The 55690-nt window shown below is 63.4% G+C and carries 56 protein-coding genes (1 of these 56 cut by a window edge); 31 read left to right on the plus strand and 25 right to left on the minus strand.

What is annotated here, in order from left to right; translation table 11 throughout:
• Nucleotides 1-162 precede the first annotated feature (162 nt).
• The 4 genes from JL811_RS12285 to JL811_RS12300 form a co-directional block, all read right to left on the minus strand.
• Nucleotides 163-1089, minus strand: coding sequence for a hypothetical protein (locus JL811_RS12285; RefSeq protein ID WP_202688993.1), 927 nt, complete (start codon nucleotides 1087-1089; stop codon nucleotides 163-165).
• A complete protein-coding gene (locus tag JL811_RS12290) occupies nucleotides 1086-1883 on the minus strand; it encodes a HipA family kinase (RefSeq protein ID WP_202688995.1) in 798 nt (265 codons plus the stop codon). The genes JL811_RS12285 and JL811_RS12290 overlap by 4 nt, the downstream gene beginning before the upstream one ends.
• 138 nt (nucleotides 1884-2021) lie before the next feature.
• On the minus strand, nucleotides 2022-2948 hold the full coding sequence (locus tag JL811_RS12295) for an ImmA/IrrE family metallo-endopeptidase (protein ID WP_202689000.1): 927 nt from the start codon (nucleotides 2946-2948) through the stop codon (nucleotides 2022-2024).
• 2 nt (nucleotides 2949-2950) lie between these two features.
• The gene (locus tag JL811_RS12300) at nucleotides 2951-3331 is read right to left on the minus strand and encodes a helix-turn-helix domain-containing protein (protein ID WP_202689001.1); all 381 of its coding nucleotides are present in this window, start codon (nucleotides 3329-3331) and stop codon (nucleotides 2951-2953) included.
• Nucleotides 3332-3414: 83 nt separating this feature from the next.
• On the opposite strand from JL811_RS12300, the gene JL811_RS12305 reads away from it, so the two are divergent.
• The 3 genes from JL811_RS12305 to JL811_RS20365 are packed head-to-tail and all read left to right on the plus strand — an operon-like array spanning nucleotide 3415 to nucleotide 6322.
• Complete coding sequence (locus JL811_RS12305; RefSeq protein ID WP_202689002.1) at nucleotides 3415-4596, plus strand: multiubiquitin domain-containing protein; 1182 nt, start codon at nucleotides 3415-3417, stop codon at nucleotides 4594-4596.
• The gene (locus JL811_RS12310; protein ID WP_202689003.1) at nucleotides 4593-5990 is read left to right on the plus strand and encodes a ThiF family adenylyltransferase; all 1398 of its coding nucleotides are present in this window, start codon (nucleotides 4593-4595) and stop codon (nucleotides 5988-5990) included. The genes JL811_RS12305 and JL811_RS12310 overlap by 4 nt, the downstream gene beginning before the upstream one ends.
• Nucleotides 5990-6322, plus strand: a complete 333-nt coding sequence (locus JL811_RS20365; RefSeq protein ID WP_475636550.1) for a ubiquitination-like system serine protease family protein — start codon at nucleotides 5990-5992, stop codon at nucleotides 6320-6322. The genes JL811_RS12310 and JL811_RS20365 overlap by 1 nt, the downstream gene beginning before the upstream one ends.
• Before the next feature lie 186 nt (nucleotides 6323-6508).
• On the opposite strand, the gene JL811_RS12315 is transcribed toward JL811_RS20365, so the two are convergent.
• The gene (locus JL811_RS12315; RefSeq protein WP_202689004.1) at nucleotides 6509-7192 is read right to left on the minus strand and encodes a hypothetical protein; all 684 of its coding nucleotides are present in this window, start codon (nucleotides 7190-7192) and stop codon (nucleotides 6509-6511) included.
• Nucleotides 7152-8063, minus strand: a complete 912-nt coding sequence (locus tag JL811_RS12320) for a DNA-processing protein DprA (RefSeq protein ID WP_202689005.1) — start codon at nucleotides 8061-8063, stop codon at nucleotides 7152-7154. The genes JL811_RS12315 and JL811_RS12320 overlap by 41 nt, the downstream gene beginning before the upstream one ends.
• Before the next feature lie 511 nt (nucleotides 8064-8574).
• On the opposite strand from JL811_RS12320, the gene JL811_RS12325 reads away from it, so the two are divergent.
• Both JL811_RS12325 and JL811_RS12330 read left to right on the plus strand, forming a co-directional pair.
• Nucleotides 8575-9114 (plus strand): YfbU family protein, encoded by a 540-nt coding sequence (locus JL811_RS12325; protein ID WP_202689006.1) that lies wholly within the window; start codon nucleotides 8575-8577, stop codon nucleotides 9112-9114.
• Nucleotides 9115-9123: 9 nt separating this feature from the next.
• Complete coding sequence (locus JL811_RS12330) at nucleotides 9124-9606, plus strand: hypothetical protein (RefSeq protein ID WP_202689007.1); 483 nt, start codon at nucleotides 9124-9126, stop codon at nucleotides 9604-9606.
• Between the two features lie 290 nt (nucleotides 9607-9896).
• Here JL811_RS12330 and JL811_RS12335 read toward each other — a convergent pair whose 3' ends face one another.
• A complete protein-coding gene (locus JL811_RS12335; RefSeq protein ID WP_202689008.1) occupies nucleotides 9897-10562 on the minus strand; it encodes a hypothetical protein in 666 nt (221 codons plus the stop codon).
• Between the two features lie 584 nt (nucleotides 10563-11146).
• On the opposite strand from JL811_RS12335, the gene JL811_RS12340 reads away from it, so the two are divergent.
• The gene (locus tag JL811_RS12340; protein ID WP_202689009.1) at nucleotides 11147-12307 is read left to right on the plus strand and encodes a C2H2-type zinc finger protein; all 1161 of its coding nucleotides are present in this window, start codon (nucleotides 11147-11149) and stop codon (nucleotides 12305-12307) included.
• A 97-nt stretch (nucleotides 12308-12404) separates the two neighbouring features.
• Here the strand turns inward: JL811_RS12340 and JL811_RS12345 are convergent, their stop codons facing one another.
• The 3 genes from JL811_RS12345 to JL811_RS19980 are packed head-to-tail and all read right to left on the minus strand — an operon-like array spanning nucleotide 12405 to nucleotide 13797.
• Nucleotides 12405-12725 carry a HigA family addiction module antitoxin gene (locus JL811_RS12345; protein ID WP_202689010.1) on the minus strand — a complete coding sequence of 107 codons (321 nt, stop codon included), beginning with the start codon at nucleotides 12723-12725 and terminating at the stop codon, nucleotides 12405-12407.
• 6 nt (nucleotides 12726-12731) lie between these two features.
• Nucleotides 12732-13049, minus strand: coding sequence for a hypothetical protein (locus tag JL811_RS12350; protein ID WP_202689011.1), 318 nt, complete (start codon nucleotides 13047-13049; stop codon nucleotides 12732-12734).
• 4 nt (nucleotides 13050-13053) lie between these two features.
• Nucleotides 13054-13797: a helix-turn-helix domain-containing protein gene (locus JL811_RS19980; protein WP_237684954.1), complete on the minus strand. Its 744-nt coding sequence runs from the start codon at nucleotides 13795-13797 to the stop codon at nucleotides 13054-13056.
• Between the two features lie 48 nt (nucleotides 13798-13845).
• Here JL811_RS19980 and JL811_RS12360 point away from each other — a divergent pair, with 48 nt between their 5' ends.
• Nucleotides 13846-14952 carry a tyrosine-type recombinase/integrase gene (locus JL811_RS12360; protein WP_202689012.1) on the plus strand — a complete coding sequence of 369 codons (1107 nt, stop codon included), beginning with the start codon at nucleotides 13846-13848 and terminating at the stop codon, nucleotides 14950-14952.
• Nucleotides 14953-15445: 493 nt separating this feature from the next.
• Here the strand turns inward: JL811_RS12360 and JL811_RS12365 are convergent, their stop codons facing one another.
• Together JL811_RS12365 and JL811_RS12370 are read right to left on the minus strand one after the other, a co-directional pair.
• Nucleotides 15446-16441, minus strand: a complete 996-nt coding sequence (locus JL811_RS12365; RefSeq protein ID WP_202689289.1) for a P1 family peptidase — start codon at nucleotides 16439-16441, stop codon at nucleotides 15446-15448.
• An 11-nt stretch (nucleotides 16442-16452) separates the two neighbouring features.
• Nucleotides 16453-16794, minus strand: a complete 342-nt coding sequence (locus JL811_RS12370) for a DUF2794 domain-containing protein (RefSeq protein ID WP_202689013.1) — start codon at nucleotides 16792-16794, stop codon at nucleotides 16453-16455.
• Between the two features lie 512 nt (nucleotides 16795-17306).
• On the opposite strand from JL811_RS12370, the gene JL811_RS12375 reads away from it, so the two are divergent.
• Nucleotides 17307-17777, plus strand: a complete 471-nt coding sequence (locus JL811_RS12375; protein WP_202689014.1) for a DUF1203 domain-containing protein — start codon at nucleotides 17307-17309, stop codon at nucleotides 17775-17777.
• Nucleotides 17778-17780: 3 nt separating this feature from the next.
• On the opposite strand, the gene JL811_RS12380 is transcribed toward JL811_RS12375, so the two are convergent.
• Entirely contained in the window at nucleotides 17781-18770 is a 990-nt protein-coding gene (locus JL811_RS12380) for an asparaginase (protein WP_202689015.1), read from the minus strand.
• 203 nt (nucleotides 18771-18973) lie between these two features.
• Here JL811_RS12380 and JL811_RS12385 point away from each other — a divergent pair, with 203 nt between their 5' ends.
• The 12 genes from JL811_RS12385 to JL811_RS12440 all read left to right on the plus strand — a co-directional run bounded on the left by JL811_RS12385 (nucleotide 18974) and on the right by JL811_RS12440 (nucleotide 30236).
• On the plus strand, nucleotides 18974-19498 hold the full coding sequence (locus JL811_RS12385; protein WP_237684955.1) for an invasion associated locus B family protein: 525 nt from the start codon (nucleotides 18974-18976) through the stop codon (nucleotides 19496-19498).
• Nucleotides 19499-19674: 176 nt separating this feature from the next.
• Nucleotides 19675-20889: a dual-specificity RNA methyltransferase RlmN gene (gene rlmN, locus JL811_RS12390; protein WP_202689016.1), complete on the plus strand. Its 1215-nt coding sequence runs from the start codon at nucleotides 19675-19677 to the stop codon at nucleotides 20887-20889.
• Nucleotides 20890-20970: 81 nt separating this feature from the next.
• Nucleotides 20971-22161 (plus strand): winged helix-turn-helix domain-containing protein, encoded by a 1191-nt coding sequence (locus tag JL811_RS12395; RefSeq protein ID WP_202689017.1) that lies wholly within the window; start codon nucleotides 20971-20973, stop codon nucleotides 22159-22161.
• A gap of 68 nt (nucleotides 22162-22229) precedes the next feature.
• Nucleotides 22230-23171, plus strand: coding sequence for an AEC family transporter (locus tag JL811_RS12400; protein ID WP_202689018.1), 942 nt, complete (start codon nucleotides 22230-22232; stop codon nucleotides 23169-23171).
• A gap of 3 nt (nucleotides 23172-23174) precedes the next feature.
• The gene (locus tag JL811_RS12405) at nucleotides 23175-23867 is read left to right on the plus strand and encodes a nitroreductase family protein (RefSeq protein WP_202689019.1); all 693 of its coding nucleotides are present in this window, start codon (nucleotides 23175-23177) and stop codon (nucleotides 23865-23867) included.
• Nucleotides 23864-24694: an S-formylglutathione hydrolase gene (gene fghA, locus JL811_RS12410; protein WP_202689020.1), complete on the plus strand. Its 831-nt coding sequence runs from the start codon at nucleotides 23864-23866 to the stop codon at nucleotides 24692-24694. Before JL811_RS12405 ends, fghA begins: the two co-directional genes overlap by 4 nt.
• 36 nt (nucleotides 24695-24730) lie before the next feature.
• Complete coding sequence (locus tag JL811_RS12415; RefSeq protein ID WP_202689021.1) at nucleotides 24731-25183, plus strand: YaiI/YqxD family protein; 453 nt, start codon at nucleotides 24731-24733, stop codon at nucleotides 25181-25183.
• A 75-nt stretch (nucleotides 25184-25258) separates the two neighbouring features.
• Nucleotides 25259-26344 carry a DMT family transporter gene (locus JL811_RS12420; RefSeq protein WP_237684956.1) on the plus strand — a complete coding sequence of 362 codons (1086 nt, stop codon included), beginning with the start codon at nucleotides 25259-25261 and terminating at the stop codon, nucleotides 26342-26344.
• 51 nt (nucleotides 26345-26395) lie between these two features.
• A complete protein-coding gene (locus JL811_RS12425; protein WP_202689022.1) occupies nucleotides 26396-27019 on the plus strand; it encodes an HAD family hydrolase in 624 nt (207 codons plus the stop codon).
• Nucleotides 27016-27933, plus strand: coding sequence for an ornithine cyclodeaminase family protein (locus JL811_RS12430; RefSeq protein ID WP_202689023.1), 918 nt, complete (start codon nucleotides 27016-27018; stop codon nucleotides 27931-27933). Before JL811_RS12425 ends, JL811_RS12430 begins: the two co-directional genes overlap by 4 nt.
• A gap of 128 nt (nucleotides 27934-28061) precedes the next feature.
• Nucleotides 28062-29333: a lytic murein transglycosylase gene (locus JL811_RS12435; RefSeq protein ID WP_202689024.1), complete on the plus strand. Its 1272-nt coding sequence runs from the start codon at nucleotides 28062-28064 to the stop codon at nucleotides 29331-29333.
• Between the two features lie 114 nt (nucleotides 29334-29447).
• Nucleotides 29448-30236 carry an HpcH/HpaI aldolase family protein gene (locus JL811_RS12440; RefSeq protein ID WP_202689025.1) on the plus strand — a complete coding sequence of 263 codons (789 nt, stop codon included), beginning with the start codon at nucleotides 29448-29450 and terminating at the stop codon, nucleotides 30234-30236.
• 139 nt (nucleotides 30237-30375) lie between these two features.
• On the opposite strand, the gene JL811_RS12445 is transcribed toward JL811_RS12440, so the two are convergent.
• Nucleotides 30376-31524: a fumarylacetoacetate hydrolase family protein gene (locus tag JL811_RS12445; RefSeq protein WP_202689026.1), complete on the minus strand. Its 1149-nt coding sequence runs from the start codon at nucleotides 31522-31524 to the stop codon at nucleotides 30376-30378.
• Nucleotides 31525-31686: 162 nt separating this feature from the next.
• Complete coding sequence (gene pcaF, locus JL811_RS12450) at nucleotides 31687-32889, minus strand: 3-oxoadipyl-CoA thiolase (RefSeq protein ID WP_202689027.1); 1203 nt, start codon at nucleotides 32887-32889, stop codon at nucleotides 31687-31689.
• Between the two features lie 165 nt (nucleotides 32890-33054).
• Between pcaF and copM the strand changes: the two genes are divergently transcribed.
• Complete coding sequence (gene copM / locus JL811_RS12455) at nucleotides 33055-33438, plus strand: CopM family metallochaperone (protein ID WP_202689028.1); 384 nt, start codon at nucleotides 33055-33057, stop codon at nucleotides 33436-33438.
• A gap of 25 nt (nucleotides 33439-33463) precedes the next feature.
• Here copM and JL811_RS12460 read toward each other — a convergent pair whose 3' ends face one another.
• A complete protein-coding gene (locus tag JL811_RS12460; protein WP_202689029.1) occupies nucleotides 33464-34114 on the minus strand; it encodes a glutathione S-transferase N-terminal domain-containing protein in 651 nt (216 codons plus the stop codon).
• A gap of 285 nt (nucleotides 34115-34399) precedes the next feature.
• On the opposite strand from JL811_RS12460, the gene hemP reads away from it, so the two are divergent.
• From hemP to JL811_RS12480, 4 genes are all read left to right on the plus strand, one after another.
• Nucleotides 34400-34570: a hemin uptake protein HemP gene (hemP, locus tag JL811_RS12465; protein WP_202689030.1), complete on the plus strand. Its 171-nt coding sequence runs from the start codon at nucleotides 34400-34402 to the stop codon at nucleotides 34568-34570.
• Between the two features lie 13 nt (nucleotides 34571-34583).
• Entirely contained in the window at nucleotides 34584-34889 is a 306-nt protein-coding gene (locus JL811_RS12470) for a (2Fe-2S)-binding protein (protein WP_202689031.1), read from the plus strand.
• Nucleotides 34837-35322 (plus strand): bacterioferritin, encoded by a 486-nt coding sequence (bfr, locus tag JL811_RS12475; protein ID WP_202689032.1) that lies wholly within the window; start codon nucleotides 34837-34839, stop codon nucleotides 35320-35322. The genes JL811_RS12470 and bfr overlap by 53 nt, the downstream gene beginning before the upstream one ends.
• Nucleotides 35323-35621: 299 nt before the next feature.
• Nucleotides 35622-36884 carry a flavin-containing monooxygenase gene (locus JL811_RS12480; protein ID WP_202689033.1) on the plus strand — a complete coding sequence of 421 codons (1263 nt, stop codon included), beginning with the start codon at nucleotides 35622-35624 and terminating at the stop codon, nucleotides 36882-36884.
• A gap of 91 nt (nucleotides 36885-36975) precedes the next feature.
• Here the strand turns inward: JL811_RS12480 and JL811_RS12485 are convergent, their stop codons facing one another.
• From JL811_RS12485 to JL811_RS12515, 7 genes are all read right to left on the minus strand, one after another.
• Nucleotides 36976-37479 (minus strand): transcriptional regulator, encoded by a 504-nt coding sequence (locus tag JL811_RS12485; protein ID WP_202689034.1) that lies wholly within the window; start codon nucleotides 37477-37479, stop codon nucleotides 36976-36978.
• Between the two features lie 82 nt (nucleotides 37480-37561).
• Nucleotides 37562-38236 (minus strand): trimeric intracellular cation channel family protein, encoded by a 675-nt coding sequence (locus JL811_RS12490; RefSeq protein ID WP_202689035.1) that lies wholly within the window; start codon nucleotides 38234-38236, stop codon nucleotides 37562-37564.
• A 1-nt stretch (nucleotide 38237) separates the two neighbouring features.
• Entirely contained in the window at nucleotides 38238-38714 is a 477-nt protein-coding gene (gene rnhA / locus JL811_RS12495; protein ID WP_202689036.1) for a ribonuclease HI, read from the minus strand.
• Nucleotides 38715-38808: 94 nt separating this feature from the next.
• Nucleotides 38809-39759 carry a 4-hydroxy-3-methylbut-2-enyl diphosphate reductase gene (gene ispH / locus JL811_RS12500; protein WP_202689037.1) on the minus strand — a complete coding sequence of 317 codons (951 nt, stop codon included), beginning with the start codon at nucleotides 39757-39759 and terminating at the stop codon, nucleotides 38809-38811.
• Between the two features lie 118 nt (nucleotides 39760-39877).
• A complete protein-coding gene (locus JL811_RS12505; RefSeq protein ID WP_202689038.1) occupies nucleotides 39878-40594 on the minus strand; it encodes an LrgB family protein in 717 nt (238 codons plus the stop codon).
• Nucleotides 40591-40998, minus strand: coding sequence for a CidA/LrgA family protein (locus JL811_RS12510; protein WP_202689039.1), 408 nt, complete (start codon nucleotides 40996-40998; stop codon nucleotides 40591-40593). Before JL811_RS12510 ends, JL811_RS12505 begins: the two co-directional genes overlap by 4 nt.
• A 248-nt stretch (nucleotides 40999-41246) precedes the next feature.
• Entirely contained in the window at nucleotides 41247-41699 is a 453-nt protein-coding gene (locus JL811_RS12515) for a GNAT family N-acetyltransferase (protein WP_202689040.1), read from the minus strand.
• A gap of 223 nt (nucleotides 41700-41922) precedes the next feature.
• On the opposite strand from JL811_RS12515, the gene smc reads away from it, so the two are divergent.
• Complete coding sequence (smc, locus tag JL811_RS12520; protein ID WP_202689041.1) at nucleotides 41923-45378, plus strand: chromosome segregation protein SMC; 3456 nt, start codon at nucleotides 41923-41925, stop codon at nucleotides 45376-45378.
• 78 nt (nucleotides 45379-45456) lie between these two features.
• Here the strand turns inward: smc and JL811_RS12525 are convergent, their stop codons facing one another.
• Both JL811_RS12525 and JL811_RS12530 read right to left on the minus strand, forming a co-directional pair.
• Nucleotides 45457-45795, minus strand: coding sequence for a YciI family protein (locus tag JL811_RS12525; protein WP_202689042.1), 339 nt, complete (start codon nucleotides 45793-45795; stop codon nucleotides 45457-45459).
• Between the two features lie 105 nt (nucleotides 45796-45900).
• On the minus strand, nucleotides 45901-46365 hold the full coding sequence (locus JL811_RS12530) for a GNAT family N-acetyltransferase (RefSeq protein ID WP_202689043.1): 465 nt from the start codon (nucleotides 46363-46365) through the stop codon (nucleotides 45901-45903).
• Nucleotides 46366-46478: 113 nt separating this feature from the next.
• On the opposite strand from JL811_RS12530, the gene JL811_RS12535 reads away from it, so the two are divergent.
• The 5 genes from JL811_RS12535 to JL811_RS12555 all read left to right on the plus strand — a co-directional run.
• Nucleotides 46479-47594, plus strand: coding sequence for a lysine-2,3-aminomutase-like protein (locus JL811_RS12535; RefSeq protein WP_202689044.1), 1116 nt, complete (start codon nucleotides 46479-46481; stop codon nucleotides 47592-47594).
• A gap of 220 nt (nucleotides 47595-47814) precedes the next feature.
• A complete protein-coding gene (locus JL811_RS12540) occupies nucleotides 47815-50259 on the plus strand; it encodes a GcvT family protein (RefSeq protein WP_202689045.1) in 2445 nt (814 codons plus the stop codon).
• A 27-nt stretch (nucleotides 50260-50286) separates the two neighbouring features.
• Nucleotides 50287-52731 (plus strand): GcvT family protein, encoded by a 2445-nt coding sequence (locus JL811_RS12545; protein WP_202689046.1) that lies wholly within the window; start codon nucleotides 50287-50289, stop codon nucleotides 52729-52731.
• A gap of 83 nt (nucleotides 52732-52814) precedes the next feature.
• On the plus strand, nucleotides 52815-54347 hold the full coding sequence (locus JL811_RS12550) for a trimethylamine methyltransferase family protein (protein WP_202689292.1): 1533 nt from the start codon (nucleotides 52815-52817) through the stop codon (nucleotides 54345-54347).
• A gap of 9 nt (nucleotides 54348-54356) precedes the next feature.
• On the plus strand, nucleotides 54357-55690 hold the 5' portion of the coding sequence (locus JL811_RS12555; protein ID WP_202689047.1) for an aldehyde dehydrogenase family protein. The gene runs 103 nt beyond the window's last position; 1334 of the gene's 1437 nt are visible here — the first part of the coding sequence; the start codon lies at nucleotides 54357-54359; the stop codon falls past the right edge of the window.

The raw sequence follows: 55690 nt of genomic DNA on the forward strand, positions 1-55690 counted from the left end.
CCACACGAGCCTTGAAGCCCGCGTCATGGTTCCTGCGTTTCCTCATGTCCTGATCTCCTCGTTCTTGGAGATCAGCAGACGTCAGATCGTAGCTTCCGTCACTGTCCGATTTTCGGGGAGTAGCTCAGATTGACAAACTGTCAACACTGCCTTCGGGCACAACTATGCCGCCAATTCGTATTGCAGAACGCGGTTGCCAATGGACTGAACTGAATCGAGCGCAAGCAGGCGCAATTCTTCTTGATCGGCCTGCTGTTCAAGGTCTTCCAGCGCCTCGCTGATGTTGGCTTGCTGTTGGTCAGAAACTTGCGGGTCATCCTTTGGCGGGCGATGCAGGATCATCTCATGTGCTCTAGCCAAGATGCTGTGCGGATCCCGATCGCGCTCAACCTTGAGGTCCCATAGACGCCGTTTGATCAGATGCACCGAGTTCGTGATGGCGCCAGCTTTTAGTGTCCCGAAATTGGCGACCAGTCTAGGTCCCGCGAAATCAATGACGACGCGGTGGCTTCCACCCTTGGAACGCCGGGCGCGCGCTTCTCTGATGTCGGTACTGAAATACTCCCCGAAGCCTTCGCGTTTGGATTTGACGAAATCGCATACCAAGAAGGGGAGTCGGTCTCCTGCCCGTTGGCTCTCGGCATCACCTACCGCCAACATCGTCAAGGACTGCACATCGTGGGTGGTGCGAGGTGAATACAAAGACGAAAGCGCAGCCATCCAGCTTTGGGTCAAGGCCTCTAAACTAACCCCTTCTGCCTCCCGACACCTTCCAATTGTAACACCGGAAACCGGAGGGTCAGGGGAGAATAGCGCCTCAATCGACCGTTCCGCCAAGTCCTCACGCAAGCACATGCCAGCCAAGGTAATTGCGTTGACGATGGTAGGCGCGCTTTCGCCGTAGAGGCATGTCAGCTTTTCATGGCAGTTCGCAAGTTCGACGTGAAATCCAGTGGCATTCGCTGCAGCAACACCAATAACAAATCTCTCATCAGATCCCGAAATTGGCTCAAGCAGGATCGGTGCCCAGTGAGCGCGGACGCTCTCCTTCAGTGACGGGAAACGGCTGGTGTCCAGTCTAAGGGTCATAACATCACCGGCACATTAAGCGCTTTGCTGGCATGGAAAGTGACCTGAGCGCTGCGCTGCGTCAGGAACTGCTTCAGGGCGTCAATATAATCCATCGGCATCAGATCCACGACGCGGCTGGACTTAGTGGGTTCCTCGGCATCAAACCCTGCCAGCGCAGCCTCGACCGCTTGCGCTTCTGTGCGTCGTGTATCCTTTTGATCAGTACTCAGGAAAGGAGTCATCCACTCGGACAGCCGACTGGCAAACTCTTTGGCGGGGTCGAGATCGGATGGCCCCCAAGTCGGTCCGGTAAAGCAGTGGCCGTGATCAATCAGCCATGTATCCCCGACGCTGCCGAAAAGAAGATTGCCGCAATGGCGGTCAATGTTGGCAATCCAGGCGTCGAATGCATAGAGTTTGCCCAAGTCTGGCCATTTCGAGATTTGGTCGATGATGGCACGTTGACCTATCGGTGTTGACGCGCGAAGCCGAAATGTGACGTTCGGTACCTTCACATCGGTGCTGACGAAAACCAAACGGGAACCATCGGGCAGTGCTGGTGCCTTGTTCACGCTCAGTATGTCGGGACGGACCAAACCAAGGAAACTGTCGGGGATGGGCAGGCCAAGCCGACGGGCCAGGCAGAAGGCGAGTAGCTCGTTGCAGAGCTCGATCAGATCGAGATCCTTGATTATTGCCTGCCTAATCTCTCCGCCATGAAGTAAAACCTGGCCACGATACGTCTCGTTGACGTTGCCTTCCGTGAAGCCTGCCGCCCCAAGCAACACTGTTGCGAAGTTGATTTCCGCCATGCCGCCCCTGCGCGATAGGTTGATCTTGTCACTAAGTATGCAGGTAAACCGCTAAAACCCGAGGCGGGCAACTAAAAATGGATCAAGGCGATCTGGGCTATCCGCATGCGACATTGCTGCGATGCTTGCGGAGGCAGTCTAAACTGCTGTGAGGAAAATAGGTCGCGGCGCGGCTAGCGTTTTAATCACATGGATGAGAACAAAGACTTGGTGGGTCTGTGTGAAGGACTCAGCGACGCACTCATGGCGGTCGCCGTTGCGGTCCAGCAGGACAAGAGATTTTTGGCCGGATGACCTTTGGCCGCTGATCGGTATCAGCGCGCCGATATCGTCGTCGGGCGTGTAGACAGGCTTCCAGTCGTGAGCGCCGAAAATTGTCGTGAAACTATCAGATTGAACGGGACGTCGTAGGGTGGCGCGGAAGCCATCGCCCTCAACGAATTCGGGCATGTTCAACACCACGACTGCGCAGGCGCGATGATTTTTGGATACGTACTGTCGCACGCACGCATAAATCGACGCGTCGAACTTCTTCGCCAGCCTGACTGGTGTCCAGATGCTGAACTTTTCGCCCTCGGCCATGTCACGAAAGCTGTCGAGCTGGAACAGGACTTCGGCTGCGAAGACGTTGGCTTCACGATCGAAAAGCTCAGCCGCATCGGGCTCCAGGGCATTCGCACAGTCTTCGACCAAAGCGTACATCGGACGCTGCCAGGGCATGAAGCCGTGTCCGGACTCGTGCAGTCGTACGAAGCGCTTTTTCACCGCCATCATCGTCTGATCCAGGTAGACCAGACCGGCGCTGGCGTGGAACAGGCCCATCACCTTGCCCACGGCCCGCTTGAGAGCACCGCCCGCTTGCTCAGCGCCTGACCGAAGCTTGTCTATGAACTTGGGGCTAAGGACATCTTCTTTCACCTCTTCAACCTTAGCAACGGTCATGATCGCCTCAACCGGCGTCGGGAAGACGCCGAGCGCGCCCGCTTCGCGCAGCGCACGCTCGGCCTCGCCGCGAACCCGGGCGAGCTGACTTGGGGATAAGCTACAGTCGTCCGGTCGCTGCATGATCAGCCCTTCTTGGTGCGTAGGTATGCGAGGTAGTCCAAGAGGGCCGCTTCCTCATCGGCCGTTAGATTATCGACCGCGAACGTCGCGGCCCGCCCATGCTTGGCGTCGGCAGGGCGTTGGGCCGATGGCACGATGTAGCCCGCTCGCTCCATCAGCGTCTCGTAAGGGACCGCCAAGACGGTCGAGAGGGCGTATAGGATGTGCGGAGAGGGTTTGGTGATTTTTCCACTCTCCAATTGGCTCAAGTAGGCATTTGAAATCTCCTTGCCGGTAGCTTCCTCAACGTCGCGTTGCGACATCTGTAGATCGTTACGGGCCTTTTTTATGATCTGGCCGAGGTTGGTTGGCCGGACGGTTGCATCAGTTTCACCATCGGTCATGCGGGCTCCTCCGCGAACCGGACACGGGGTCCAGCGTATGGAATATCGGCCAAGTCGATAAGTTCGTCAAGCGAGCAAAGTTGATGCTTGACAAACTTAGCACGCATTCTCATTTTAGCGACATCGGCGATTGGCCGGAGAATCTGGAGTGTGAAATGACTGAGTTGAGTGAAGACGCCGCGGATCGCGGCAAGCGTCGCCGCATCGAGGTTGCGGATGAGACCCTGACCTACCGAAACGTGCTGATCGACGACCTGACGCCGACCGGCGCCCAGCTCGCCGCTGCAGCTGGCTTCAAGCCGAAGCAGCACGCCGTTGTGCTGCAGGTGCTTGCGAACGGCGAACTTGAGGATATTCGCCCGAGCGAGACCGTGGACCTGAAACGTGACGATGGCCGGTTCGTGATCGTCGAGACTGATCGCGATTACTTCATCACCATCGACGGTCAGCGCTTCCAGTGGCCGTGCCGCATCGTCTCGGGCGCAATTGTTCGCAAGCTCGGTCATCTGCCCGTAGGCGTCGCGGTCTACCTCGAGCAGGTTGATGAACCCGATCGCGAGATCGGTGATCAGGACCTGGTTGATCTGGACGGGCACGGGGTCGAAGCTTTCGTAGGCCGGAAGCCGTCTTGGAAGCTCAATATTCAAGGTGTGACCATCGTGTCCAACACGCCGACTATCGTCGTGAGCGACGCGATGATGAAGGCCGGTTTCGATGTCGCCCAGAGCTGGCACATCTTCTTGAAGGTGGCGGGTCAGCCGAAGCGCGAAGTCGCGTTGACTGATGTTGTCGATCTGCGCACCCCGGGCATCGAGAAGATCCGGCTGACGCCGAAGGAAGTTAACAACGGTGAGGCGCCTCCGGCGCCTCGCCGGGACTTCGACGTGCTGGAGGTGGATGAAACCTATCTCAATTGCAGCGGCTATAAGTGGGAGACGGTGAATGACGGCGGGAGGCGTTGGCTGGTCATCCACCACTATCCCGTTCCGGCCGGCTTCAGCGCTATTCAGACGCGCCTCGCCCTTGAGATCCCGCCGACTTACCCGGCAGCCCAGATCGATATGTTTTACACCTATCCGCCGCTTGCGCTCGTGTCCGGCCGCGCGATCGACTGCACTCACATTCCTGCGACGATTCTGGGCGTTCCCTACAATGGCTGGTCGCGCCATCGTGGGCCGGGTTCGGAGTGGAATCCTTCGTCCGACAATGTCGTCACGCATCTGGCGCTCGTCGAGTCGGCGCTCAGCAAGGAAGTTGGGGAATGATGCCGAACTGGACGCTCAGCTTCGCCGGAGCGACGCTTGATTGCGTCCGCCGGCATCTCTTCCCTGGCGATGGCTGTGAGGCTGCGGCAATTCTTGTCTGCGCCCGCGTGCCGGGCCCTCGTCAGCGCCTACTCGTCCGCAAGGCTGTCCTCGTGCCTTATGAGGACTGCACGCTGCGTGAACCCGACCGCATCGTTTGGCCTGGTCTTTGGATCGAAGAGGCGATCGATCTGGCCGAGGCGGAGAATCTGTCCCTCATCTTGATCCATTCCCACCCTGGCGGCCTGTTCGACTTCTCCGAAGCTGACGACCAAAGCGACGCTCGGGTGATGCTTGGCCTGTTTGAGGCCCTCGGCTCGCTTCACGGTTCCGCCATCATGATCCCGGATGGACGGGTGCGTGGGCGCCTGTACGCCCAAGACGGAACGTGCTGGCCAATCAATCTCGTGTCAGTGATCGGTGATGACATCGACCTGATCTGGACTGGCGAGCATCCACCGTCCAGATTCGCTGATCGGCCCGTCGCATTCACAAGCGGTATGACGCGTGAGCTGGGGCGCCTGCGTGCTGTCGTGATCGGAGTATCGGGCACCGGCTCGATCATAGGCGAGCAAGCCGCCCGTCTGGGCTTCGGCAGTGTTGACCTGATCGACTTCGACCGCATCGAACCCCACAACTTGAATCGTATCTTGAACGCCACCCAAGCTGACGCCGGGGAGCGCCGGCTCAAGGTCGAAATGTTCGCTTCCGCAGTCGCCAGTCATCGCGGCGAAGGCGTCGCGACGGCCATACCGGCATCCATCACGAGCCGGGAGGCGGTGCTGTCGGCCAGCCAGGCTGATGTGCTGTTCTGCTGCGTTGATACGCTTGAGGCTCGCCAGATGGCAGACTTCATCGCTCAGGCGTTCCTGCTTCCACTCTTCGACATGGGCGTGGTGATCCCGCTCCGCAAAGCTGCACGAGGAATGGCGATCGCAGATGTATGCGGTCGGGTGGATTATGTTCAACCAGGCGGTTCCACGTTGCTGGATCGCGGAGTGTACTCACCCGCCAGCTTGCGCGCGGAGTACCTGCGCCGCACGGCTCCTGGCGCCCACCGGCACGAACTCGAAGCGGGATATATTAAAGGCATGATTGAAGAGGCCCCCTCAGTGATCACCCTCAACATGCGGGTCGCGGCGGCAGCGATGAATGAGTTCATTGCGCGGGCTTACCCTTTCCGACTGGACCCCAACGGGCATTATGCCCGCACGGGTTTCAGCCTGGCTGCGAGCGAAGAAGAGTTCACTGCGGAAGTAGCGTTTCCCCGATCCAGTCTTGGCCTCTTAGCGCGCGGTGATCTGGAGCCGCTGCTTGGCCTTCCATTACTTAAGCCGCGGAGGGCGGATCGATGATGGACATTCGGAAGTGGTGGCGCGACGTTTGGGCACGGTTCGGACCCCCGCGGCGACTGATCGTGATCGAAGGGGACAGTCTGCCTCAATCCATGCCGCGTCGTGATCTCGTGCTGGCGCGCGATGACGGTGAGGACTGGTGTGTCGGCATGCGCTGCCCCTGTGGTTGTGGAGACATCATCGAACTCCTAGTCATCGCTGAGGCAAAGCCTCGCTGGGACGTTGGAGCTGATCGAGAGAGAAGGCCGACATTGTCTCCCTCCGTCTGGCGCAAGACTGGATGCCGGTCGCACTTTTGGGTGCGGCGGGGTCGGGTTCAGTGGTGCGATTAGCCACGCCATAGCTCGCTTCTATTCGGGTGCAGGCGCGGCGAACGGCAACTGCGTCCCAAATACTGTGGTCAGATGCGCAAGGTCAAGGGATCTAAATTGCGCGTCAAATCAAAGTTTTACCATTCCGCTTCATTCTAAAGTTGTTGAATGCGCGCGACGAGACAGCATGAGAAGAGCGCTATCACGCTACCAGTCGAAATCTTCCGTATTAGTGGTTTCTGGTATGCGGCGTGCCAGAAACACGCCCCGAAACGTGGCTGCGGGCAGGGCGTCTGAAAGAACGCTTTGCATCGCACGGTAGTGGCATCCGGTCGTCAGTACATCGTCGCAGATTACGACTCGATCCCTGACATTGGCGAGTTGTGCCGCGTCGATCTGGTAGAGCTGGGCAAGCTCATCCGGCGAGGGACGGCGATCACCGTCATGAACAGCTGCCGTGCTGCATGTCTGCGACACCAACTCCCGTATGTCGAGTGCGTAACCATGATTCCGCTGCACAAAGCCGCTGAGTTGGTTCAGCAGGGACATCATCCTGTCATCATACATTGGATCAACGCGAAACTTTGACGGCGGCACAGGGACGAAAGTGTACTGCCGAAGATCAGATGCTCCAATCGCCTTGAAAAGTGCCCGTGCAGCCTGGGTAATCTTGGCGGCTTTGTACGGCCATTGATTGGTGCCACGCCGATCCATCGGCTTTTTGAAATTGATGATGAGGTTATTCGTTGCGCTGTGGGCAAAGCCCATCCGTGCCGAGTATTCACCCAGAAAGAAGCAATCATCTTCTTCACGAAGATGATGGTGATCGACCCGCGTGAGCGCGTCAATCTTAGTGAGACGTTCTGGGAAGGAGTCGTTCGCGGATGTCATTGTAATCCCGCACGCGAATAGCGCCGCGCTCCGCGAAGGTGTGCGGCCATGTCAGTTTACTATTCTGAAAGCAGCTATCCAGAATGAATAGTTGCCGCCCCTGTTTCAGTGCCGCACGCGCTTGCACTAAAGTGCCGGATGTTTCACCGGCCTCCACGATGACCGTTGCATCAGTCAGTGCTGACATTGTGATGTTCCGCGCGGGGAAGAAGTGACGATGCGCTGTCGGGTTGGGCTGTCTGTCATAACGCAGCACCGGAACTTGGCTGATAAGCAGATGGTTCTTGGCGATTTCACGCTGGAGCGCCGCATTTTCCTTTGGATAGGAATGCGACAACGGGGTGCCCAGCACTCCGACGGTGCGCCCGCCTTCGGAAATGGCCGTGCTGTGCGCCGTCGCATCGACCCCTTTGGCAAGACCGGATACGATGGTAAAGTCATCCCCGAGCAGAGAGCGAACCAATTTCCGCGTACGCTTGATGCCTTCCTCGGACGGGTTGCGCGTGCCGACAATGGCGATGGAACGCGGCGAGTTTACCAGTTCCCACCAGCCTTGATAATAGAGCAGCTCTACAGGATGATCCGCGTCGCGCAGCCGGTCGGGGTACTCACCTGCGCCATGCACTCTGACGCCATAATGCGCCACACCGGCATCCCTTAGTAGACGATGCACGTCGTTCGCGTAGGTACCGGCCGTTTTTCTGTCGACGAAATCCGATGGCACCGCGCCTGGTGCAGCGGCAAACTGGGATGCGATGGTCTTGAAGCTGACGCTGTCACGGTCCCACAATGCCTCATACGCTCCCAGCTCGATGAAAGGCGATACGGCACGGTTCGCAAAATCAAGTGCTGAAAATTCTAGCTGCTCCATGACTCCCCTACATTTTGCCGGATTATCCCGTGATTTTCCACCTTGGAACATAACAAGAACATTAGCGCAAAGGGCTACAAGTGTCCAATACCGAGTGGATTCCGTCGCTGCAATGCTTTCCTTCACATGACCCACTGTACCGCCTCAGCGGCGCATGGATAGGGGGCAGATTGTTCCGTCCGCATGAACACCGGTGGGAACCTATGTGCATAACTGCTTGGGCCGCATCCGTTGACAGATCAAAGCCAAGCGGAGAATGTCCGCAATGATGGATTGCGCCGCCGCGTCGAAGCGAAGAGGTCAACGGTAGCTGTGGGCCGACCAAGCCGACGGACTGGGACGCGCGAAGGAAAGACCCATGCTGCGATGCCGCATGACCGCAGCGAGCCCAGAGTAACGAATGCTGCGTGATGCGCCGATGGCAGTTATGCGCAGAGATCCTTTTCAAACCGTCCCCTCTGTGCTGAAGTCCGCGTGGTTGACTGCCCACTGAGCGCGAAAGAAGGAACACATGGAACTGAGCAAACTGGAGCGATATTACCTGTCCAACCAATTAAGGATTTTGGAAGCACTCTATCCCAACGAAGCGGATGAACTCGCGGTCCAACGTGAAGCTGTCGAACAGGGGTATTCGTTCGTTTACGACATGGGTATGGACTATATTTTGGATGGCAACGACGCCATGACACCCGAGGAGTCGAAAGAGGTCTGGGAAGCTATGGATATGTTTTTGTCCATAGATCGGACGATCCAAGATTTGGGCCTAGAAGATCTGCATAAAGAGCATTTCACGCGATTCAGGGGATATGACGGAAACAACGAGTCCAAGTTCATGGGATTTGCAGCGTTCACTGTTGAACGACTTGGACGGTTTACGCATCTCCCACTCAAAGAAGAGCTTTACTTCAACTCCCACATGCCGACGCGGCAGATTTATGAGAGGATGCTCATTGAGTGGCGCAAGATTGATTATCAGCACCGCTTTCCAATGCGCAAAGAGGATCTGATGAAAGTCCTCGAAGCCGCCGTCCATCCAGAAATCCGCAAGTAAGGCGGCGGAATGATGGACATTATTTCTCTTATGCTCACGGTGTTTGGTCTGGTGATTTCTGGCGCTGCCTACTGGAAAGCAGACGACGCAAAAAAGGCTGTCCAAACGGTTCTTAAGAAACGCAATGCAGATGAAGATTTGAGGCGTCTCAGAAATTTAATAGCTACCATGGAAGCCGCCAAAGAGGCGGTCGCCCCTTGGACCGCTGGTATGCCGCTTGATCGAAGAACTGGTAGAGATCAACAAGATGATCTTGCAAAACTAGGTGAGACCATTGATTGCCTGCGGACAAAAGCGCCGTTGGACCTCGAAGATGCCGTGCAAAGAAGAATAAAGAAGTCCGCTACGGTACTTGATAATGAGCTCAATTCGATCGTAAACCCTACGGACAACCAAGATCATTGGAAAGCAGCGTTGTCGGAGATTCAATTGATGATTCCTAGGTTGGAACAGTTGGAGCGGTCTATTAGGGATGCTCAAATTTCCATTTGAGGAATAAATTTGGCGGGTCAATTGGACCCCGCCCGATGGGGTAGATAACCTTCAAACGCTGCGAAAGCAGACTTTGCCCCTCCCTCGGTCGTCATCAAAGAACAGGAGAACGGTCGATAGGTTTATGCTGTGAGCGGTCATTGACTCCAGTCAAGCGAACGGCAGCTTAGTCCCGCGTCGCTGACACTGCCCTGTCGATTTCGCTGCGACAAGGATGAATGGCCGCTACGGAGAAGCACCCTGGAGGAGCTGAACGGCAGAAGAGGACCGGCTTCGATGATCCCATGGGCTCACTCATGGCTCATTCGCTCTCTGTCATCTATCAGAGTGCCATAATGTTTGCGAAACACGACCTCTTCATCTCCCTGCAATGGAGACACTTGTGGAGAAAAGAACCTTTTTCGCAGTGGGTCAATCAAACGCATATCATCTGGGTTAAAACTTTTTAGCGCCATCTGCATCGCCCACAAGCCCAGTCTGCCGCCTTCCTCTGGAAGAGCTGGATCTTCACTAAAGTAAGGGTAGACCACACGAGTATACTCCCCCCTCACGCGCGCATAAAGAGCATCTTTTATTCGAATTACCCCGCCTAGATCTTCGAACTCCAGAACGCCGTGAGCGCTTTGCGGGAGTATCTCTAATGGTTCGTTAGACCATCGTAATTTCTTATTTATCAGATCCAAAATGCCGCCTTTCAGGAGCGGATATAAACGAGCGCACCCCTTATTTGCCTTTATTCTTTGTTCCGTTAGCTCCGATATGTCTCCCTGCCCAGACATATGAATCTTTACATCGGACCAGAAAGGCTGATAGAAATCTCCGCCCTGACTCCTGCTGCTGCCGCTCTCCTTTTGGAGATCCAGCCGAATATCTTCTTTTAGAATTTTACGCCGCACCTTTGGCGATGCATAAAATAGCTGGAGGGCCTTTCGAAGGGGAATGTCTAGTACAGACATGGATGGTTCTCCTTTGGGCACAACGGCAAGCATTGCCCTAAATTTCTGAAAAGCAAGACAATACTACAGGGGCCGTGCGCTTGGTGGGCCGCCGGCGCGGAGTGTGCATTGCAGCGTCTGAGCCAACACTACCGGGAAAAGCAGGCCTGATCTTCTTGGCGAGGCTGCTATGCAGCGCAACAAGGGGTGCCCACACATACTTGTCATGATGTTGAGTAATCGCTGCGGTTCATCGACCGGCAGCATTGGGGAGCTCTAGCTGCAGCGCTTATAGGTACCGACCGGCTGGTAAGGGCCGTGCCTCCGCGGCACAAGCGAACGGCCTGTCTTGCTGTCGCCAGCCTGAGTGCTCATTTTTCGACAGACCTGAGCCTTGGCGGGGCCGTGCTGGGTAACTCTCGAAGTCCTGCTTGACAGCTGTGCGCGCCAAAACCGCCGAGGTGAGGCGCATGCGGCGAGGGCCGGCTTGACTTGTCAAAAGGCAGGACGCGGTTACGCGCCGGCCGCCTCCCCCGATAGTTGATGCGAGAAGGGGCGTTTGCTCATAGCCTGTGCGAAGGCGCGGGTGAGAGCAGGCGACAGGCATGACATTTGTTAATTACGTTCACCTAAAAGCTGACGAGCTTGCGGACGTGGTGAAGGCCCTTAGGCGGCCAGGGCCAGGACAACCGAATTCGGGGGGGCGGGCTCTCACAAACGAGATCCGGAAGCGAGGCTGGGTCCATCTTCATCAGGTTGACGACCTGATTTCGGCGCAAGACGCCAGGGTTGACTGGACCGCGCTTCGAGACGTTGAACGGCTGTCTGGACAGCTGGAGGTTGGCCAGCGTGTCGTTGGATTTAAGCCTCAGACCAAGGATCACGACTTCAGCGGTGGCATGGGTGTCAGCATCGCCGGCGCCGCCTGTCTTCTGATTTGGCTCGAACGCCTTGGCTTTGAAACGAACGCCGCCGAGCTGTGTTCATGGGTGGTCGGGCATACCGAGCGCCAGACCCATGTCTCTGACGAGGAGATCACGGCCCTCTGGTATCTTGAGCAGCGCCATAAGATGGGGCCGGTAACCGTGGGAACAGATCCGATCATAACGCCGATCGGTGACGTGGAAATCTTTGTCACCTCATCCGGATACAGCGTCGAGGTCACCAAAGGCGCTGACGGACGCCCCGCCATCCTGACGGTCACCGCGCCCGATTACGTTGAGCCCCGCGCCCAGGTTGTGGTAACCTGTGAGGACTGCGGTATGCGGTATGTCAGCGGGTATAAGCCTGATGAGCATGACCATCGGATTTTCCATCGCAAGAAGATTTCGACTCTGAATCCGGAGCCGTCCCGAGCGATGAGGGCCGCGCTCGACGGCGACCCGGACGCCGTCTGGGTAGAGGAAGACTCCCCACCCTGGCAGCGGATAGCGGTTCATCGAAGAGCGAAACTATTCAAGCGCGAGATGGGGTTTGACTTTATCCAGTGGGACCCGACCTCCGATGTGGGGGCGGTCGCCTTTCTTTTTGTCGACGACGACTCCAGGATTGTTGGCGCCTGTTGTTTTAGGCCGTCGCATTCCGAGGCGGATGAAAGGATGAGACTGGACTGGATCTGGATCGCCCCGGCGGAACGGCGAAAGGGCTGGCTGAGCAGGAACTGGCAGCGCTTCGTAGGCCGGTTCGGGGAGTTCGACATAGCGCGCCCGATATCAGATGAGATGCAGGGCTTTCTTCGGAAGAGCGGATTGAACCACCTGCTCTGAGCCGCGGGCCGGGTCATGAGAACGACAGGGCTTGGAGATCATTCGAACCGCTTACTGTCGGGCGAGATTGTTGATGGCAAGCGGTCGTTCGAAACAATCAGGTGATCCTTCGATACAGACGCTCGGGGGGCATTAGCGTTGGCACCCCCGAAACATCCACGTCTTGGCAAGCATGCCAGACGTCATAGACACCCTGCATCCTGATCCAGAACAGGGGCTCGTTCCCGAAAAGCTTGGCAAAGCGCACAGCGACCTCCGGACTGACCCGCTTGCGCTCGGCCAGAACGCTATGCAGGTGCTGGCGCGAGATGCCGAGCAACCGTGCGAACCCTGCCTTGGACTCCCCCGTCGCAGGGATCAGATCTTCGCGGAGCAGTTCGCCCGGGTGTGTGGGACAGGTGTTGGGGTCGCGCTTCATCTTAGCCTACTCGCGATCTCTTGCTCCGCATTCGTCCGCCAGACGTTGCAGCTTTCGGTTGGCGAAATGCAGCGTGAGCACCGATCCAGTGAGGATTGGCAAAAGAGCACCAGCGACCGCAACGATCAGAAGTTGAGTCGCAGTGACCCAGGTGAAACCGGCCGAAGGATCGAAGAACTGAAAGCGCAACAAGCCAGCCAGGTAGCAAACGCATACGCCGAAGTAGATAGAATACAAGGGATTCAGGGGTTCTACCGCTGTGCGTCGTGCCCGCTCCAATGCTGCTTTACGCACATCCTGCCATTTGTCGCTCGGTCTTTTCAAAGGTCTAGTCCCTTCCAAATTCGATCCATGTGTGCACGTCGTCGGTGGCGACCTCGCGGCCCTCGACATGCGATTGATACCAGCGGGAGACGATTGCCCCCCGCTTTTCGCTTTTGATCCTGATGTTTTGCTCCGTCAGATATCGGTCCAATGAGGCCTCGAAACCCTTGAGCGCCTCGAAGTCATGCGCCTCGCGTACAGATTTTGTACCGAGCAGAAGCCAAGCCACATCGATGTCGAACTTCTCGTTCATCGCGACCAGCGCTTCGACCGGGATACCCCGCTTTCCCTTTTCATAGCTGTGGTAGGCGCGATGCGAAACGCCGATAGCTTCGGCTATCGCCGCTTGCGACAGACCGATCTCGCTCCGGGTAATCGCAAGGCGAGCCCCCATGGCGACGAAAATATCCGATGTCTCTCGCGTCATGCGCGTTTTCCGGTTGACCATAGCGCCATGTTGAGCAATCATCGCACAAAATGACGCATTATTACGTTTTATCCCATTCAAACACGCCAGATGGTGCTGAGCAAGCGATTCTATGCGTAGGCGCAGTCGTGAACACATGCAAGAAAGGACGATCCAAGTGGCGGAGATTGAGACAACTGAAAGCTCCCAGATCCTCACCATCGGCAAGACCCCGGCCCAGTGGGTCGAGATCATGGCTGACCATGGGATCGAGATTTCCGAGCGGACGCTGCGCGAAAAGGCGAACGATACCGGCGCGTTCTTCCGGTTGGGGCGCACCATGCTAATCACGCCCGCGCAAATTGACACCATCTTCGAGGAAGGACAGGCATGCCGCTCGAAATCTACAAGCGTGGCTCCGTCTTCTGGGTCAAGGGCTGGGTCGAATACAATGGCCGACCGATCGCCGGTCCATACCGCCAAAGCACGCGAGCGACTACTGAAGCTGGCGCAAGGGACTGGATAAACGACGAAACGCAGCTTCAGGTCCGCAAATACCTGATCGGGGAAGAGCACAGTCTGCGATTTGCCGATGCGGTCGATTTCTACCATCCGTCTGCCAAGACCGCGAAACAGCTTCTGCCAATCCTGGACGAGATCGGGGATATGCCGCTGGGCGCGATCACCGGCGCGCTGCTGAAAAGCCTTGGCCGCAAGCTGAAGCCGAATGCCTGCACCGACACCTGGTGGCGCGAGATCGTGACGCCAGCAAGGGCGGTCATCAACAATGCGCATGAGCATAAGGGCACCCCGCTTCTGCGGGTGAAGCGCTACGACAAGTTCGAGCGCATCGCGCAGGACCAGCGGCGGCGCAAGCCCAGCCGCATTGAGCGCATCCCGGCGACGCGTGACTGGATCGAGGCGTTCTGTGCCGTCGCCGATCCCTACAACGCGGCCTTGGTCCGGTTCATGTTCGAGACGGCAGCGCGCATCGATCAGGCAGTGTCCATCGAACCGGATGATCTGCGGCCCGCAACCTGCGAGGTTCGCGTTAAGGCGCAGAAAGGCCACCCGGAAGGCTGGGTTACGGTTTCGCCGCAGATGATGGCCGAGCTGGTCGCGCTGAAGCCCAAGCGGCCCAAGAACCTCAAGACGGGTCAACTGCTGTCGCCGCGCGTATTCGGGTACGGCAGCCCGACCGGCTACAACAACCGCTGGAAGACGATCTGCAAGCGCGCGGACATCCCGTACCTGTCTGCGCACCCCGCCGGGCGGCACGGGTTCTTTACCGAACTGGTGGTGCGCCAAGGTGTCGATCCGGTCACGGCGGCCAAGGCCGGGCGGTGGTCAGACCCCAATCTGCCCATGCGCATCTATGCCCACGCCGAGACGGATGAGGCCGATGTCAGGGCGCGGTTTCGTACAAACTATGTACAACCGACCGACCCTCGACCGCTCAAGCATAAGAAAACAAAGAAGGATCAGGAAAATGAATGAATCCCTCCTAAGGGGCAGGTTACAGGTTCAAATCCTGTCGGGGTCACCAGAAAATCCAATAAAATATGGCGTTTTGTCAGGGGCTTGCGAAAGCGGCTGCAGAAACGCCCGATTGATTTCCCAGGAAATCTGGGGCGGGAGTGTAGCTCGCCACGCATTCCTGCAGTGATTGGCACCGAATGTTGCAGCAGAACGGTTTTCGGGCGGGAGGGCTGCGGGGAGTATTGAAAGGGAGGGCGACCGTCACTGAACGTTATTCGCCAGACCGACTTTCTCACCCGACCCGAGTGTGCAATCTGCGATGGGGCGATGGTGAGCGCTGGAACTGGTCCATATCAGGTAGTGGAGTTACCCGCCTTGCCAAGCGTCAAGGCGCGTCGAACCCACAAAGCGCGGGCCACAACGGGGATCCGGTGTTTCGGGCGGTCAGCGCGGAAGACCTCCGGGACAAGGGCGCCCAAACCCACGGGACGGGTTTGCCGCCCCGGTCGCTCTAGCCGTCCTGCCAGCAGGGTTGCAGGTCTCCGGGCGCGGGCCGGGCCGCAAAGACCGCGCGGGCGATGGCGCGGGCAAGGCAGCAGGCGGCGGCATGGCCAAGGGTGAAACCGTCGGTCAGCGGATCGGTCATGGTTTTCTCTCCCGTCGCTGCAGCAAAGACCAGATCGCCGTCCAGCGGGGTATGGCTGGGCACAATGGCCCGGGCCATGCCATCCTGCGCGGCCGTGGCCATGCGCAGCGCCCCGGCCTGTGTCAGGTCTGCATCGGTGGCGACGATGGCGATGGTCGTGGCCTCGCCCAGACGTTTGCGGGGCAGCGGCGTTTCGGCGCCGGGGAACTGCCCCGGCAGGCCCAGCCCGCCGAATTCGGTGCCGATCTCCCAGGGGGCGGCCCAGAAATTCCGCGTTTCCCCCACTGTGACCGACCCCAACGCATTGACCGCGACCAGTGCGCCCACGGTCAGCCCCGAGGGCAGCACCGCCGAGGCCGAGCCAAGCCCGCCCTTCCAGCGGCCAGTCATCGCGCCGGTGCCGGCGCCTGCGCTGCCAAGGTCGAAATGGTCCGATGCGTCGTCACAGGCTACTGCCCCCAGCGGGCCATAGGGGTTTGCACCCCGCCCCTCCAGCCAGTCCTTGCGCCCGCCATTGGTCAGGTCGAACAGGATTGCCCCCGGCACGATGGGCACCCGCACCGCCCCGACGGCAAAGCCGCGTCCCCTTGCTGCCAGCCAGCCCGCCACGCCCGAGGCCGCATCCAGCCCGAAGGCAGACCCGCCTGACAGCGTGATTGCATCCACCTGCTGCACCAGACGGTCAGGGGCCAAAAGATCCGTCTCGCGCGTGCCCGGCGCGCCGCCCATGATCGACACGGCGGCGGTGAAGGGCCGGTCGGCGGTCAGCACCGTCACGCCGGATTTGAGCGCCGCATCGGCGGCATTGCCCACACGCAGCCCGGCGATATCGGTAATCAGGTTGCGCCTGCCCGGATGCATCATTGCGGCGGTCAATCCACCGGGCGGATCAGCTTGCGCTCCAGCACGCGCAGCACAGCCGCAAGGTCATGCCCGCGCCGCAGCACCTGTCCCTCCATGCCGACCACGGCATAGATGCCCTGCCGGTTGCGCAGTTTCGGGCGCTTTTCGATCCGGTAAAGCGGGGTTTCGGCGGTGCGCCGGAAGACCGAGAAGACCGCCAGATCCTGCAGGCTGGAGATGCCGTAATCGCGCCATTCGCCCATGGCGACCATCCGGCCATAAAGCGACAGGATCACCCCCAGTTCCTTCCGGTCGAAACTGACCTGATCGGTATAGGGGGCGGTGAAAGGGGTTGGGGAATTTGCAGTCATCGGCAAATGATTACGCCAGTTGACCGGCAAATCAAGCACCCGCTTGCGCCGGAACGCCAAAGTTTGCGGTGAAAATCTTCTCCGACGGTCTGCCAGAAACCCGGCCCTGATTGCAGATCCGGGCCCCGGCCATACCGCAGCGCGCCGCCAAAGCGCCCCGCAATGACCCCGCCCGCGCCGTCATCCGGCCCCGTTGCTGCCGCTTTCACAGGTCAGAAATACCCTCATAGCGAAGACGGTCAGCACGGTGATCCGGGCTTTTTCATGCCCCCACCCAGTCCGGATTGCCGGGCCGATCCGCTATGCTCTCAAGACGCCGCCGGTCCCGAAAGGGGCTGGCGGCGATGTTGGTTGAGGGCCGCAGATGCAGAACGCTTTCCTGCCGGTCAAACCCGGGGCCGAAGCCGCCGGACCTGAATGGTGCTGCGCAGGCTTTGCGCAGGTTCCGGGTCGCGGCGGGCAGGCGGATTGCGGCATTCCTTCCCCACCGACATGGCAGGGAGAGAACGAAGATGCAGACAATCCGTTTCAGCGCATTGGACAGTGATCTTGTGGCAGGGCTGCGCGCAGGCAGGCCCGATGCCTATGGCATGCGCGCCGAACGGGCGCGTGCGACGGGCCGGGGCAATCCCTGTCGTCATTGCCTGTCGGACATAGCCGACGGCCGCGATATGCTGATCCTAGCGCATCGGCCCTTTGGCGCGTTGCAGCCCTATGCCGAAACCGGGCCGATCTTTCTCTGCGCCGCGGCCTGCCCGCGCTGGTCGGGAACGGGCCTGCCGCCGATCCTGACGACAAGCGTGGATTACCTGCTGAAAGCCTATTGCGGGCGGGAGCGTATCGTCTATGGCACGGGCAGGGTGGTGCCGCGCGCCGAACTGGCGGAATACGCGGCAAGCCTGCTGGCGCGGCCCGAAATCGCCTTTGTCGATGTGCGTTCCGCCCGCAACAACTGTTTCCAGTGCCGTATCCTGCGCGGCTGAACCTCAGGCAAAGCCGGGGGCGGCGCGCAGGATGCCCGTCTCGATGCCCCGCCAGTTTTTCTGTACGGCATTCAGCCGCTTGAGGGTGGCGGGGTGATCGGGGTCCAGCGCCCCCAGCCGCACCAGCAACGCGCAGATCGCGGCCTCGGCCCCCCGCGTGCCGCCATCGGTGATCTTCAGCGCAATGCCCTTTTTCTGTTCGGGCAGGATCGCTATGAACACGGCCTCGGCCCCGGTCTTGATGGTGACCCGGCCCTCCATCGCGCGCATCAGTTCGGTGCAGGCGCGTCCTTCACCGGCCACCAGATCGGGATGGCGGGCCATCGCCCGGGTCAGCCGATGGGCAGCTCGGTCACGGGCATCACCATCCTCACGCGCGGTGGCAAAGCGCGCCATCGCGCGGGCCAGTCCATGAACCGAGGTGGCGAAATTCGGCGCGGAACAGCCGTCGATGCCGAAACCGGGGCTGGTCTCCTCGGTCACTTCCTCAAAGGCGGTGCGGATCGCGCCCTGCAACGGATGGGCCGGGTCGACATAGTCGGCATCGCCGCCGATATGGCGGTTCATCATCACGAAACCGGCATGTTTGCCGGAACAGTTGTTGTGCAACTGGCAGGGGCTTTCCCCTGCACGGATCAGGCGCTCACGCTCCTCTCTGTCGGACGGCTCATGCGCGCCGCAGCGCAGATCGGATTCGGACAGGCCCAGATCGGACAGCCAGCGCGCCACCTTGCCGGTATGGAGTGCCGCCCCCTGATGGCTGGCACAGGCAAGGGCCAGCTGGTCATCCCGCAAATCCGCGCCTGCGCCGCTTTCCATCAGGGGCAGCGCCTGCAGCATCTTGCAGGAGGATCGCGGAAAGATCACCGCCTGCGGGTCGCCCCAGGCCGCCTCGATCCCGCCATCCGCGCCGCAGATCACCGCATGGCCCAGATGGGTGCTTTCCAGCATCCCGCCACGCCAGAGTTCCGCCATTGCCACCGGTGCTGTCATCTCGGGTCCTCCGTTCCGCCTCGCAGGGTCTGCACATCCTCTCACGGATGCGCGATTTTATGCCCATGGGGCTTTCGCCGCAGGGCCGTTTTGCGCTATGGAGCAGATATCGAGTTGAACGGTCCCGCGCTACTGGAAAAACCGGCATCGCAAGCCTGGTGGTCGGGGATTGAGGCAAGGGACAGCTGGAGGCTGTGAACGATATGAAACTTCGCATGATAGCGGCACTGTGCGCAGGGTATATGGCCCTTGGCGTGACGACAGCCCAGGCGCAACAGGAAACCGAATGCGTTTCCGCCCAGACAGACTGGAGTGTCTGTGTCTGGAACGAGCCGAAGGAATGCTGGGGTGTTTCCAAACCCAAGGAAACCGTGAACACGCGCGACGGTCAGGCCGTTTCGGTGCGGCGCGGCGATATCCTGATGTTTGTGACCTTCCGCCCCGGTGCCGGCGCGCGGGGTGAGATTTCCTTTACCGGCGGCTATCCTTTCGCGCCCGGATCGACGGTGAATGTCGATATTGGCGGCACGGCGTTTGATCTGTTCTCGGATGGGGAATGGGCCTGGCCCGCGAATGCCAATGACGACAATGCGCTGCTGACCGCGATGAAGCGGGGCGCGCAGGCTGTCGTGACCGCGCGTTCGGCGCGCGGCACCCAGACGCGGGATACATTCTCGCTTCAGGGCTTTACCGCCGCGATGACCGAGGCCGAGAACCGCTGCAAGTAGGTCGGTTTGCCCTGAAATTCCGCAGCGCCCCGGTTGGTCCGGGGCGTTTTGCATTGAAACATTCCGTTTTGCCCCCCGATCCGCTATAGGATCCCCTTGCCGCCCCAAGCCGATCCCAACGTGCCGATCCCCCGCCGCCAATCCCCCGCCGCCGAACTTTGTCAGGAACCGAGCCGATGACTGCCCCCGCTCCGAACAGTGCCTCGAATACCGCCCCGATCACGCAGGATGTGCTGACGATTCCGCGCAAGCTGCCCGAGACGGGGCTCATCAATATCGTAGGCCTGACCCGCGACCAGTTGCGCGCGGCGCTGATTGCGGCGGGAACGCCTGAACGGCAGGCAAAGATGCGGCTGGGGCAGATCTGGCAATGGGTCTATCATTGGGGCGTGCGCGATTTTGCGACGATGACCAATCTTGCCAAGGACTATCGCGCCCTGCTGGCCGAAAAGTTCGAAATCGCGCTGCCCGAACTGGTCACCCGGCAGGTCTCGGCGGATGGCACGCGGAAATACCTGATCCGCATCGCGGGCGGGCATGAGGTCGAGGTTGTCTATATCCCCGAGGAGGGGCGAGGAACGCTGTGTGTCTCCAGTCAGGTCGGCTGCACGCTGACCTGTTCCTTCTGCCATACCGGCACGCAGAAACTGGTGCGCAACCTGACAGCAGGTGAGATCGTGGGGCAGGTGATGCTGGCGCGCGACGATCTGGGCGAATGGCCGGAACCGGGGCAGGGCAGCATCGCCGAGCGGCGGATTTCCAATGTCGTGCTGATGGGCATGGGCGAGCCGCTCTATAATTTCGACAATGTGCGCGACGCGATGAAGGTGGTGATGGATGGCGAGGGCATCAGCCTGTCACGCCGCCGGATCACCCTTTCGACCAGCGGTGTCGTGCCCGAAATTGCCCGCACCGCCGAGGAAATCGGCTGTCTGCTGGCGGTCAGCTTCCACGCCACCACCGATGAGGTCCGCGACCGTCTGGTGCCGATCAACAAGCGCTGGAATATCGAAACCCTGCTGGGTGCGCTGCGCGACTATCCGCGTCTGTCGAATTCCGAACGCATCACCTTTGAATATGTCATGCTCAAGGATGTGAATGACAGCGATGCCGATGCGCGGCGGCTGGTCAAGCTGATCGCGGGGATCCCGGCCAAGATCAACCTCATTCCGTTCAATGAATGGCCCGGCGCGCCCTATCAGCGGTCGGACTGGGAGCGGATCGAGGCCTTTGCCGATATCGTCTACAAGGCAGGTTATGCCAGTCCCATCCGCACCCCCCGGGGCGAGGATATCATGGCCGCTTGCGGGCAGTTGAAATCCGCGACCGAACGCGCCCGCAAAAGCCGGGCGGTGATCGCTGCCGAGGCAGGATTGGGCGGCGCGGCCTGATCCTGGCTTGACCGCCCCGGATGCGGGCAGCGGCTGCCGCTTCCCGTTGACGCCGCCGTGCCAAAGCGCCACGGTCGGCCCATGCGCCCCGTCCTTGCCAACCGCCCCGCCCGCCATCTGTTCCTGCACCGCCACGCCCTGTCCGAACGCCCGACAGGCCCGGCCAAGGGGCAGGCGCTGGCCGATCTGATCGACCGGATCGGGTTCGTTCAGGTCGATAGCATCAACACGGTTGAACGCGCGCATCACATGATCCTGTTCGCGCGGCGGCAAAGCTATCGTCCCGAGGCGCTGAAACGGCTGATGGAGCGGGACCGCGCGCTGTTCGAACACTGGACGCATGATGCCTCCATCCTGCCCGTCGCGTTGTTTCCGCAGTGGCGGCACCGCTTTGCCCATAATGCCGAACGGTTGCAGCAGAACCGGCACCGCTGGTTCGATGATGGCTATGAGACCCAGTTCGACACCATCCTGCGCCGGATCGAGGCTGAGGGGCCCGTCACCAGTTCCGATGTCGGCGAGGGGGAGGCGCGCAGCAAGGGCGGCTGGTGGGAATGGCATCCCTCCAAGACCGCGCTCGAATGGCTTTGGCGGACGGGTGTTCTGTCGGTGCGGGGGCGCGCGGGGTTTCAGAAGGTCTATGACCTGACCGAACGGGTGATCCCGGCGGCGCATCTGGGCCCGGCCCCGGATGCGGGCGCGCATCTGGACTGGGCCTGCAATTCGGCACTGGACCGGCTGGGCTTTGCCACGGCGGGGGAGATCGCGGCCTATTGGGCGGCGGTGAAGCCTGCCGAGGCAAAGATCTGGGCCGAGGCCGCACTGGCACGCGGAGAGGTGATCGAGGTCGATGTCGCGGGTGCCGACGGAGCGTTGCGGCGCAGCTATGCCCGGCCCGATGTGCTGGATCCGGTGCCCGAACCTCCGGGCATCCTGCGCATCCTGTCGCCGTTCGACCCGGCGCTGCGCGACCGCAACCGGGCCGAGCGATTGTTCGGTTTTCACTATAGGATCGAGGTTTTCGTGCCCGAGGCACAGCGGAAATATGGCTATTATGTCTTTCCGGTCCTGGAAGGCGACCGCCTGATCGGGCGGCTGGACGCCAAGGCCTTCCGCGATGAGGGGATTATGCGGCTGCGCGCCTTCTGGCCCGAACCGGGCGTCGCGATGGGCAAGGCCCGGCTGGCGCGGCTTGACGGCGCGCTGGAACGGCTTGCCCGGTTTTCGGGCTGCGACCGGCTGGAACGGGCATCGGACTGGCTGCGCGGCTGATGCTGCGGCGGCTTGCATCTGCGCCTTGGGCGTGAAACCGTGGCGCGTCGTCCCGTGAAAGCCCCCTGATGCTGCCGATCCTGTTCAAGACGCTGCCCTTTTTCGCGCTGATGGGGCTTGGATATCTTGCTGGCCGGACCCGCTTTTTCACCGAAGAGGCGACGGCTTGGCTGACGAAATTCGTTTTCTACTTCGCGCTTTCGGCGATGATCTTCCGCTTCGCGGCCAATCTGTCGCTGGGGGAGGTTTATTCGAACGAATTTCTGCTGGCCTATCTTTTCGGATGTGCGCTGGTCTATGCGCTCGCCGTGGGCGTGGCGCTGTGGCGGCGGGTGCGCATCGAAGAGGCTGCGATTGAAGGGCAATGCGCGGTCATCGGCAATACCGGCTTTCTGGGCGCGCCGATGCTGGTCGTTCTTTTGGGGCCGCAGGCGGCGGGGCCGGTCCTGATGATGCTGGCCATCGACCTGATCGTTTTCTCGACCCTTGTGACCTTTATCATCACCGGATCGCGTCAGGGCCGGATGAGCCTTGGCATCTTCAAGGTTCTGGCGCTGGGATTGCTGAAAAACCCGATGATCGTGTCCATGTCGCTGGGGCTGGCATGGTCGGCAACCGGCTTTGCCGTGCCGGTTCCGGTCAATGATTTTCTGGCGCTTCTGGGGGGTGCGGCAACTCCGGGCGCGCTCTTTGCCATCGGCGCCTCGCTGGCCTTCAAATCGGCAGAGCGTATGGGCGTCGCGGGCTGGCTGAGTTTCTGCAAGCTGGTGCTACATCCGCTGGCGGTGGCGGTGGGGGCCTTGTGGCTGTTCGATGTGGAGCCACAGGCGGCAGCGGTGATGATCGCGGCGGCAAGCCTGCCGGTGGCGGGCAATACCTATATCCTTGCGCAACATTTCGGGGTGGCCCCGCAACGGGTTTCGACCTCGATCCTGATTTCGACCGCGTTCAGCATCGTCACGGTGACGCTGGTGATCGCCCTTGTCACCCCCTTGATGGGAGGGATCTAGGCGATGGAAAAACCTGTCTATGAGGCGCTGCCCCTGCCGGACCGGCGCGAATTGACCGAAGCACAGATGGCGGATGCGGCCGGGGCCTTTCTGGCGCTGATGCGCCAGCGCCATTCGGTGCGCGATTACAGCGACCGGCCCGTGCCACGCGGCGTGATCGAAACCTGCATTGCGGCGGCGGGCACCGCACCGTCGGGGGCAAACCAGCAGCCCTGGCATTTCGTGGCCATTGCCGACCCGGCAATGAAGGCCGAAATCCGCGCCGCCGCCGAAGAGGAGGAACGTGCCTTCTATGACGGGGGCGGGGGCGATGAATGGCTGGCCGCGCTGGAACCCATCGGCACCGATGCCAGCAAGCCGCATCTGACGGTCGCCCCCTGGCTGATCGTGATCTTCGCGCAGCGCTGGGGGATGCGGGACGGGCAGCGGATCAAGCATTACTATGTGCCCGAAAGTGTGGGCATCGCGACGGGGATGCTGATTACGGCCCTGCATCATGCCGGGCTGTCCTGTCTGACCCATACGCCCAACCCGATGAAATTCCTCAATTCCCTATGCGGACGCCCCGAGAATGAAAAACCGGTGATGATCCTTGTCGTCGGCCATCCGGCCCCGTCCGCGACCGTTCCGGCAGTAGCCAAGAAAAAGAAGCCGCTGACCGGGATCCTGACCGTCCGAGAAGGAGAAACCGAATGAAAACCGTATCCGAAAGCCGCGCCTTTGGCGGTGTGCAGGGCGTCTACAGCCACGCTTCCGAGGTGACGGGCTGCGAAATGACCTTTGGCCTTTTCCTGCCCGAACAGGCGGAAAGCGAACCGGTGCCGCTGTTGTGGTATCTGTCGGGCCTGACCTGCACGCATGAAAACGCGATGGTCAAATCAGGCGCGCAGGCATGGGCCGCGCAGCACGGTCTGGCGCTGGTCTTTCCCGATACCTCGCCCCGCGGTGAAGGCGTGGCGAATGATGATGCCTTTGATCTGGGACAGGGCGCGGGCTTTTATGTCAATGCGACCGAGAAGCCCTGGGCCCCGCATTTCCGGATGTGGGACTATGTGACCGAGGAATTGCCGCATCTTCTGTTCAGCGCCTTCCCGCTTGAGGAAGAGCGTCAGGGGATCACCGGCCATTCGATGGGCGGCCATGGCGCGCTGACGATTGCCATGAGCTTTCCGGGACGCTTCCGTTCGGTTTCCGCCTTGGCGCCGATTGCGCATCCCTCGGCCTCGGATTGGGGGCGCAAGCAGTTCACTGCCTATCTGGGCGGGGATGAGGCGAAATGGGCCGGCCATGATGCGACGCTTCTGATGCGCAAGCGTGGATTCGACGGGCCGATCCTGATTGATCAGGGGGCCTCGGACCAGTTTCTGGACCTTTTGAAGCCCGAAGCGCTGGCCGAGGCGATGGCGGCGCGGCGGCAGAATGCGATCTTCCGGATGCAGAAAGGCTATGACCACAGCTATTTCTTCGTGTCGTCCTTCATGGAGGAACATGTCGCCTTCCACGCCGCGGCGCTTTATGACTGATCCGCGCCTGCGACTGCGCCATCGGAAAGGGCTGGCATGACAGTGCTTTACATCGACGCCGATGCCTGCCCGGTCAAGGCCGAGGCCGAACGGGTGGCGATCCGGCACGGGGTGGAAATGGTGCTGGTCTCGAATGGCGGTATCCGTCCCCCGGCGCATCCGCTGGTCCGGTCGGTCTTTGTCTCTGACGGGCCGGATGAGGCCGATAAATGGATCGCGGCCGAGGCCGGGCCGGGTGACGTCGTGGTGACGGGGGATATTCCGCTGGCCGCGCGCTGTATCGAGGGCGGCGCGATGGTTCTGCGCCATGACGGCAGCGAGCTTCATTCCCGCAATATCGGGCAGGTGCTGGCGACCCGCGATCTGATGGCTGATCTGCGCAGTGCCGATCCGTTCCGGCAGGGCGGGGGCAAGCCCTATTCCAAGGCTGATCGTTCCCGCTTTCTTGAGGCGCTGGAACGGGTGATGCGAAAGGCCAAGGCGGGATGAAGCAACGGGCAGGACAGAACAGCGCATGTCGCGAACAGGCGGGACAGCGCCCCCTGCTGCGGGATTGATGGCCTCATGTCCATTCTACCTGCCCCCGAAACCCTGCCGCAGCCTTCCAGTCAGACGGGCACGCAACCCGGAACCCCCGCCGAGAATGCGCTGGACCTTGCGGTAGGCGATCTTGCCGCAGCCTCGGTCGCGGGGCTGGGCCCCGCTGCGGCCGATACAACCGCCGAAGCCGCCGCCCGCAGGCTTGTCGTTATCGGCATGGCCTCGGCCTTTGCCGCCGCGGTAATCTTTTCAGTCAATGATGCCTCGATCAAGTTCCTGTCCGGCGGCTATGCGCTGCATCAACTTGTGCTGATCCGCGCCATGTTCGGCTTGGGAATCATCGTTTTACTGCTGATGCCCTTTGCGGGCGGGCTGGGGCTGATGCGCACGCAAAAGCCCCTGCAGCAGATCGGGCGCGGCTGTCTGGTGATCGTCTCGAACCTGTGCTTCTTCCTTGGGCTGGCCGAATTGCAGATGGCCGAGGCGGTGGCGCTGTTCTTTGTCGCCCCCTTGCTGATTACCGCGCTTTCCGTGCCGCTGCTGGGGGAAAAGGTCGGGCCCCGCCGCTGGGCCGCCGTGGCAGTCGGGCTGGTGGGGGTGCTGGTGATGCTGCGCCCCGGCATGGGGTTGTTTCAGCCCGCGATGCTGTTTCCGGTGATCGCTGCGCTGTCCTATGCGCTGGTCCATATGATGACCCGGCGCATGGCCGCGACAGAATCCGCCGCCACGATGACCTTCTATGTGCAGCTTTGCTTTATCGTCGTGGCCGGGCTGATGGGCCTGACCGTGGGCGACGGGCGCCTTGATCCGGGGCCGGACAGTCCCTTTGGCTTCCTGTTGCGCGCCTGGGTCTGGCCGGATCCGGGCGATTGGCCGGTTCTGCTGTTGATTGGTATTGCCAGCACCGCAGGCGCCTATCTGATGGCGCAGGCCTACCGGCTTTGTGAGGCGGGTCTGGCCGCGCCTTTCGAATATGCCAACCTGCCCATGGCAATCCTGCTGGGGCTCTTGATCTTCGGCGAATGGCCCGATCTGGTGGCATGGGCCGGGATCTTCCTGATTGCAGGCTCGGGGCTTTACATGTTCTGGCGTGAAGCCCGCGCCACTTGAATTCCGCCGGTCGCTCGCCTTAGGGTGGTGCGCCAAAAGAGGAAAAGCGGAATGGTTCAACCACAGGCGGTAATTTTCGACATCGGCAACGTGCTGATCGAATGGCAGCCGGAGCGCTATTACGACAGCCGTCTGGGTGAGGCCGGACGGCGCGAATTGTTTGCCGCGGTCGATCTGCATGGCATGAATGACCGCATCGACGCAGGCGCGCGCTTTCGCGACACGGTCTATGACACGGCCGAGGATCACCCCCGCTGGGCCACGGAAATCCGCTGGTGGTTCGACCACTGGATTGATCTTGCCAGCCCTCGCATTGACCGTTCCATCCGTCTGATGCGGGCCTTGCGGCAGCGCGGCGTGCCGGTTTTCGCGCTGACGAACTTCGGCGATGACAGTTTCGCCTATGCCTGCACGCAATACCGCTTTCTGTCGGAATTTGACCGCGCCTATGTCTCGGGGCGGATGGCGGTCATAAAACCGGACCCTCGCATCTATGAAATGGTCGAACAGGATTGCGGTCTGCCGCCCGATGCGCTTCTCTTCACCGATGACAGGGCCGATAATATCGCTGCGGCCTCGGCACGGGGCTGGCAAGTGCATCATTTCAAGGGTGCCGATGGCTGGGCCGCAGCATTGGTCGCTGCGGGCCTTTTGACGGAAAGTGAGGCTGCATGACGATTGAGACCGTTCCCCCCGAGGCCGCAGGACTGCTGGACTGGCTGGCCTTGACCGAGGCGCTGGAGGCGGGCCATCTGCTGCCCCGGGCCGAGGTTGTGGACGGGCTTTTATATCGTGGTGGTGATACGCTTCTGAACCGCGCGGCCTGGATTGACGGGCTGGGCCAGCTGGTGAAATGCGCGACAATCTTTCCGGGCAATGCCGCGCAGGACATGCCCACGGTGAACGGGGCGGTGACGCTTTATTCCGACCGCACCGGCCAGCTTGAGGCGCTGCTGGATTTCCATCTGGTGACGCGCTGGAAAACCGCAGGCGACAGTCTTCTGTCCGCGCGCAGGCTGGCCCGGCCCGACAGCCGCAAATTCCTGCTGGTGGGCGCGGGCAATGTCGCCTCCTCCATGGTCTCGGCCTATGGCGCGGCCTTTCCCGATGCCGAATTCACCGTCTGGGCGCGCAGTCCGGCGGCGGCGGCGGATTTCGCCGCGCGCCATCCCGGCGTTGCCGTGGCCGCCGATCTGCAAGGGGCCATCGCGGCGGCGGATGTGATCTGCACCGCCACCATGGCGAAGGAACCGGTGATCCGGGGGGACTGGCTGCAACCGGGGCAGCATCTGGACCTGATCGGCGCCTATACACCCCATATGCGTGAGGTTGACGATACCGCGCTGCAACGGGGCCGGATCTTCGTCGATGCGCGGTCAACCACCATCCATCATATCGGTGAGCTGAAGATCCCGATCGCCGCAGGCGCGATTTCTGAGGCGGATGTGGTTGCCGATTTCTACGATATCGCCGCAGGCAATTTCACGCGCCGCAGCGATGCCGAGATCACCATCGCCAAGAATGGCGGCGGCGCGCATCTGGATCTGATGACCTCGGCCTATATCCTGAAGGCCTGGCGCGCGCGCTGACGGCGCGCGACGCGACCCGGCAAGGCGCTGCCGATCCCGCCATTGCGCGTGATCCTTGCTTTGCTGCGTGGCGGGCTTGGGCTATTCTGATGTCCGGGCAAGCCGATAACAAGAAACGGGCAGATGACATGACACGCAGAACGGGCCTTTGCGCCCTTGCCTTCACGCTATGCGCAGCGGCGCTTCCGGGGGGTGTTGCGGCCTTTCCGATGATGGTTCAACCGGGCAAGGGGACGGCGATGCCGGGACAGCCGCTGCTGGTGACCGAAGCTGCCCCTGATCAGGCGGCCTTTGGCCAATGGCTGCAGGGATTCCGCAGCCGCGCGCTGGCCGCAGGGATCACGGCCCCGGTGCTGGACCGGGTTCTGCCGGGCCTGACCTATCTGCCCGATGTGATCCGCCGCGACCGCAATCAAAGCGAATTCACCCGCACGATCTGGGATTATCTCGATACCGCCGTTTCCGAGGAACGGGTTGCGAATGGCCGCGCCGCCCTTGAACGTCACCGCGCCCTGCTGGACCGGATCGAGGCGCGCTATGGCGTCGAGAAAGAGGTGGTCGTCGCCGTCTGGGGACTGGAAACCGCCTATGGCACCTTCCGGGGCAGCACGGCCACGCTGGATGCGCTGGCGACCCTGGCCCATGACGGGCGGCGCGGCGCGTTCTTTGAGGCTGAACTCTTGAACGCGCTGCGCATCATAGCGGCAGGCGATGTCACCCCCGACCGCATGTTGGGAAGCTGGGCCGGGGCCATGGGGCATACCCAGTTCATGCCTTCCTCCTTCCTTGCGCTGGCGCAGGATTTCGACGGTGACGGGCGGCGCGATATCTGGGCCGATGATCCGGCCGACGGGCTGGCCTCGGCGGCGCATTACCTTGCCCATTACGGCTGGACGCGCGGTATGCCCTGGGGGGTTGAGGTAACCCTGCCGCAAAGTTTCGATTTCGAACAAAGCGGTGAACGGGTCCGCAAGCCGGTCGCGGACTGGCAGGCGATGGGGCTGCGCCGCGCCGATGGCGCGGATCTGCCCGATCATGGCGCGGCCTCGATCCTGCTGCCGGGCGGCGCGCGCGGAGCGGCCTTCCTGATCTTTTCCAACTTCCGGGTGATCGAGCGATACAATCCCGCTGATGCCTATGTCATCGCCATTGGCCATCTGGCCGACCGGATCGGGGGGGCAGGGCCGTTCCGTGCGTCTTGGCCGCGCGATGAGCGCGCGCTGACCCGGGATGAGCGGCTGGAACTTCAGGAAAAGCTGACCGGGGCGGGGTTCGACACCCAAGGCGTCGATGGTCGCATCGGCCCGAACACCATCGCCGCGATCCGCGCTTTTCAGAAATCCGAAGGGCTGACGCCTGATGGTTTCGCCGCACTTTCCGTGCTGGAACGCCTGCGCTGATCCTGCACCGCTTTTGGCCGTATCAGGGCTGTTGCACCATCCGGTTACCCGCTAACAAGGTGGCGGAGGGGCCGGCGCGCAGGGCGTTTGCGGCACAGTAAGGGAGAAAAGCGCATGAACCGTCTCAAGGCCGGAATGGCGCAGGGGGGCATGATCGCCGCCGCATGGGCGGGGCTCGGCAGTCCCGATGTGGCCGAAATCATGGTGCGGCATGGCTGGCGCACGATCATCATCGACGGCGAACACGGGCTGGGCGATCTGGAAACCTGGGTCCATATGGCCCGCGCGATCGAGGCTGCGGGCGGTGAGGTGATCCTGCGCATCCCCGACGGGCAGGACACGACGATCAAGAAGGCGCTGGATCGCGGGTTCCGCTCCTTCATCGTGCCGATGATCTCCAGCGCCGAACAGGCCCGGCAGGTCATAGCCTCGTTCCATTATCCGACCCGGGGACGCCGGGGCTATGCCGCGCCGGTGCTGCGCTGTTCTGATTGGGGATCGCGCCCTGATTACGCCCGCGATGAAGCCTCGGATGAGGTTTTCGTGATGCTGCAATGTGAAGATATCGGCGCGGTCGCGGCGCTTGAGGATATCGTCGCCGTGCCGGGCATCGGGGCGATCTTCCTCGGGCCGAACGATCTGGCCGCCACGGCGGGCCATCTGGAGCGGATGGACCATCCCGAGGTGCAGGCCCTGCTGCAGCGGGTGGAACAGGTCGTGACGGCGGCGGGCCTGCCCATGGCCACGGTGCGCGGCGGTGGTCGTGACTGGACCGATCTTGAGACGCGCGGCTTCCGGCTGGTCGCCGGGGTCACGGATATGGGCATGTTGCTGGACGGTATCCAGAACGCCCGTGCCGAGCTTGAAGGCCAAAGCGCAGCACCGACCCTGCCGCGCTACTGACGCGCCTTGCCGTTACCAGAAATGCGAAAGGGGCACCCGATGCGGATGACCCTTTTCTGTCTGCAAATATCCTCGGGGGGGGGCAGGGGGGGCAGACAGCCCCCCTTCGACGTCTGCCGCAGACGCTGCGCCTCCCTGTTCAGAGCAGGCCGCGCGACGCGAGATTACGCATCAGATGGCTGGTGCCGAAGGTCCATTCGTCACATTCGGTCGACAGGCGCACCACATTTTCCAGCGACCCGAATCCCGGGGCGGAAATCGTGACCCGGTCACCCACCTTATGGGTGAAACCTTCACCCGGATGGTCGCGGTCCTGCGTCGGCGCGAACAATGTGCCGAGGAACAGCAGGAAGCCGTCGGGATACTGGTGATGCCGCCCGATTGTCTGGGACACAAGTTCCGTCGGGTCGCGGCTGATCTCCTTCATCGAGGAATGGCCGTCCAGAACAAACCCGTCTTCGCCTTCCACCCGCAGGGTCAGTTCGGCCTGACGCACCTGATCAATTCCGAAATCCGCATCGAACAGCCGGATCATCGGGCCGATGGCGCAGCTTGCATTGTTGTCCTTGGCCTTGGACAGCAACAGCGCCGAACGCCCCTCGACATCGCGCAGGTTCACGTCATTGCCCAGACAGGCGCCGACGATTTGGCCTTTCGAGGTGACGGCCAGCACGACCTCGGGTTCGGGATTGTTCCAGCGCGACACCGGATGCAGGCCGACATCCGCGCCCGTGCCCATCGAGGACAGGATCTGCGCTTTGGAAAACACCTCGGCATCCGGGCCGATGCCGACCTCCAGATATTGCGACCACAGACCCTCGGCGATCAGGGCGCGCTTCACCTCTGCCGCCTCGGGCGACCCCGCGCGGATATCGCGCAGGCTGGCGCCGATGGTGGCGCCGATCCGTTCGCGGATCTCAAGCGCCCGGGCCGGATCGCCCGCCGCCTTTTCCTCGATCACCCGTTCCACCATCGACCGCGCGAAGGTCACGCCGCAGGCCTTGACCGATTGCAGGTCGCAGGGCGCAAGGAAATGCACCACGGACATATCGCCCACGCGGGCCGCCGCGACCTCTTCCAGCGTCCCGAGTGCCACGCCATTGGCGGCGCGCACATGGGCTGCCGGATCGTCCAGTTCACAGATATCGCGGCTGGTGGGGGCGGCGCGGCTGGTGATGTCCACCACCTGCCCGTCGCGCAGCGTGACGACCGCAGGGCCGTTCGCCACCGGGTTCCAGACCCGGCCAAGCCACGTTCCGGAATGATCCTCTGGGGCAATGATGGACATGGGCGAACTCCTCCTCGGTCGCGGTTGGCGCGATCTGGTATGCCAGATCTGGTATGGCAGACCAAGGACCATATTGCGGGCCGCGCCGCAAGTCCGCAAATGCGGGCGGGAATTGCGGGGCGGCAGGGGCAGGACGGTCCGGGCGGGCGATCCCGCCGCCGGTCAGACCCGTTCCAGCGCCAGCGCGATCCCCTGTCCGACACCGATGCACATGGTGGCCAGCGCGCGCCGCCCGTTGCCGCGCGCCAGTTCCAGCGCCGCCGTTCCGGCAAGCCGCGCGCCGGTCATGCCCAGCGGATGGCCCAACGCGATGGCGCCGCCATTGGGGTTCACGCGCGGATCATCCTCGGCAATGCCCATCAGCCGCAGCGTCGCCACGCCCTGTGCCGCAAAGGCCTCGTTCAGTTCGATCACGTCGAAATCGGGGGGCGCAAGGCCAAGCCGGGCCATCAGCCTTTCGCTGGCCGGGGCCGGGCCGATCCCCATGATCCGGGGCGGCACGCCCGCCGTGGCCCCGCCCAGAACCCGCGCCAGCGGCGTCAACCCATGCGCGCGCGCCGACGCCTCCGAGGCAAGGATCAGCGCCGCCGCGCCGTCATTGATGCCGCTGGAATTTCCGGCGGTGACCGAACCGCCCGGAAACAGCGGTTTCAGCCCGGCCAGCGCCCCGGCAGTCGTGGCGCGGGGATGTTCGTCCTGCGCCACGGTCAGCGCCTCACCCCTGCGCTGTGGGATCGTCACCGGCGCGATCTCGGCCGCCAGCCTGCCATTGGCCTGTGCTGCGGCGGCCTTGCGCTGTGAGGCCAGCGCCATCGCATCCTGTGCCGCGCGCGCGATTCCGTAATCATCGGCGACATTCTGCCCGGTCTCGGGCATCGAATCCGTTCCATAGGCGGCGGCCATCGCCGCATTGACGAAGCGCCAGCCGATGGTGCTGTCGTAAATCGCGCTCTCGCGGGAAAAGGCACTGCCGGCCTTGGGCATCACGAAAGGCGCGCGCGACATGCTTTCCACCCCGCCCGCGACCATCAGCCCTGCCTCACCGGCGGCGATCTGGCGCGCGGCGGTCAGCACCGCATCCATGCCTGACCCGCACAGCCGGTTGACCGTGCTGCCGGTCACCTCGACCGGAAACCCGGCCAGAAGCGTGGCCATGCGGGCGACATTGCGGTTGTCCTCACCGGCCTGATTGGCGCAGCCAAGGATCACATCCTCGATTGCCGCCGGGTCCATCGCTGGGTTGCGCGCGATCAGGGCGCGCAGCACATGGGCGGCCAGATCGTCGGGCCGCACCGGCGCCAGCGCGCCGCCATAGCGCCCGATGGGCGTGCGGATATAGTCGCAGATGAAAACCTCGACCGGCATGGCAACCCCCGGATGATGCGTCGGCCCCGGCTATAGCGCCGTGGCCGCGCAATGGGAACCTTTGACGGCGGGGAATCCGGGAGGGGCCGGGGGGCAGGGAAGTGCTTGACCTTCCCCCTGCCGGAAGGCCCATTCACAAAGTCGGTTTGCTGAATGGAGGATGCGATGATTGCAAAATTCCGGCTGGGGCTTGCCGCCCCGTTTGCCTTTCTGGCCATGACGGCCTTGCCTGTTCTGGCCCAGATGGACCATGCGCAGATGGGCCATGGCACCGACGCGGCGGCCGCCCCGGACAGTCCGGCCGTCGCGGCCTATCGTGCCGCCAATGACCGCATGCATCACGATATGGATATCGCCTTCAGCGGCGATGCAGACACCGATTTCCTGCGCGGCATGATCCCGCATCATCAGGGTGCCATAGACATGGCCCGCGTCGTGCTGGAGCATGGCACCGATCCGGAAATCCGTGCGCTGGCCGAAACGATCATCGCGGCGCAGGAGGCCGAGATCGCCCAGATGCGGGACTGGTTGGCGGCGCGCGGGAACTGAGGCGCCCAGCCCCCGCCCGCTCTTGTCAGGGGGCCTCGGGTGGCAGCGGGATCGCGCCTGCGTCATGCGGCACGGCATAGCCGCGCTGCACGGCGGGGCGGGCGGCCATGGCGCGATACCAGCGGCAGACCTCGGGAAAGGCATTCAGGTCGATCCCCTGCCATTCGAAACGCGCGATCCAGGGCCAGATCGCCATATCGGCGATGCTGTAGCTTCCGCGCCCTTCCCCCGCCACATGGTCGCGCCCGGCCAGGCGGTCGTTCAGCACACGGTAAAGCCGCGCGGCCTCGGTCAGGTAACGCTCTTCGGCATAGGGGGCCTTGCCGGGATTGAATTTCACGAAATGATGCACCTGCCCCAGAATCGGGCCCAGCCCGCCCATCTGCCACATCACCCATTCCACCATCCGCCAGTATTCCGCGCCGTCACACCGGAAGCGCCCGGTCTTTTCCGCAAGATAAAGCATGATCGCCCCTGATTCCATCAGGCTTTGCCCGGTCTCATGGTCATGGATCGCGGGGATGCGGTTGTTGGGCGCGTGGCGCAGGAATTCCGGCGCAAACTGCGCGCCCTTGCCGATATCGACCGGATGGGCGCGATAGGGCAGATCCAGTTCCTCAAGCAGGATCGAGACCTTGCGGCCATTGGGGGTTGCCCATGTGTAAAGGTCGATCATTCCGGTCGCTCCCGTGTCAGGTTCTGTGCCAAGTTCCGCCCCTGCATCGCGGCTGCGTGCAAGGGGGCCTCCGGGCCACAGCGTGGCATCCGGGGCGTGGCGCGGCAAGTCCCCTGCGGAAGTGGGGGGAGGAGGATGCGCGGGATCGTGAATATCTGATCAAAAGAATCGGTATTTACTTCCAAGTGATTTTGTCAGAAATTGCGATCACGGTGCAGAACAGCATCGGGTCCGGATGAATGACCCGGTTCCATCGCCAGACCGACCAGCCAGATGACCGGAAGCATGACCCACTCCCACCCTGATACCGCGCCAGCCCTGCCGACCTCGGCCAATCCACAGGTCCATGATGCGCTGGACCTGACGGCGGGCGGTGCGACCGCGCTGATCCGGATGAACGACCAGACCTGGACCCTGCGGATCACCCGTCAGGGCAAACTGATCCTGACGAAATAGGCGGAGCGCCCGGATGATCGTCTGTCATTGCACCAATATTTCCGACCATGACATCCGCGCGGCAGTGGACTGGATGCGCGCCGCTGATCCGGAAACCATCATCACCCCCGGCAAGATCTATCGCGCACTGGGCCAGCGGGCCGATTGCGGCGGCTGCATGCCACTCTTTCTTGACACGATGCGCAACTGTGCGAGTTTCGGGGTAGCCAGGGAACCCGATCCCGGCCAAGACGTTCCGATATTGCGCAGAGTGAAAGGAAAGCCAGATGAAGGGCGACCCCAAGGTAATCGACTATCTCAACGCGGCCCTTCGGTCTGAACTGACGGCTGTCAGCCAGTACTGGCTGCATTACCGCCTGCAGGAGGACTGGGGCTTTGGCCGCATCGCGGCAAAAAGCCGGGCGGAAAGCATCGAAGAGATGCATCATGCCGACAAGCTGATCACCCGCATCCTGTTTCTGGAAGGCCATCCGAACCTGCAGAAACTGGATCCGCTCCGGATCGGGCAGAACCTGCGTGAGACGCTGGATGCCGATCTGGCGGGCGAACATGACGCCCGCACGCTGTATATCGAGGCGCGCCGCCATTGTGACGAGGTCGGCGATTATGTCAGCCGCGCCCTGTTCGATGAACTGATCGGCGATGAGGAAGGCCATATCGACTATCTCGAAACCCAGATCGACCTTTATGAGACGATCGGCGCCGAGAAATACGGCATGCTCAACGCCAAGCCCGCCGACGAGGCGGAATAAATCTCCCACGGCCCGTGAGGGCTGGGAGACCGGAAAGGAAAGCGCGCGGGTATCCCCGCGCGCTTTTCCTTTTTGCGGGGCAGGGCTGGTTCGGGGGCAAGGCTGGTTTGGGGCGCGTGCTCTCCGGTGGCCCCCCGTGCCCCCCTTGAGGCCAAGCCTAAGCATTGAAATGGCATCGCATAATTTATCGCAGTCCCGCCTTGCGCCATCCTCGGCATCACGATGATGGATGAAGGCAGGGGCAGGCGATGACACGGGACAGGATGCGGGAACGGGCAGGTGGGCGGACCGGACAGGGCATGGCACATGGCAGGGCAGAGCCCGCGCCCGAGACTGTCGAGACGCTGGTGATCGGCGCAGGGCAGGCGGGCATCGCGATGAGTGAGCATCTTTCGGCCCGGGGCCTGCCGCACCTGGTGGTCGAACGGGCGCGCATCGCCGAACGCTGGCGCTCGGGCCGTTGGGATTCGATGGTTGCCAATGGCCCCGCCTGGCATGACCGTTTTCCGGGCATGGACTATCCCGACACCGCGCCCGAGGCCTTTCCGGGCAAGGAACAGGTCGCGGATTACTTCGAGGCCTATGCCGGACGCATCGCGGCACCCATCCGCTGCGGGGTTGAGGTGACCGGCCTGCGCCAACGGGCGGGCGGAGCCGGGTTCCGGGTTGAAACCTCGGACGGTGTAATCGAGGCCCGCAATGTGGTTGCGGCAACCGGACCATTCCAGCGCCCGGTGATCCCCGATGTCATCCCGTCCGAGACCGGTTTGATGCAGATCCATTCCGCTGCCTATCGCAATCCGGACCAGTTGCCCGCAGGCGCGGTGCTGGTCGTGGGGGCCGGGGCCTCGGGCGTGCAGATCGCCGAGGAGCTTAACCGCGCGGGCCGCCGCGTCTATCTGTCGGTCGGCCCGCATGACCGCCCGCCGCGCCGCTATCGCGGGCGCGATTTCGTCTGGTGGCTGGGGGTGCTGGGCAAATGGGCGGCGCGTGCCCCCGATCCCGGGACCGAACATGTGACCATCGCGGTCAGCGGCGCCAATGGCGGGCGCACGATTGATTTCCGCGTGCTGGCCAGGGAAGGCATCACCCTACTGGGCCGCAGCCAGAGCTATGCCGGGGGCTGCCTGCATCTGGCCTCTGATCTGGCGCAAAACATCGCGGCGGGGGATGCCAATTATCTGTCGGTTCTGGCCGAGGCGGATGCCTATATCCGCGCCGAAGGGCTGGATCTGCCCGAGGAACCCGAGGCCCACCGGATCGGCCCGATGCCCGGCTGCGTTACCGATCCGGTCCTGTCGCTGGATCTGCAAGAGGCCGGGATCGGCGCGGTGATCTGGGCCACCGGCTATGCGCTGGATTTCGGCTGGATGGATCTGGATATCTTCGATGAAAAGGGCCGCCCGCGCCATGATCGTGGCGTGTCTGATGTGCCGGGCCTTTATTTCCTGGGTCTGCCATGGCTTGCGACCCGGGGATCGAGCTTCATCTGGGGCTGCTGGCAGGATGCGCGCCATCTGGCCACCGAGATCGCGGCGCGGCAACCGGCAGAACCGGCCTGAACGCCGGGAGGCTGGGGGTATGTGGCGGGGGGGTCACACCCCCGCACCCTGGTGCGGTATTTTCGACAGGATGAAAGGGGGGAGGAGCGCGTCAGGACAGGCGTCTGAGCACGTCCTTCAGGCGCGCGGCGCGGCCTCCGGCATCGTGCCAGAGCGACTGACCCTGCCAGAAGGCAAAAAGGATCGCCGCCGTTTCCGCCGCTTTCGCGCCGCCCCCCAGCCGGCAGGCCAGCGCCGCCTCGACCCGCAACCGCCAAAGCGCGGCGCGGTCGGCATCCCGCCCCCCCGGCAGCGCGGTTGCCAGCGGGGCGGGCAGTGGTGGCAGGGCCTTCAGCAGCGCCAGCGCCCCTTTGGGTGTCAGGGCGGCCTCGGTCTCGGCCTTATCAAGGGTGGCAAGTGCGGTCTCCCAGCCCTGCGCCAGCGCCGCCGTGACCATCGCCTCCTGCGTGCCGAACCGCTGCACAAGGGTCGAGGCCGCAAGCCCCGAGGCGCGCGCCATCGCCCCGAAGGTCAGCGCGCGCTCGCCCCCGGCGGCCAGACGGTCCAGCGCGAGGGAAAGGACGGCAGAATCGGACAGGATCTTGCGGCGGGGCATGGCATGAGGTTAGGCGCGATCCGCGCCCATGCAAGAGGGGCTGCGGGAGATCGGCAATCGGCAAAGCGGGCGGTTCGTGGCTTCAGCGTTTGGGCGATTCGGGCCGGGGCGGGCGGTTCCTGTAGATCGGCAGGCCCCAGCCGAAAGCGATGGCACCCGCGCGCAGAAGGAAGGTGACCGCGCCACAGATCAGCAGCGCCTGCCCGCCCTCCAGCCCGGCCAGCCCCGCAACGACCGCCGCCCCCGCCCCGGCAAAGGCGGCGGTGGCATAGATCTCGCCCTGTTTCAGGACCAAGGGCACCTCATTGCAGACCACATCGCGCATCAGCCCGCCGAAACAGCCCGTCGAAACCCCCATCACCAGCACGATGGCCCAGTGCTGGCCCATGCCAAGGGCAACGCCGACCCCGGCAGGGACCGCGACGGCCAGCGCGAACGCGTCCAGCCAGAGGATCGCGCGATAGCGGCTTTCCAGCAGATGCGCGGTGAAGAAGACCAACACCGCCGCAACCACCGCCGCCAGCAGGATCGCAGGATCGGCGACCCAGAACACCTGATCGCGGTTCAAGAGCAGGTCACGCAGCGTGCCGCCACCAACCGCCGTCAGGCAGGCCACGAACAGAAAGCCCACGATATCAAGCTGGCTGCGCGAGGCGACCAGTGCGCCCGTCAGCGCGAAAATTGCGACCGACAGGATATCGAGCCCCTGAATCAGACCCTGTGTCAGGCCGGGGGTCAGCGCCTGTGTCAGGTCCATTTCAGCGCGCCCCGGATCCGGATGCGGTGGGTTTGAACGGCGCCATGCCTGCGCGGGCCAGTTCATCGGCGCGTTCATTCTCGGCATGGCCCGCATGGCCCTTGATCCATTTCCAGATCACGGTATGGCGGGCCTGAGCCTCATCCAGCCTTTGCCACAGATCGGTGTTCTTCACGGGCTTCTTGTCGGCGGTTTTCCAGCCGTTGCGTTTCCAACCATGGATCCATGTCGTCACGCCGTTTTTCACATAGGCGCTGTCGGTGACTATGGTGATGCCCGACGGCCGCGCCAGCGCCTCCAGCGCCGAGATCGCGGCCAGAAGTTCCATGCGGTTGTTGGTGGTCGCTGCCTCACCGCCCTGCAGCGTGCGTTCCTTCACGACCTCGCCGCCTTCGCGTGCCAGCATCAGCACACCCCAGCCCCCCGGCCCGGGATTTCCCGAGCAGGCCCCGTCGGTATAGGCGTAAAGATCGGGCATGGTCGCTCCTGTCGCTTTGGGCGCGGGTGTAGCGTGAATGCGCAAGGCGGGCCAGCGGCCTTTGCGGCGGGGCGGGTCGTGGAGGGCGCGGGGATCAGACCGCTTCGCGCAGCAGGCGGGGCACCTTGAATTCGATGTTTTCCTGCGCCGTCTCGACCAGTGTCACGGTGACGTCATGGCGGGCGCGGAAGGCGTCCAGCACTTCGTTGACCAGAACCTCGGGGGCCGAGGCCCCGGCGGTGACACCCAGCGATGAAATGCCGTCCAGTGCGCGCCAGTCGATATCGGTCGCGCGCTGCACCAGTTGCGCATAGGCGCAGCCCGCCGCGCGCCCCACCTCGACCAGACGCCGCGAATTCGAGGAATTGGGCGCCCCGATCACCAGCAGCGCGTCGATTTTTGGCGCGATGGCCTTGACGGCGGCCTGTCGGTTGGTCGTGGCATAGCAGATATCGTCATGGGCAGGCACAAGGATTTCGGGAAAGCGCGCCAGAAGTGCTGCGGCAATTCCGGCGGTGTCATCAACCGAAAGCGTGGTCTGGGTGATATAGGCCAGCCGGGTCGGGTCGCGCACTTCCAGCCGCGCGACATCCTCGGCGGTTTCGACCAGCAGCACCTCACCGGGGGGAAGCTGTCCCATCGTGCCGACGGTCTCGGGATGGCCCTCATGCCCGATCATCACCAGTTGCAGGCCGTTTTCATGATGGCGCGCGGCCTCGTTATGGACCTTGGTCACAAGGGGACAGGTCGCATCGACGGCGATCATCCGGCGCCGCGCGGCCTCGGCCGGAACCGCCTTGGGCACGCCATGAGCCGAAAAGATCACCGGGCGGTCATCGGGGCAGTCTTCCAGTTCCTCGACGAAGACCGCGCCCTTGGCGCGCAGATCCTCAACCACGAAACGGTTATGCACGATTTCATGACGGACATAGACCGGGGCGCCCCATTTCTCCAATGCCATCTCGACGATGCGGATGGCACGGTCAACGCCCGCGCAAAAGCCACGCGGGGCGGCAAGATGGATGGTCAGCGGGGGCAGGGCCATGGCGTTTCCTTCGCTTGGCGCGCGGGGTCGGGGGCTGGGTGGCCTGCGCGCATGGTTCAGGATTTAAGGTGCCGGGGCGCGCAGGTCCACCCCTGCCGGTCCCACAGCGGGGGGTGGATCACAGGAACAACCACAGGATCAGCGGCACCAGAAAGGCCGCGCCCACCGCGTTGAGCCCCATGCCAAGCCCGGCGAAAGCGCCCGCAACGGGATGGACCTGCAAGGCGCGCGCTGTGCCGATTCCATGCGAGGCCGCGCCGACCGCAAGCCCCCGCGCGCGCCAGTCGCGCAGCCGCAGCGCGTTCAGCAGTGGCGTCGCGATGATCGCGCCCGAGATGCCGGTCAGGATCACCAGAACGGCGGTCAGTGTCGGCGATCCGCCCAGCCGGTCGGAAATGCCCAGCGCCACCGGGGCGGTTGCGGATTTCGGCGCAAGCGAGATCAGCGTCAGGTCTGACAGCCCGCCCAGCCGCCCGATCAGCAGCGCCGAGGCCGTGCCGGTGACCGACGCGACAAGCACCCCTGCCAGCACCGGCAGGGCTGCGCGGCGGACATGGGCGCGCGCCTCCCACAAGGGCAGTGCAAGCGCGACCGTGGCCGGACCCAGCAGAAAATGCACGAACTGCGCCCCTTCGAAATAGGTCGCATAGGGCGTGCCGGTCAGCCAGAGCAGAAGGCCCAGCAGGATGACCGCGACCAGCACCGGGTTGACGAAGGGACGCCGCCCCGCCGCGCGGAACGCCGCATCGCCAAGGGCATAGGCCGCAAGGGTTGCGGTCAGCCACAGCAGCGGGCCGCGCGCAAGATAGGACCAGATCTCGGTGAATTCGGTCATGATGCGGCCCCGCTTGCAGGCCCGCTTGCAGGATCATCGTCGGGCGCGCCGGGGCTGCCCGGCCCCTCGGTCAGCCGCGACACGGCGACAAAGGCCAGCGCCCCCGCCGCGATGGCGAGCCCGGTCGAGACCACAAGTGCCGCCAGCAGCACCGCCCCCTGACCGCCCAGCCGGTCCAGATGGCCGATCACGCCCACCCCCGCCGGAACGAAAAGCAGCGACAGATGCGCCAGCAAGCCGCTGGCCAGCGGGCGCATCAGCGCAGGCAGGGCGGGAAACAGCGCAAAGCCCGCCAGAAGCAGCACAAGCCCCAGCACCGGCCCGGGCAGCGGCAGGCCAAGGCTGCGGGCGGTCGCCTCACCTGCCAGTTGGCAGCCAAGCAGGATCAGGATGGCGTTCAGCATCGGCGGTTCCTCTGACGGGCGGGCACTGCGAAGGCTAACGCATTTCCGCGCCGAGGGCAGGGGTGAAGTTCGACCACCGGGGCAGGACAAGCGCGCGATAGGGGGGGCATAAGGGGGCAAGGGGGTTGTCTGCCCCCTCGCCGCGTGCCGCGTCTTACCCCCGAAGGTATTTTGGCCATGGTGAACAGCGCAGCGATTGCACGCGGATAAGCTGATGGCGGCCTGACGATGGCGGCAGACGGGGTAGGTCAGACGGGGCGGGTAAAGACCAGCGACGTGGGATGGTCATAGCCCGGATGCGAGGTGGTCATGGTCTGCTGAAACCCCAGCGCGAAAAAGATCGCGTGATTCTCGACCAGTTCGACACGGCTTTGCAGTTCCAGCCGCGACAGGCCGAGCGCGCGGGCGCGGGTCTCGGCCAGCCGGATCAACTCTCCGGCATAGCCCTCACCCTGATGCGCGGGATCGACAGACAGCTTGCCGATATGCAGCGCCGGTCCTTTCGGTGTCAGCAGTACGCAGGCCAGCGGCGGCTGGCCAATCACCCAGACCTCGCCGGGGTGATGTTCCAGATCGTCGACCGACATCCGGTTGATGGAGGAGGGCGGGTCGATCCGGCCCTCCATCCCCGAAAAGGCGCGCTGGATCAGTCCCAGCAGCAGGTTCCAGTCATAGGGATTGTGCGGTTGAAAGGGGGTCATTTCGGTCCGGTTTTTTGCGTCAGGTTCCGCCTCGGCCCGGGGCGCGTCAAGTGCTTTCGACATGGGCAGGGCCCGGGGCGGTGACAGCCGGCGGAAGGGGGCAGGCAGCGACTATATCTTGTGGGTAACTTGCCCAAAGGGGCAGGATGAAGGGGGTGGAGGTTGACTCACCCCCGCCCTTGCCGCGACCATGGCGGATAGTCAGAATCATCGGATCCCGCCCTTGCGCTTCAGCCGCCTTCGTCTCAACGGTTTCAAAAGCTTCGTCGACCCCACGGATCTGGTGATCCATGAGGGGCTGACCGGTGTGGTCGGTCCCAATGGCTGCGGCAAGTCGAACCTTTTGGAGGCGCTGCGCTGGGTGATGGGCGAAAACCGCCCCACGGCCATGCGCGGCGGCGGGATGGAGGATGTGATCTTTGCCGGGACCGCCACCCGTTCGGCCCGGCATTTCGCCGAAGTGGTGCTGACCATCGACAATCAGGACCGGCTGGCGCCCTCGGGGTTCAACGATGCCGACCAGCTGGAGATCGTGCGGCGCATCACCCGCGATGCGGGATCGGCCTACAAGGCGAATACCCGCGATGTGCGGGCGCGCGATGTGCAAATGCTGTTCGCCGATGCCTCGACCGGGGCGCATAGCCCGGCGCTGGTGCGGCAGGGGCAGATTGCCGAACTGATCAATGCCAAGCCCAAAAGCCGTCGCCGGATTCTGGAAGAGGCGGCAGGCATTTCCGGGCTTTACCAGCGCCGGCATGAGGCGGAGTTGCGCCTGCAGGCGACCGAACAGAACCTTGCCCGGGTCGATGACGTGCTGGAACAACTGGCCGCCCAACTGGCCACGCTGGCCCGACAGGCGCGGCAGGCGGCGCGTTATCGCGAGATCGGCACCGATCTGCGCCGGGCCGAGGGGATGCTTTTGTTCCGCCGCTGGCGGGAGGCCGATCTGGCCGTGGCCGAGGCCGAGGCGACGTTGCGCGCGCGGCTTCTGACGGCCTCGCAATCCGAAACGGCGGCCCGGGCCACCACCGCCGCACGACAAAAGGCCGAGGATGCGTTGCCGCCCCGGCGCGAGGAAGAGGCGATTGCCGGGGCGATCCTGCAACGGCTGACCGTGCAGCGCGATGCGCTGAACGAAAGCGAATCGCGCGCCCTGCAGACGATCCAGACGCTGAAGGGCCGGATCGAGCAGCTTTCCCGCGATATGGAGCGCGAGGCCGGGCTGAACCGCGATGCCGAGGAAACCATCGGGCGGCTGGACTGGGAGGCCGAACAACTGACCCGCGCCACTGAGGGCCATGACGCCCGGCTGGCCGAGGCGGCCGAGGCCGCGCGGGAGGCCGGGGCGGTGCTGGGCGAACGCGAGGCGGCCCTGTCTGACCAGACCGAGGATGTGGCCCGGCTGGCCGCCCGCCACCAATCGGTGCAGCGCCTGCTGTCGGATACATCCGCCACCGTCGCCAAGGCCGAGGCCGAAGCCGCCCGCGCCGGAGAGACCGCAGCCGAGACGCAAGAGGTGCTGGAACGCGCCAGCGAGGCGCTGGAAGCGGCAACCCTTGCGCAGGAAGAGGCGCAGGAGCTTGCCGAGGCGACCGAAGAGGCACTCGCACTGGCCGAAGAGGCCCGGGCCGAGGCACAGGGGCGGGAGGCCGAGGCGCGGGGCGCGCGGTCCGAGGCCGAGGGGGAGGCCAATGCGCTGCGCGCCGAAGTGGCCGCACTGGCCCGGCTGGTCGAACGCGAATCGGCGGCAGGCACGCAGATCCTTGACCGGATCGAGGTCGAGCCGGGTTTTGAATCCGCACTGGGTGCCGCGCTGTCGGATGATCTGCGCGCGCCTGCGGTGACGGGGGCGGAAGGCTCGGGCTGGGTCGAACTGCCGGATTACGATGCCGATGCGCCCTTGCCCGGGGGCGCGCAGCCTCTGGCCGCCCATGTCCGGGTTCCGTCCGTCTTGCGCCGTCGTATCGCGCAGATCGGTCTGGTCGACCGCGCGGCGGGTGCGGCCTTGCAACAAGACCTGCGCCCCGGTCAGCGGCTGGTCAGTTCCGAGGGCGATCTGTGGCGCTGGGACGGCTACCGCATGACCGCCGAGGATGCGCCTTCAGCGGCTGCCGCGCGGTTGCGGCAGTTGAACCGTCTTGTGCAGTTGAAGCGCGATCTGGAGGATCTGAATGCAAAGGCCACGGGCGCGCGGCAGGCGCATGAGGCGCTGCAGGCGCGGCTGGCCGATCTGGCCCGCGCCGATCAGATGGCGCGCGACGCCCGCCGCGCGGCGGATGGCCGTGTGACCGAGGCCAATCGCAGCCTGTCGCGCGCCGAGGCCGAGCGGTCCATCGCGGGCGGCAGGCTTGAGGCCGCCCGTCTGGCCGTCAGCCGCTATGGCACCGAGGCGACCGAGGCGCGCAGCGCCCATCGTGAGGCCAGCCGCACGGCCGAGGTTCTGCCCGATCTGGCGACCGCCCGCAGCACGGTCGAGGCGTTGAAAACCACGGTCGAGGCCGCGCGGATCACGATGATGACGCGCCGTTCCGCCCATGATGAATTGCGCCGCGAGGGCGAGGCCCGGCTGAAGCGGCGGCAAGAGGTCATCAAGGAAATCTCTGGCTGGCGGCAACGGCTGGAAACCGCAGGCAAGCGGCAGGCCGAACTGGCCGAACGCCGGGCCGAGACAGAGGATGAGTTGGCCGAGGCGCAGGCCGCGCCCGAGGAAATCGCGATCAAGCGCGAGGAGCTTTCGGACGCAATGGCCGAGGCCGAAACACGCCGCGCCCGTGCCGCCGAGGCGCTGGCCGGGGCCGAAGCCGCGTTGCGCGCCGCATCCGATGCCGAACGCGAGGCCGAACGCGCCGCAGGCGAGGCGCGCGAAGGCCGCGCCCGCGCCGAAACCCGCGCCGAGGCCGCCCGCGAGACCCGCAATCTTGCCGAAGGCCGGATCCGGGAAGAGGCCGAATGCGACCCGGCGGACCTGCTGGCGCAACTGGGCGGCGATCCCGATGCCATGCCGGGCTCGGAGGCCCTGGAGGCCGATGTCGCGCGGCTGAAACGCCAGCGTGAGGCGCTGGGCGCGGTCAATCTGCGCGCCGAGGAAGATGCGAAATCCGTGCAGGAGGAGCATGACACCCTGCTGCGCGAAAAGACCGATCTGGAAGAGGCGGTCAAGAAACTGCGCGCCGGCATCGCCGGGCTGAACCGCGAAGGGCGCGAACGGCTGCTGACCGCGTTTGAACAGGTCAACGCCAATTTCGGCACGCTGTTCACCCATCTGTTCGGCGGCGGCGAGGCCCGTCTGGTGCTGGTCGAATCCGATGATCCGCTGGAGGCGGGGCTGGAGATCATGTGCCAGCCGCCGGGCAAGAAACTCTCTACCCTGTCGCTGCTGTCAGGGGGCGAACAGACGCTCACCGCGATGTCGCTGATTTTTGCGGTGTTCCTTGCCAACCCCGCGCCGATCTGTGTGTTGGATGAGGTGGACGCACCTTTGGACGACGCGAACGTGACTCGCTTCTGCGACCTGCTGGACGAAATGACCCGCCGCACCGACACGCGCTTCCTGATCATCACGCACCACGCCGTGACCATGGCGCGGATGGACCGGCTGTTCGGGGTAACGATGGCCGAACAGGGAGTCAGCCAGTTGGTGTCGGTGGATTTGAAACGGGCCGAGTCGCTGGTGGCGTGAGGGACGTCCCCTGAAAACGGTTTTCGCAGCTTGGGGGATGAAGTCGCGACTGGCAGCTATGCGGGACAAAGCGGCCGTTCAATCTCCGCTCGCTGTTTCCAGCGGCCATACCTCTACAACCCCATACGCGATAGCACAGGGCACTCTTGAAACCATCTCGATGGCCTCTTCGAGGCTATCAGCTTCGATGATCGCGAATCCGGCAACGGGCAGGTCAGACGACAAGAATTGACCTTCAGTCACTTCAACACCGGAAGCGGCAGGATTCCGAACCAGCACTGGTTTTCCAGCGATTCCCATCACGGCTCCCGTCGCAACCAGCTGCTCGTCATGGGCGTGAGCAGCGTCCCTGGAAGGTTGAGAGATGCGGTCATACCCATCTTGATCGCCGTATCCAATCGTTAGGAACTTCGGCATCTGTGACTCCTACCAGAACATTGGAACAATCGTACCATGGGAACCATTCGCTGTCACTTTGGGCTCCAAGCCGTCATCAGCCACCTTGTTTCAAACCCCACCCCCTCACCGCACATATTTCACAAAGGGCGTCACCTTCGCCACCCGGTCATAAAGCCGCCGAGCCGTCGCGTTGAACTCCTGCGTCATCCAGTAGACGGCGGGCGTGCCATTGGCATCAGCCGCGGCATAGACCGCCTCGATCAGCGCACGGGCCGCCCCCGTGCCGCGCGCCTCGGGCGTCACGAACAGATCCTGCAGGTAACACACATCCTCGGCCCGCCAGTTATGGGCGTGATAGATATAGTGGACGAGGCCGATCAGCCGCCCGTCCCGCTCGGCGACAAAGGCATTCTGATGCGCGCGGGCCGGGTCGGTCAGGCGGGCGAAGGTCGCCTCAAACACCGTTTCGGGCAGCGTGGTTTCGTAAAAGGCCAGATAACCCGACCAGAGTGCGGCCCATTCGACGCGGTCGCCGGGGCGCAACGGGCGGATCGTGACGGGTTTTTCGGCAGTTCTTTCGGCGGGCATGGTGGGCGGTCCTTTCGGCTTTGGTCCCTGCGTGGCATGGGCGGGCGCGGCCCGCAACTTGTATCGGCGGGTCGGGAATGCGATAGGGGCGGGTCTTGCAACCGGACGGATCCATGAAAGACCTGATCAAGGACAGCGCGCCGACGGAGGCCCCGCAAGGGCAGGCGGCAGAACCGTCGGGCGGACAAGCCCGTGCCCTGACCACGCCCGCGCAGTTTGTTGCAGCAGGGCTGGCCGATCCTGTCGACGCGGCGGCGCTGGGGCAGGTCGCAGCGGAATTCAAGCTGCGCATGTCGCCCGAAATGGCGCGGGCGGTTGCGGCCCCGGGCGATGGCGTTGCGCGGCAATTCGTGCCGGAAGTCGCGGAACTGACGATCCGCCCCGAGGAACTGGCCGACCCCATCGGGGATGACGCCCATGCCCCGGTGCCGGGCCTGACACATCGCTACCCCGACCGGGTGATCCTGCATGCCACCAAGACCTGCGAGGTTTATTGCCGCTTCTGCTTCCGGCGTGAGGTGGTGGGTGAGGAAGGGGCGCTGCCCGAGGCAGAGATGGCGGCGGCGCTGGATTATGTCGCGGCAACCCCGGCGGTGCGCGAGGTGATCCTGACCGGGGGCGACCCCTTGACGCTGTCGCCGCGCAGGCTGGCCTCGGTGATGGCGCGGCTGGGGGCGATCCCGCATCTGGATGTGATCCGATTTCATACCCGCGTGCCGGTCGTTGCCCCCGAAAAGGTGACGCCGGACCTTCTGGCCGCGATGGAGAGTGACAAGGCGGTGTGGCTGGTCGTCCACACCAACCACGCGCAGGAACTGACTGAAGCTGCGCAAGCGGCCTTGCGACGGCTGGTGGCGGCGGGCATCCCGCTTCTGTCGCAAACGGTACTGCTGCGCGGCATCAACGACGACCCCGACACGCTGGAGGCGCTGTTCCGCGCACTGATCCGCGCCAAGGTGAAACCCTACTATCTGCATCATTGCGATCTGGCCAAGGGCACCGGCCATTTCCGAACCACGATTGCGCGGGGGCAAGCGATCATGACGGCGCTGCGCGCACGGCTGTCGGGCATGGCGCTGCCCGCTTACGTGCTGGATATACCGGGCGGCTATGGCAAGGTTCCCATCGGACCGGATTACTTGTTGCGGGCGGCGGATGGCCTGTGGCAGGTCCGCGACCCGAAGGGTGATTTGCACCGCTATGCCGACCCGTCCGCCCCGCTGGGCTGAAACCGCGCCCCACTTTTTCTGTCGCTGAATATCCCCGGCGGACCGGACCGGCGCAACGCCCGGCAGGCCGGACAGGGTCAGCGCCTTTGGCATCCGCCATCGCGTCAACCGCCCTCATGCCACGCTGATCGGTTTTTCCGATCAATGTCGCGTCGCGGATGAGATAGCGCGGCGGGCCTTCGTAGGCGTAGCTTTCGCCAAAGAACTGGCGGAGGGCGGCATGGGCGAGGTTTTTGCAACGGCGCGGGTCGTCATCATCGGGGGCGGGGTGGTCGGTGTTTCCTCGCTTTATCACCTTGCCAAAGCGGGCTGGACCGACTGCATCCTGCTGGAGCGCAATGAACTGACCGCAGGCTCCACATGGCATGCGGCGGGCAATGTGCCGACCTTTTCCACCTCCTGGTCGCTGATGAACATGCAGCGTTATTCCACGCAGCTTTACCGCGGGCTTGGCGCGACTGTGGATTACCCGATGAATTACCATGTCACCGGGTCTATCCGTCTGGCCCATTCCAAGGAACGGATGCAGGAATTTGCCCGCGCGCGCGGCATGGGCCGCTATCAGGGCATGGAGATCGACATTCTGGGGGTGGAGGAGATCAGGGGCAAATACCCCTTCCTTGAAACCCATGGCCTGCAAGGCGCGCTTTATGATCCGGCCGATGGGGATATCGACCCTGCGCAACTGACGCAGGCGCTGGCCAAGGGCGCGCGGGACATGGGCGCCACGATCCACCGTTTCACCCCGGCAACGGGCGTGCGGCGCGAAAACGGCGAATGGATCGTGGAGACGCCGAAAGGCGATATCCGCTGTGAGATTGTGGTGAATGCCGCCGGATATTATGCGCAGAAGGTCGGCGAATGGTTCCGCCCCTATGGCGGGCGCACCGTGCCGATGATGGTGATGAGCCATCAATACCTGTTGTCCGAACCCATCCCCGAGATCGAGGCATGGAGCCGGGAGGTTGGCCACAAGCTGCCACTTCTCCGCGATGTCGATACCTCCTATTACCTGCGGCAGGAAAAGACCGGCTTCAACCTTGGCCCCTATGAGCGCAACTGCCGTGCCCATTGGGTGACGCCCGATGACCCCTTCCCCGAGGATTTTTCGTTCCAGTTGTTCCCTGACGATCTGGACCGGCTGGAACCCTATATCGAGGATGCCATGGCGCGCGTGCCGCTGTTGGGCACAGCGGGGATTTCCAAGGTCATCAATGGCCCGATCCCCTATGCCCCCGATGGCAACCCGCTGATCGGCCCGATGCCGGGTGTGCCCAATGCGTTCGAGGCCTGCGTTTTCACCTTCGGCATCGCGCAGGGGGGCGGGGCAGGCAAGGTGCTGGCCGAATGGGTGACCGAAGGCGCGACCGAATGGGATATGTGGCCCTGCGATCCGCGCCGTTTCACCGATTATACCGACCCCGAATACTGCGTCGAAAAGGGGATGGAGGTCTACGGCCACGAATATGCGATGCATTTCCCGTGGCATCGCTGGCCTGCCGGGGCCAATCGCCGCCTGTCGCCGCTCCATGATCGGCTGGTCGCCGCAGGGGCGCAATTCGGCGCCTATAACGGGTGGGAACGTGCCAACTGGTTCGCCGAATCCGGTGATGATACGACCGAGGCCGCGACGCAGACATGGAACCGCGCCGGACCATGGGAGAAGCGCATCAGCGAAGAGTGCGAGGCCGTGCGCGATCATTGTGGTGTCCTGGCCATTTCCGGCTTTACCCGGCTGAAGGTGGAAGGCCCCGGCGCGCGGGATTTCGTCGATGGCCTCACCGCCTCGCGCCTGCCCGAACCGGGTCGGATTGGTCTTGTCTATTTCCCCGACAGCCGTGGCCGCATCGTCACGGAAATGAGCGCGCTGGTCCATGGCCCCGATGAGGTGGGCCTGATCACCGCAGGCGTCGCGCAATGGCATGATGCCGAATGGCTGATCCGGCAGGCGCCGGACGGCGTGACGGTTACCGACCATTCGGCAGATGTGGAATGCCTGCTGGTCACCGGGCCGAAGGCGCGTGAAATCCTCGCACCCCTGACCGATGCCGATCTGACCCTTCCATGGCTGTCGGTGCAATATGAAACCCATGTCGCGGGGCGGCCCTGCGCGCTGATCCGCGTGTCCTTTGCCGGGGAATTGGGATGGGAGCTTCATTGCGGCGTCAGTGATGCGCCCACGATCTGGGATGCGGTAATGGCGGCGGGGGCGAAACCCTTTGGCATGTGGGCGCTGAACAGCTTGCGGATCGAAAAGGGATACCGCGCGTGGAAGGGTGATCTTTCCACGGATTACAGCCTGCTGGAGGGCGGGCTTGACCGCTTCATCCGGTTTGAAAAGCCGGATTTCCCCGGCAAGGCAGCACTTCTGGCGGAAAAGCAGGCGGGGGTGAAGAAACGCTTTGTCACCCTGCGGGTGGACGCAGGCGATTGTGATGCGCCCTATATGTCAACGCTTTGGCATGATGGGGTGGTTGTGGGGGAAACCACCTCGGGCGCATGGGGCTATCGCGTGGGGGCATCCCTTGCGCTGGGGATGCTGCGCGCTGATCTGACCGTACCGGGAACGGAGATCGAGGTTGAGATTTACGGCACTCGCCACAGGGCCGTGGTGCAGCCCGATGCGCCCCTCTGGGACCCCGAAAACGCCCGTCTGCGGGCCTGAGATGCGAAACCGCGCGGAGTATCCGGCATGACGACTATCCCCACACAGGCGCGCGTTGTCATCATCGGCGGCGGCATCGTCGGCTGTTCGGTGGCCTATCACCTGACGAAACTCGGCTGGCGCGATGTGGTGCTGCTGGAACGCAAGCAACTGACCTCGGGCACGACATGGCATGCGGCAGGGCTGATCGGGCAGTTGCGGTCTTCGGCCAACATGACACGGCTGGCGAAATACACCGCCGACCTTTACCGGGGGCTGGAGGCGGAAACCGGGCTTGCGACGGGCATGCGCACGGTGGGGTCCATTTCGGTTGCGCTGACGCCGGAGCGGCGGGAGGAGCTTTACCGCAACGCCTCGATGGCGCGGGCCTTTGGCGTGCCGGTTGAGGAGTTGTCGCCATCGGAGGTAAAGGACCGTTACCCGCATATGAATATTGAGGGCGTGACGGCAGGCGTCTGGCTGCCGACCGACGGGCAGGGCGATCCTGCCAACATCGCGCTGGCGCTGGCCAAGGGCGCACGGGCCAAGGGTGCGCAGATTGTCGAAGGCGTCAAGGTGACGGGCATCGGCATGGCGGGGGGGCTTGCGCGGTCGGTTGACTGGCAGATGGGTGAGGAGCGGGGCAGCATCACCTGTGAACACGTCGTCAATTGCGCGGGCATGTGGGGGCGTGAGGTCGGCCAGATGGCGGGCGTCACTGTGCCGCTGCAGGCCTGCGAGCATTTCTATATTGTCACCGAACCCGTGCCGGGGCTGACGCAGATGCCGGTGCTGCGCGTGCCGGATGAATGTGCCTATTACAAGGAGGATGCGGGGAAATACCTGCTGGGCGCATTCGAGCCCAAGGCAAAACCATGGGGGATGAACGGCATCCCCGAGGGTTTCTGCTTTGATCAGTTGCCCGAGGATTTCGACCATTTCGAGCCAATCCTTGAACGCGCCGTCCACCGCCTGCCCGTGTTGGCCGAGGCGGGTATCCATACCTTTTTCAACGGGCCGGAAAGTTTCACACCGGATGTGGCCTACAACCTTGGCCAATCGCCGGAAGTGGCGAATTTCTGGGTGGCGGCGGGGTTCAATTCCATCGGCATCCAGTCGGCGGGGGGCGCGGGCATGGCGCTGGCCGCATGGATGGATACGGGCGAGAAACCGTTCGATCTTGGCGATGTCGATGTGGCGCGCAACCAGCCCTTCCAGCGCAACCGCCGCTATCTGGCGGCGCGCGCGACGGAATCCTTGGGCCTGCTTTATGCCGACCATTTCCCCTACCGCCAAAAGACCACCGCGCGAGGGATACGGCGAAGTCCGTTCCACGCGCAACTTGCAGCTGCGGGTGCCGTCTTTGGCGAGGCGGGCGGCTGGGAACGCCCGGCCTATTACAGCGATCCGGCCAATCCCGTGCCCTATTCGCATGGCTGGGGCCGCCAGCCGTGGTTTGCCAGTTCTGCCGCCGAACATGCCGCAATCAGGGCAGGCGTCGGGGCCTATGACATGTCCTCCTTCGGCAAGATCCGGGTGGAGGGGGCCGAGGCGGAGGCCTTTCTGAACCATGTCTGCGGCGCGGATCTGTCAGTGCCGGTGGGGCGGATCGTCTATACGCAATTTCTCAATTCCCACGGGGGGATCGAGGCGGATGTGACCGTCACGCGGCTGTCGGAAACCGTCTTTCTGGTCGTGACCCCCGCCGTGACCCGGCCAAGGGATCAGGCATGGTTGCGCCGCCATCTGGGCGAGTGGCGCGCCACCATCGCCGATGTGACGGCGGGGGAGGGCGCGCTGGCCATCATGGGGCCGCGCGCGCGCGAGCTGCTGGCGCTGGTGTCGCCCGATGATTTTTCCAACGCCGCCCACCCATTCGGCCATGCGCGGGAGGTGGAAATCGGCATGGGCCTCGCCCGTGCACATCGCGTCAGTTACGTCGGCGAACTGGGATGGGAAATTTATGTTTCCTCCGACATGGCCGGGCATGTACTGGAAACGGTGCTGGAGGCAGGCGCGGATCTGGGCCTGCGGCTGGTCGGGATGCATGCGGTCGACAGTTGTCGCATCGAAAAGGCCTTCCGCCATTTCGGCCATGACATCACATCCGAGGATCATATCCTTGAGGCGGGTCTTGGTTTTGCCGTCCGCACGCAGAAGGCAGATTTCATCGGCCGCGACGCCGTTTTGCGCAAGCGTGAGGCGGGCCTTTCGCGCCGCATGGTGCAGTTGCGCCTGACCGATCCCGAACCGCTGCTGTACCACAATGAACCCGTCCTGCGCGACGGGCGCATCGTGGGGCATGTGACCTCGGGCAACTATGGCCATCATCTCGGGGGGGCCATCGGCATGGCGTATGTTCCCTGCGAAGAGGAGCAGCCCGAGGCGCTGCTGGCGTCCAGTTATGAAATCGAGGTCGCCGGACGGCGCTTTGCCGCGATCGCCAGCCTTGCGCCTCTCTATGATCCGCGTTCCGAAAGGATGAAGGCATGAGCCTGCCCCCCGAAGTGCCCCCCGAAATCACCCCCGACCTGCCCGAGATCCCCCCCGAATTGCTGGCCGCCGAGGCGCTGGCCATGGCCCCGAAACGCGTGGGCCGGACCGGCGGGCGCGATGCGCGCCGCGCCTTGCGGGCCGCACCGCTGGCCGATCATGTCCGCCCGATCCGTGCGGGGATGGAGGGCGGGCGATACCGCCCCCTGTCCGATGCTGGAATGGCGCAGATCCATGCGGCCGCATTGGACGCGCTGGAACAGATCGGCCTGTCGCAGGCCCCGCCCTCGGGCGTTGAAATCCTGACACGGGCCGGGGCGGTGCAGGGTGATGACGGGCGTATCCGCTTTCCCCGCGCGCTGGTCGAGGACATGCTGGCGGTGGCCGCGCGCGACATCACCCTGCACGGGCGCGAGGCGAAGCACGATCTGCACCTGTCGGGCCAACGGGTGCATTTCGGCACGGCGGGGGCGGCGGTGCATATCGTCGATCTGGAAACCGATACCTATCGCGACAGCACGGCGCAGGATCTCTACAACGCGGCGCGGATCACGCATCATCTGGACAATGTGCATTTCTTCCAGCGCGCGATGGTCTGCCGCGACGTGACCGACAATTACGACATGGACGTGAACACGCTTTACGCCTGCCTTGCAGGGACCACGAAACATGTCGGCACCTCGTTCAGCGAACCGGCCCATGTCGCGGGCTGCATGGACCTGATCCACACCGTCGCAGGGGGTGAGGCTGCCTGGCGCGCGCGCCCCTTTGTCAGCAATTCCAATTGTTTCGTCGTGCCGCCGATGAAATTCGCCGAGGAAAGCTGCACCACGATGGAAATGCTGGTGCGGGCGGGAATGCCGGTGCTGCTGTTGTCGGCTGGCCAAGCCGGGGCCACGGCACCCGCCCCCATCGCGCTGGCCATCGTGCAGGCGGTGGCGGAATGTCTGGCGGGGGTCGTCTATGTCAATGCGATCCGACCAGGCCATCCGGCGATCTTCGGCACATGGCCCTTCGTGTCCGACCTGCGCACCGGGGCGATGTCGGGCGGATCGGCGGAACAGGCGCTGCTGACCGCCGGTTGCGCGCAGATGCACCGGTTTTACAACTTGCCGGGCGGTGCTGCGGCCGGCATTTCCGACAGCAAGCTGCCCGACATGCAGGCCGGATGGGAACAGGGCATCACCAATGTTCTGGCCGGGCTGTCAGGGCTGAACATGGTTTATGAATCGGTCGGGATGCATGCCTCGCTTCTGGGCTTCTGTCTGGAAAGCCTTGTGCTGGGCGATGACATTCTGGGGCAGGTGATGCGCTGTGTGCGCGGCATCGACGTCACACCGGATTCCACCTCGATCGAGGCGATGAAAGAGGTCTGTCTGGGCGGGCCGGGGCATTATCTGGGCTCATCCCAGACGCTGGACCTGATGCAGACGGAATATGTCTATCCCGTCATTGGCAACCGCATGAGCCCCAAGGAATGGAATGAGGCGGGCAAGCCGAAACTGCTGGACATGGCGATCCGGCGCAAGAACGATATCCTTGCCCGTGCGGGCTGCCAGATCGCACCCGATATCGACCGCGCGATCCGGTCGCGGTTCAACATTCATTTCACCTGAGGGGCCGCCATGACCATCTCTGACAATCTTTCGCGGTTTTATATCAACGGGGAATGGGTCGCACCGCTGGGGGGCGGCAGGCTGGGTGTGGAAAACCCCGCGACCGAGGAGATTGTGGCCGAGGTGGCGCTGGGCACGGTCGAGGATGCCGACCGCGCGATTGCCGCCGCCCGGGCGGCCTTTGCCGGGTTCGCGGCCACGCCCGCACCGGAACGGCTGGCCCTTCTGCGCCGCATCCTTGATGCCTATCGTGACCGGGCCGAGGATTTCGCGCAGGCCTTCACCACCGAAATGGGTGCGCCGCTGGCCTTCTCGCGTGAGGCGCAGGTCTGGGCCGGGGATGCCCATATCGAGGCCACCATCGAGGCCGCCGAACGGTTCACATGGGAGGAGATGCGCGGCACGACGCTTGTGATGCGTGAGGCCATCGGGGTGGCGGGGCTGATAACCCCTTGGAACTGGCCGATGAACCAGATTGCTTGCAAGGTTGCCCCTGCCATCGCAGCAGGCTGCACGATGGTTCTGAAGCCTTCGGAAATTGCGCCGCTGTCAGGCATCCTTTTTGCCGAGATCATGGCGGCGGCGGGCGTTCCGGCGGGCGTGTTCAACCTTGTGAATGGCACCGGGCCCGAGGTGGGCGCGCGGCTGTCCAGCCATCCGGATATTGATTTCGTGTCCTTCACCGGATCCACCCGCGCGGGCATCGAGGTTGCGCGCAATGCCGCCCCGACCGTCAAGCGCGTGGCGCAGGAACTGGGGGGAAAGTCGCCCAATATCATCCTTGCCAGCGCCGATCTGGAGGCAGCGGTTGCAGGCGGGGTCGAGGGCTGTTTCGGCAATTCCGGGCAAAGCTGCGATGCCCCCACCCGCATGTTCGTGCCGCGCGCCGTGCATTCGCAGGCGCTGGAGATCGCGCGGGCGGCGGCGGAAGCGATGGTCACCGGCGACCCCTTGGCCGATGCCACCACCCTTGGCCCGGTCATCAGCCGCACCCAATGGGACAAGATCCAGGCCCTGATCGAGGCGGGGATTGCCGAAGGGGCCACGCTGGTCACGGGTGGCACCGGACGGCCCGAGGGGCTGAACCGGGGCTGGTTCGTCAAGCCGACGGTCTTTGGTGATGTGACCCATGATATGACCATCGCGCGCGAGGAAATATTTGGCCCTGTCCTGTCGATCCTGCCTTATGACAGCGAGGAAGAGGCCATCATACAGGCCAATGACAGCGTTTACGGCCTTGCCGCCTATGTGCAGGGCGCGCCCGATCATGCCAATGCCGTGGCACGGCGGCTGCGCGCGGGGCAGGTCCAGATCAACTATCCCGACTGGGATCTGCACGCGCC

The sequence above is a fragment of the Szabonella alba genome (genome assembly GCF_016765775.1).
GTDB classification, from domain to species: domain Bacteria; phylum Pseudomonadota; class Alphaproteobacteria; order Rhodobacterales; family Rhodobacteraceae; genus Szabonella; species Szabonella alba.

Bases quoted from the DNA above. Each gene is read 5' to 3' on its own strand.
- JL811_RS12285 (WP_202688993.1), bottom strand. From the start codon at position 1,089: ATGACCCTTAGACTGGACACCAGCCGTTTCCCGTCACTGAAGGAGAGC.
- JL811_RS12290 (WP_202688995.1), bottom strand. From the start codon at position 1,883: ATGGCGGAAATCAACTTCGCAACAGTGTTGCTTGGGGCGGCAGGCTTC.
- JL811_RS12295 (WP_202689000.1), bottom strand. From the start codon at position 2,948: ATGCAGCGACCGGACGACTGTAGCTTATCCCCAAGTCAGCTCGCCCGG.
- JL811_RS12300 (WP_202689001.1), bottom strand. From the start codon at position 3,331: ATGACCGATGGTGAAACTGATGCAACCGTCCGGCCAACCAACCTCGGC.
- JL811_RS12305 (WP_202689002.1), top strand. From the start codon at position 3,415: ATGCTTGACAAACTTAGCACGCATTCTCATTTTAGCGACATCGGCGAT.
- JL811_RS12310 (WP_202689003.1), top strand. From the start codon at position 4,593: ATGATGCCGAACTGGACGCTCAGCTTCGCCGGAGCGACGCTTGATTGC.
- JL811_RS20365 (WP_475636550.1), top strand. From the start codon at position 5,990: ATGGACATTCGGAAGTGGTGGCGCGACGTTTGGGCACGGTTCGGACCC.
- JL811_RS12315 (WP_202689004.1), bottom strand. From the start codon at position 7,192: ATGACATCCGCGAACGACTCCTTCCCAGAACGTCTCACTAAGATTGAC.
- JL811_RS12320 (WP_202689005.1), bottom strand. From the start codon at position 8,063: ATGGAGCAGCTAGAATTTTCAGCACTTGATTTTGCGAACCGTGCCGTA.
- JL811_RS12325 (WP_202689006.1), top strand. From the start codon at position 8,575: ATGGAACTGAGCAAACTGGAGCGATATTACCTGTCCAACCAATTAAGG.
- JL811_RS12330 (WP_202689007.1), top strand. From the start codon at position 9,124: ATGATGGACATTATTTCTCTTATGCTCACGGTGTTTGGTCTGGTGATT.
- JL811_RS12335 (WP_202689008.1), bottom strand. From the start codon at position 10,562: ATGTCTGTACTAGACATTCCCCTTCGAAAGGCCCTCCAGCTATTTTAT.
- JL811_RS12340 (WP_202689009.1), top strand. From the start codon at position 11,147: ATGACATTTGTTAATTACGTTCACCTAAAAGCTGACGAGCTTGCGGAC.
- JL811_RS12345 (WP_202689010.1), bottom strand. From the start codon at position 12,725: ATGAAGCGCGACCCCAACACCTGTCCCACACACCCGGGCGAACTGCTC.
- JL811_RS19980 (WP_237684954.1), bottom strand. From the start codon at position 13,797: ATGGTGCGCCCCAACCGGAAGAACGCGCCGGTATCGTTCGCCTTTTCG.
- JL811_RS12360 (WP_202689012.1), top strand. From the start codon at position 13,846: ATGCCGCTCGAAATCTACAAGCGTGGCTCCGTCTTCTGGGTCAAGGGC.
- JL811_RS12365 (WP_202689289.1), bottom strand. From the start codon at position 16,441: ATGCATCCGGGCAGGCGCAACCTGATTACCGATATCGCCGGGCTGCGT.
- JL811_RS12370 (WP_202689013.1), bottom strand. From the start codon at position 16,794: ATGACTGCAAATTCCCCAACCCCTTTCACCGCCCCCTATACCGATCAG.
- JL811_RS12375 (WP_202689014.1), top strand. From the start codon at position 17,307: ATGCAGACAATCCGTTTCAGCGCATTGGACAGTGATCTTGTGGCAGGG.
- JL811_RS12380 (WP_202689015.1), bottom strand. From the start codon at position 18,770: ATGACAGCACCGGTGGCAATGGCGGAACTCTGGCGTGGCGGGATGCTG.
- JL811_RS12385 (WP_237684955.1), top strand. From the start codon at position 18,974: ATGAAACTTCGCATGATAGCGGCACTGTGCGCAGGGTATATGGCCCTT.
- rlmN (WP_202689016.1), top strand. From the start codon at position 19,675: ATGACTGCCCCCGCTCCGAACAGTGCCTCGAATACCGCCCCGATCACG.
- JL811_RS12395 (WP_202689017.1), top strand. From the start codon at position 20,971: ATGCGCCCCGTCCTTGCCAACCGCCCCGCCCGCCATCTGTTCCTGCAC.
- JL811_RS12400 (WP_202689018.1), top strand. From the start codon at position 22,230: ATGCTGCCGATCCTGTTCAAGACGCTGCCCTTTTTCGCGCTGATGGGG.
- JL811_RS12405 (WP_202689019.1), top strand. From the start codon at position 23,175: ATGGAAAAACCTGTCTATGAGGCGCTGCCCCTGCCGGACCGGCGCGAA.
- fghA (WP_202689020.1), top strand. From the start codon at position 23,864: ATGAAAACCGTATCCGAAAGCCGCGCCTTTGGCGGTGTGCAGGGCGTC.
- JL811_RS12415 (WP_202689021.1), top strand. From the start codon at position 24,731: ATGACAGTGCTTTACATCGACGCCGATGCCTGCCCGGTCAAGGCCGAG.
- JL811_RS12420 (WP_237684956.1), top strand. From the start codon at position 25,259: ATGTCCATTCTACCTGCCCCCGAAACCCTGCCGCAGCCTTCCAGTCAG.
- JL811_RS12425 (WP_202689022.1), top strand. From the start codon at position 26,396: ATGGTTCAACCACAGGCGGTAATTTTCGACATCGGCAACGTGCTGATC.
- JL811_RS12430 (WP_202689023.1), top strand. From the start codon at position 27,016: ATGACGATTGAGACCGTTCCCCCCGAGGCCGCAGGACTGCTGGACTGG.
- JL811_RS12435 (WP_202689024.1), top strand. From the start codon at position 28,062: ATGACACGCAGAACGGGCCTTTGCGCCCTTGCCTTCACGCTATGCGCA.
- JL811_RS12440 (WP_202689025.1), top strand. From the start codon at position 29,448: ATGAACCGTCTCAAGGCCGGAATGGCGCAGGGGGGCATGATCGCCGCC.
- JL811_RS12445 (WP_202689026.1), bottom strand. From the start codon at position 31,524: ATGTCCATCATTGCCCCAGAGGATCATTCCGGAACGTGGCTTGGCCGG.
- pcaF (WP_202689027.1), bottom strand. From the start codon at position 32,889: ATGCCGGTCGAGGTTTTCATCTGCGACTATATCCGCACGCCCATCGGG.
- copM (WP_202689028.1), top strand. From the start codon at position 33,055: ATGATTGCAAAATTCCGGCTGGGGCTTGCCGCCCCGTTTGCCTTTCTG.
- JL811_RS12460 (WP_202689029.1), bottom strand. From the start codon at position 34,114: ATGATCGACCTTTACACATGGGCAACCCCCAATGGCCGCAAGGTCTCG.
- hemP (WP_202689030.1), top strand. From the start codon at position 34,400: ATGACCCACTCCCACCCTGATACCGCGCCAGCCCTGCCGACCTCGGCC.
- JL811_RS12470 (WP_202689031.1), top strand. From the start codon at position 34,584: ATGATCGTCTGTCATTGCACCAATATTTCCGACCATGACATCCGCGCG.
- bfr (WP_202689032.1), top strand. From the start codon at position 34,837: ATGAAGGGCGACCCCAAGGTAATCGACTATCTCAACGCGGCCCTTCGG.
- JL811_RS12480 (WP_202689033.1), top strand. From the start codon at position 35,622: ATGGCACATGGCAGGGCAGAGCCCGCGCCCGAGACTGTCGAGACGCTG.
- JL811_RS12485 (WP_202689034.1), bottom strand. From the start codon at position 37,479: ATGCCCCGCCGCAAGATCCTGTCCGATTCTGCCGTCCTTTCCCTCGCG.
- JL811_RS12490 (WP_202689035.1), bottom strand. From the start codon at position 38,236: ATGGACCTGACACAGGCGCTGACCCCCGGCCTGACACAGGGTCTGATT.
- rnhA (WP_202689036.1), bottom strand. From the start codon at position 38,714: ATGCCCGATCTTTACGCCTATACCGACGGGGCCTGCTCGGGAAATCCC.
- ispH (WP_202689037.1), bottom strand. From the start codon at position 39,759: ATGGCCCTGCCCCCGCTGACCATCCATCTTGCCGCCCCGCGTGGCTTT.
- JL811_RS12505 (WP_202689038.1), bottom strand. From the start codon at position 40,594: ATGACCGAATTCACCGAGATCTGGTCCTATCTTGCGCGCGGCCCGCTG.
- JL811_RS12510 (WP_202689039.1), bottom strand. From the start codon at position 40,998: ATGCTGAACGCCATCCTGATCCTGCTTGGCTGCCAACTGGCAGGTGAG.
- JL811_RS12515 (WP_202689040.1), bottom strand. From the start codon at position 41,699: ATGACCCCCTTTCAACCGCACAATCCCTATGACTGGAACCTGCTGCTG.
- JL811_RS12525 (WP_202689042.1), bottom strand. From the start codon at position 45,795: ATGCCGAAGTTCCTAACGATTGGATACGGCGATCAAGATGGGTATGAC.
- JL811_RS12530 (WP_202689043.1), bottom strand. From the start codon at position 46,365: ATGCCCGCCGAAAGAACTGCCGAAAAACCCGTCACGATCCGCCCGTTG.
- JL811_RS12535 (WP_202689044.1), top strand. From the start codon at position 46,479: ATGAAAGACCTGATCAAGGACAGCGCGCCGACGGAGGCCCCGCAAGGG.
- JL811_RS12540 (WP_202689045.1), top strand. From the start codon at position 47,815: ATGGGCGAGGTTTTTGCAACGGCGCGGGTCGTCATCATCGGGGGCGGG.
- JL811_RS12545 (WP_202689046.1), top strand. From the start codon at position 50,287: ATGACGACTATCCCCACACAGGCGCGCGTTGTCATCATCGGCGGCGGC.
- JL811_RS12550 (WP_202689292.1), top strand. From the start codon at position 52,815: ATGGCCCCGAAACGCGTGGGCCGGACCGGCGGGCGCGATGCGCGCCGC.